We start from the raw sequence: 54,525 nt of genomic DNA, 5'->3' as shown, positions 1-54,525 counted from the left end.
CCACCATGCCGGTCAGGATCGGCATGAACGAGGCGAGGATGGCCGAGGCCTGAGCCACGATCATGCGCGCCCCGGCGAACTTGGCTTTCTCTTTGTAATCCTTGGTCATTTCCGCGGCGAGCGTTTCCCACGGGATCAGGAACATCGTATAGACGAATTCGAAGAAGATGAAGGCGAACAGGTAATACCAGAAGGTCTGACCCGTCACGAAGAGCAGGGCGAATGACGGCAGCAACGGCACGGTGATCATCAGGAATATCTTGCGCCGCCCGATCGTGCGCCCGATCTTGGTGTGACGCAGATTGTCCGAGATATAACCGATCAGCGGACAGGTGATCGCTTCCAGCAGACGCGGCAGGCCGAGGATCATCCCCGCTTCACCGGCGCTCAGGTCGCAGTAGGTGGTGAAGAAATAGAACAACCAGCCGGTGATGACGGCTTGCGCGCCGGCCCCCAAAAGGTCGCCGGAGCCCCAGCCCCAGTAGTTGATCCAGCTTGGTTTACGTACCGTCGGCGCTTCGGCCATGTCGTTTCACTCCCCGTCAATAACCCCCTCTCCCCGCCTGCGGGGAGAGGGCTGGGGTGAGGGGCAGATGTCCGCCGTCTCATTGCCCCTCATCCGGCCTGTCGGCCACCTTCTCCCCGTAAACGGGGAGAAGGGAAATTAAATAAACCGATACAGGAACTCACCCATGGTCAGCAAGGCCATGGCCTGACCGAACGGCATGGAGGTCAGCGGAATGTCCTTGTATTCCTGAATCGAATTGAACACCGGCGTGCCGAACGACACCTGAGTCAGTTCGCCCGCGTCGTTGATGTGGGCACGGACGGCCTTGGCACCCTTGATGCCGATGGCTTCGTACTCTTTCGAGATATAGCCCTTACGCACGGCCTTGAGGATACCATAGGCGAAACCCGCGGAGGCGGCGGCTTCCTCATACGACGTCTCGTCGTCGAGGATGGTGCGCCACAGGCCCGACGGGGCCTGAACCTTGGCCAGCGCCTTGACCTGCGCTTCCAGCGTTTCGATCAGGAACATGCGGAAGGCGTCGTCCTTCGGCAGGTCGAGCAGTTCGATAAATTCCGGAATCACGATCGTGACCCACGAATTGCCGCGACCCCACAGGGCGTCGGCAAAGTTGTGACGTCCGTCGAAGGTCCAGCCGTGGAACCACAGGCCGGTCTTGCGGTCGGTCAGGTACTTGATGTGGATGAGGAACTGGCGCTTGGCCTCTTCGACATAGTGCGGGCGGTTGAGCAGCAGGCCGATCTTGGCCAGCGGCACGACCGACATCATCAGGGTGTCGTCCCACATCTGCTGATTGTTGACGCTGTTATAGACGATGTGCTGGAAACCGCCCTCTTCGGTGCGCGGCAGCTCGTTATAGACCCACTCGGCCCAGACATCGAGGTAAGGCAGGTAACGGCGGTCGCCCGTGCGCTCATAGAGGTAGGCCAGCGTCAGGAACGGCGCGACGGTGTTGATATTGCGCGACGGCGAGCCTTCCTTGAACCGGTCCTCGAACCAGTTAATCATGATGTCCCAGGCTTTTTTGTCGCCGGTCATCTCCCACACCTTGTACATGCCGTACAGGCCGATGCCCTGCGTCCATTCAAAGCCGTGCCACGCCTTGGTATCGATCACGCGACCGTCGGTCAGACGCAGCAGGAACTCGCCCGACGTGTCCTCGATATTGACGAGGTTGTCGATCAGGCCGTCGATGGCGGCGAGGTAATCGTTACGATCCGCCCCCAGCGCCGCCGACTGATGTTGCAGCAGCGGATGGATGTTGAACGGATCGGTCGGCGTGAGGATCTGGTTCTTGGTATTGACGGCCATGGAAGAAACTATCTTTGCAGTTTGTTGGGAGCGGCCACGATTTCGAGTGGCACGCCGCCGCGCACGGTGCGCAGGTTGATGAGTTTGACGGGTTCGAGGGCATTTTCAGGCTTGCCGTCGGTGGTGACCGCCAAAGTGATGGTGTTGTCGCCGTTGGGGTTCAGGATGCCCGGCGGAATGACGAAGGTGCGCTGCGGCCCGATATGGGCGATGAACTGCCCCATATTCCAGCCGTTGACGAAGATCAAGACGCGGTTTTCACGCTCGGAACGCGGCACGGTGGTGTCACCGAAGCTGAGGCCCAGTTGCACGTCGTGGCCCTTGGGCAGGTCGAGCTTGAACTGCGTGCGCAGCCAGTAGGTGCCGGGGGCCGGGGGGGCTGCCGTCGGGCTGGCGTTTTCCCATCCCTCTTGTTTTCCGGGGAGGTACCAGCCTTCGCGTTCGCCATAGAGGCCGCCATTGTTCATCGGCCCGCGAACCAGATCGGCGATTTCCTCGCCGCCCTTGTTGCCCTGGATGCGCCACTCGATCGGCACCGCAAAACGACGGCCCGCGCGCGTGGTCAGCGAGGCGGCGATCAGGCCGCGCGCTTCGCGGTGCGCGTCGTCGGCCATCAGGTCCCAGTTGTGCGAATTGTTGCGCACCATGACCGAGATGACGTGATCGCCGGGGGTCAGCTTGTCGAGCTTGAACTTGATGCTGTCGGTGGTTTCGGGGAACTGACGGCCCGTATCGAGCTCGTCGTGGCCGATATATTTGCCGTCGATCCAGACCTGAATCAGGCCCGCGCCGCCAGCGCCGTAGAACAGCTCAAGCTGATCCGCCGTTTGATCCGTGATCTTGACGTGGCCGCGATACCAGACGTCGCCGTGGTGGAAGCCGTAGTCGCTCATCGAGAGCGTCGGCTGGCCGCGCTCGGTCGTCGTCCAGGTCTGGGCAGCCGTCGGGCGGGTATCGGCCTTGACCCACTTCGAGTCGTCGAAACCCGGCTGCGCTTCGGGACTGTCCGTACGGCGCGTCCATTGCTGGGTTTCGAGGTCCGGCAGGGTCACCTTGTCCGGACGCGGCAGGGGCTGGGCGCTCATGACGCTGCCGTCGCTTTGCGGCACCAGCGCTACGGCCTCACCGTTGAAGGTCGCGGTCTGGATCGATTTCGGTCCCCAGATGGTCAGGGCGCTTTCGGTCGCGATATCGCCTGTCAGGTCGAGTTTCCCGCCCGACAGCTTCGCCCCGCGCACGAGGGCGGCGGTCAGTTGCAGGACCGGTCCTTCGGTGGTGGTTTGCTGCCAGAAATTATAGCTGGTCGGTTCGTCGGCGATCAGCAGCAACAGCGGCACGCGACCGCCATCGGTGATGCGCAGACGGATCAGGCCGTTGTGCGTATAGCTGATCTTGAGGTCGCCGGTTTTCGCATCGTATTTCGAGGTGGCGACGCCCGACAGGACCTCGACCTTTGGCGCAGACGTATAGCGCAGAACCGTCTCGCCGGTCTCGTTGGTTCGGCCTTGCAGAAGCGCGATGTCCTGATCGCCGTTCTTGAAGTGCGTCTGGATTTCCGAGTTGGAATAGACGAGGCGCTGACGCTCCATGTCGTATCCGGCCAGCAGCATCTTGGCATCCTGACCGTTGACGCGGACCGGAATCTTATAGGTGCCGTCGGTCGTGGTGACGTCGAAGGTGGCGCTGTCGTCGGTCAGTTGGTCCGACGGGCTGTGGACGGCAAACAGGATGTGCGTCTTCAGCGTCGGATTGATGTTGTGATAGACCTTGATCTTGGCGTTCGAGGTCGTGATCTCCGGCCCCTTGTCCATTTCGGCCAGCACCTGTTCGGCGGCCTGAACGAACATGCCCTGCTGCTTGAGCGCCAGCCCCTTCGGGCGGATGCCGCGGTCTTCGCTGATCGGCGCGCCGTAGTCGTACGACGTGTAGACGACCGGACCGGCCAGCCAGCCCCACGACGTGCCGCCGAAGGTCATATAGATATTGTGGATGGTGATGCGGTTGATCAGGTTGGTGCCGTAAAACACCCGCTGATAGCCCTTGCCCTGACGTTCGGCGGTGCAGTTATAGGTGCCGTTCGAGCCCCAGTAGTCGAACCAGCCCGCCCCCAGCTCCGCCGCGAAACCGGGCGTTTTCGGCGAGGACAGCGAACCGACCTTCGGGATGTTCTTGCCGTAGATGCCCCAGTCGGGGGCCTTGTTCGGGCCCGACGGATCGGCGTGAACGTTGCAGGTGCCCCCCGGATAGCCGTCGAAGGCGTACATGTCGGTCGGGCCGGAATTGGCCCACGGCGCGGTCGAATTTTTCGGCGTCCAGTCGGGCAGGCGACCGGCGGCATTATGGAAGAAGGGCACGGTGATGCCGTCTTCGCGCGCCTTTTTCGCCAGATGCTCCATCTGACGGACGTGCTTGGGCTCGACCTTGCCGAGTTCGTTTTCGAGCTGATAGGCGATGACCGTGCCGCCGCCGTCGGTGATCTGATGGCGGGCGATGATGGCGTTGATTTGCGTCATCCACTCGTCGGTCGCGGCCAGATAGACCGGGTCGTCGGTACGGGCTTCGGCACGCGAGCGCAGCATCCAGCCGGGGAAGCCGCCGCCGGTCAGTTCCGCGTTCACATAAGGGCCGGTGCGGGCGATGACGTACATGCCCTCTTCCTCGGCGATTTCCAGCGCCCGCTCGACGTTGCGCACGCCGGAGAAGTCATAGACGCCCGGAGCCGGCGAATGGTAGCCCCAGTCGAAATAGAAGGCGACGCCGTTGAATCCGGCGGCCTTCATCTTTTGCAGCACGTCGCGCCACAGCGACGGATTGGGCAAACGGAACGGATGGACCTCGCCGGACCACACCATGACCCGCTTACCGTCGACCATCATCGAATGCTCGTCCCAGGTCACCTTTTTCGGCGCGCCCTTGGGCTTGGTCGCCTCGGCATAGAGTTTCGGGTCTTCGGTCATGACGGTGAAGTGGCGCACCACGCCCGACACGCCGCCGATTTCCTTTTTCGCCGTCCACGTTTTGAAGCCGTCGAGGCTGTCCGAATACCAGTAATGTTTCGTCAGGTAGTCGTCGAAATAGATGCGCCAGCCACCATTCGGGAGCTTGACCAGCGCCTGCCCTTCGCGCCAGTTGCCCCAGCCGGCCCAGTCGCCTTTTTTCTCGATTTTCCACGGACCGTAGAGCGACTTGGCGGTGGCCAGTTCGATATATTTGGTCGTCTCGTTCTTGACGAAGGCGGTGTAACCCTTGGCGGTCGAGACGACGAAGGTGTCGATGAAATTGCCCTCAAGGCCTTTGAGCGCCTTGGGCGCGGACCATTGGGTGAGATCGGCATTGGCTTCGATCACATAGGCGCCGAACGGGCCCTTGGTGCCGCCCTTCGACAGGGAAACGACGACCTTGAGCGAGCCATCCTTGTCGCGGAACCATTCCGGCGCCCAGGTATTGGTCACACCCGGCAGGTCGATCTTGACCTCGCGCACGAATTCCCAGTTTTTCAGGTCCTTCGAACGCGTGACGCCGAAATCGGCCCCGTCCCAGTTGGTCGTATAGACGACGTAATAATAGCCGTCGGTGTGGCGGATGATCGACGGATCGCGCAGCAGGCGCTTATCGGGCGTATAGGCCTCGGAGGCCAACGTGTGGAAATTGACGCCATCGCCTGAGGTGAACAGGCTCATCGTGTTTTGCGACGTCGCCATGAAGCTCGACATCAGAAAGACGGGCGCGTCTTTTTGCGCATCGGCTTTTTGTGCGGCTTGTTTGGCGGCGTCGGAGCCCTGTGGGATGCCCAGTTCCTGCGCAAACGATCCGAAGGCGAGGGCGCCCCCCAGCGCCGCGATCAGACCGATTTGCGAAACACGCGAAAAGGCTGCACGGCCGCGCAGCGTCTTGGAATAGGGCATTCGGGGTCCTCTTCTGGGCTTCCTCTGTCCGGTCTGCTGTCGGTGGACTTATCCACACAGGCCCTGTTTGCCCGTATGCACGCCGATGGCTGCCGTTTGTCGCGCGTTAAGATGACATTGACTATTGCTCATATCAATGAAAAAATATCATAAGCGAGCATATAAATGCCAGATTTGAGCAGGGAAACCGCCGATATGATCAAAAATAATCAAAAAAATGGGATTCTCGGTGATGCCGTGGCGTTATGGCTGGCGGTCGCCGCGACCATAGGTTTCGCCACGCCATCGATGGCTCAGGAGTCTTCCAAAACCGTGACGGCACCAACCCCCGCTTACCGCTTCATCCTCGATCCTGCCTATAAGGCTGCCCCCGATGCCATCGCCCTGACGCCGGCGCAGGCTTATGACGAGGCCAAAGGCTATGGCTTCACCAATACGAAGGACGGCAACGAAATCGCGCTGGCGATCAAGGTCGCACCGGGTGATTATCGCGTCCGCGTCACGCTGGGACAGGATAAAAAGACCAAGCTAAAAACCGGCAGCCGCACCTCGGTCTGGGCCGAGGACCGCCGCCTAATGCTGGCCCCGGTGGTGCTGAAAAAGGGCGAATCCAAAACCGTTGAATTCTTCGTCAATGTCCGCGATCCCAATCTGGTCGTCTCCGAACAGGATGTGATCAAGACCCCGAAGGTACTGCTGCGCGGCGACGAGCCGACCCAGAGCCGCGATTGGGACGACAAGCTGACCATCGCCTTTTCAGGTTCGGCCCCGGCGGTGCAAGCCATCGAGATCGAGAAAGCCACGCCCGCCCGCCGCGTCTTCATCGTCGGCGACTCGACGGTCGCCGATCAGGGTGGCGCCGACTACGCCTCGTGGGGGCAGATGCTGCCGCGCTTCCTGTCGACCGAACTTTCTGTCGCCAACCACGCGCGGTCGGGCGAGACGATGAAATCGTTCATGACGAGCCTGCGCTGGGACAAGGTGATGAGCGAGGTCCGCCCCGGCGATATCCTGCTCATTCAATTCGGTCACAACGACCAGAAAAAACAGTGGCCACGCACCTATGTGAGCGCCGGACGCGGCTATCCCGCCTATCTCAAGGCCTTGGTCGCCGATGCGCAAGACCACGGCGTTCAGGTCGTGCTGATTTCGCCGGTGTCGCGCCGGACCTTCAAGGACGGGGTGATCACCAACAGCCTCGCCGGTTACGACGACGCCGTGCGCAATACGGCGAAGGAACTGGGTATCCCGTTCATCGACCTCACCGCCAAAACGAAGACCCTGTACGAGGCGCTGGGGCCGGAGATCAGCCCGCTGGCCTTCGCCAATTCGGGTAAGGACGGTACGCACCATAACGCCTATGGGGCTTTCACCATCGCCAACTATGTGGCGCAGGCGATTACCGATCCGGCCAACAGCCTCGACCTTCGGGCATCTGGCGATTTTGTGGCCTTCGATCCCGCGAAGCCGGTCGATACCAAGGCGTTCGAAATTCAACCCGCCGACTGGCCGCTGATGCGCGAAGTCGTGGCAAAGGTATCGGGGAACTAAAAAACATCCCTCCCTGCTTTAGCGGGGAGGGGGGACCGTGAGCGCAGCGAACGGTGGTGGGCCTTAACCAGACCGCAAGGCCCCCCTCCGTCTTTTGTCGCTGCGCGACAAAATCCACCTCCCCCGCGCAGCGGGGGAGTATGAAAGGGAGCACCAAACCATGACTCAAATCCACGGCTTCAAGATGCAACTGAAACCCGGCTTCGAGGCCGAGTACCAGAAGCGCCACGACGAAATCTGGCCTGAACTGGCCGACCTCCTACACGAAGCGGGCGTGTCGGACTATTCGATCTTTCTCGATTCTGAGACCCTGACTCTGTTCGGCGTGCTGAAGCGTACGGACGACCACACGATGGCCGACCTGCCCGCGACGGCGCTGATGAAGAAGTGGTGGGCCTATATGGCCGATATCATGGACAGCAATCCGGACAATTCGCCGGTCGCCACGGACCTGAAACACGTCTTCTACATGGCCTAAGAGACTGTTTGGAAAGTCTTCGGGTCGCTCCCGTGGTTATTTATTTCCGCCCGCTACGTTGGAAACTCTCCCCGATGTTCACATCGAGGCTTTATTTCGGCCTTGCGGCCAATCTTAAGTTTTGGAAAAATCCCTCACGGGCGCTCAACCGCTTACTTCCCAAACAGTCTCTAAAAAGCCCCACTGTTGCCAGTGGGGCTTTTTTATTATGAGGTGCAGGAGGCGAGCCTCCTGCATTCTTACTTAAAACTATGCTTCCTTGCCGCGCGCCAGATTGCGCAGCACGTAGGGCATCACGCCGCCGTTCTTGAAATACTCCAGCTCCGTCGGCGTATCGATGCGGCAGCGGACCGGGAAGCGGGCGACCTTGCCGTCCGAAGCGCGGAATAGCTCGACGATCAGTTCCTGACGCGGCGAGACGTTTTCCAGACCGCGAATGGTGACGATTTCCTCACCGGTCAGGCCCAGCTTCTGCCAGCCGTCGATCTTGAACTGGAGCGGCAGGACGCCCATGCCGACCAGGTTCGACCGGTGGATGCGCTCGAACGATTCGGCGATGACGGCGCGCACGCCTTGCAGCTTGGTGCCCTTGGCCGCCCAGTCGCGCGACGAGCCCGTGCCGTACTCCTTGCCCGCGAAGATGACCATGTTGCGGCCTTCGGCCTTATAGCGCATGGCCGCGTCGTAGATCGGCATGACGTCGCCCGACGGGAAGTGCTTGGTGACGCCGCCTTCGATTTCGGGGGTCATCTTGTTGCGGATACGGATATTGGCGAAGGTGCCGCGCATCATGACTTCGTGGTGGCCGCGGCGCGCGCCGTAGGAGTTGAACTCCGACACCGGGACGTCGTGATCGGTCAGCCACTTGCCGGCGGGGGAGGTCTTCTTGATCGAACCGGCGGGCGAAATGTGGTCGGTGGTGATCGAGTCGCCGAAGATGCCCAGAACGCGGGCTTCGACGATGTCGGTCACCTTGTCCGGGGTCATCGACATGCCTTCGAAATAGGGCGGGTTGGCGACGTAGGTCGAGGTGGCGTCCCACTGATAGGTCTGACCGCCCGAGACGGCGATGGCCTGCCAGTGTTCGTCGCCCTTGAAGACGTCGGCGTAGCGGGTCTTGAACTTGTCGTTGGTGACGTTGGCGCGCTGGATCTCGGCGATTTCGGCGTTCGAGGGCCAGATATCCTTGAGATAGACCGGGTTGCCGTCCGAACCGACACCGAGGGCATCCGTGCTCAGATTGACATTGAGGGAGCCCGCGATGGCGTAGGCGACGACCAGCGGCGGCGAGGCGAGGTAGTTGGCGCGGACGTCCGGATTGACGCGGCCTTCGAAGTTGCGGTTGCCGGACAGGACCGAGGCGGCGACGAGGTCGGCTTCGTTGATGGCGGCGGAAATCGCGTCGGGCAGCGGGCCGGAGTTACCGATGCAGGTCGTGCAGCCGTAGCCGGTCAGGTTGAAGCCCAGCGCGTTGAGGTCTTCGCTGAGACCCGCCGCGTCGAGGTAATCGGTGACGACCTGAGAGCCGGGGGCGAGCGAGGTCTTGACCCACGGCTTCGAGGTCAGGCCCAAGGCGCGGGCCTTGCGCGCCACCAGACCGGCGGCGATCAGCACCGAGGGGTTGGAGGTATTGGTGCAGGAGGTGATGGCGGCGATGACCACGTCGCCGTGGCGGACGCTGAAATCGGTCCCGGCGACGGCGGCGGAGCGGGTTTCGTCGCCCGACTTGTTGAACTCACCGCTGAGGGCCCTGGCGAATTCGGTGGCGGCGTCGGAGAGCAGCACGCGATCCTGCGGGCGCTTCGGACCGGCCAGCGACGGCAGGACCGAACCGAGGTCCAGCTCCAGCGTGTCGGTGAAGACCGGATCGACCTCGGCATCGTGCCACAGGCCCTGTGCCTTGGCATAGGCTTCGACGAGGGCGACGCGTTCCGGCTCGCGGTTCGACGCCGTCAGGTAGTCGATGGTGGCTTGCGACACCGGGAAGAAGCCGCAGGTGGCGCCGTATTCCGGGGCCATGTTGGCGATGGTCGCCTGATCTTCGAGCGTCATGGTCAGCAGGCCGTCGCCGAAATATTCGACGAATTTACCGACCACGCCCTTCTTGCGCAGCATCTGGGTGATGGTCAGGACGAGGTCGGTGGCGGTCGCGCCCTCCGGCATCTTGCCGACCAGCTTGAAGCCGATGACTTCGGGGATCAGCATGGGGATCGGCTGCCCCAGCATGGCGGCTTCGGCTTCGATGCCGCCGACGCCCCAGCCGAGCACGCTCAGACCGTTGATCATGGTGGTGTGCGAGTCGGTGCCGACGACGGTGTCCGGATAGGCGACTTCGCCGCCCGACGAGACGTTGGTCCATACGGTCTGGGCCAGATATTCGAGATTGACCTGGTGGCAGATACCGGTGCCCGGCGGCACGACGCGGAAATTGTTGAAGGCGGACGAACCCCAGCGCAGGAAGTTGTAGCGTTCCATATTGCGCTCATATTCGCGGTCGACGTTCTTCTTCGCGGCGTCGGCGGTGCCGAAATAGTCGATCATGACCGAGTGGTCGATGACCAGATCGACGGGGTTGAGCGGGTTGATCTTGGCCGGATCGGCCCCCAGCTTGACCATGGCGTCGCGCATGGCGGCGAGGTCGACGACGGCGGGGACGCCGGTGAAGTCCTGCATCAGGACGCGCGCCGGGCGGAAGGAGATTTCGTGTTCGACCGAGCCCTTGTTGTCGATCCAGTTGGCCAGGGCCTGAATGTCGGCCTTGGTCACCGAGACGCCGTCTTCGTTGCGCAGCAGGTTTTCGAGAAGCACCTTCAGCGAGGCGGGCAGGCGGGAAATATTGGGCAGGCCATTGGCTTCGGCGGCCTTGAGGTTGTAATAGGTGTAGGTCTTATCGCCAACGCTGAGCTCGGCCTTCGATACGAAACTGTCAACGGACATATGCGGTTCCTTCGGTACGACCGTATGGCCCACGATGAGCCTGAAGGTGCCGGCGCGCGCCCGTGAACGGACACACAGGGTTCGCAAAAGGTCGCGCAGAGCCGGGCGATGGTGCGGTCGCACATCTTACTAAACTTGTTCAATGAACACGTCTATGTAAGGTAAGGGACTATTTGAAAGTTTATTTGATGCCGTTTGCCATAAGGGTCGAGGGTTTGAGCCTGAAAAAAGGCTATAAACTGTTGATTTCCGAATTGAATTTTGAGGTTGGGCCGGGGGAGTGCGTGGCCCTGACCGGGGCCAATGGCGTGGGCAAGACGACACTTTTGCGGGCTCTGGCGGGGTTTGCACCGCCGCATAGCGGAAGTATTCGCATCGGCGATGACAACAGTGACGATAGTATTGTTGCGAGTAATTCTCATTATCTTGGTCATGCGGAGTCCTTGAGCCCGTCGCGGCGCGTCGATCAGGAGTTGTCGTTTCAATGCGCGTACCTCGGCGGGACCGCGCAGACGCTGGCCGAGGCTGTTGGGAAGTTGCGTTTGAACGGGCTGCTCGATCTTGAGACGCGGATGCTGTCGGCGGGGCAGAAGCGGCGACTGTCGCTGGCGCGCTTGCTGATGGTCAGGCGGCCCGTGTGGTTGCTGGATGAACCGATGTCGCCGCTCGATGCCGAACACCGGGCGTCGCTGGCGGGGATGATGCAGACGCATCTGTCTGAGGGCGGGCTGATTGTCTGTGCCGTGCATGATCCGCTGCCGTTTGAGACGCGGGAACTACGGTTGGTACGCGCCGAGATAGGGGAGGCGGTGTATGGGTAGGCCTGCTCTAAAAGCCCCCTCTCCCCCGTGGGGAGAGGGCTGGGGTGAGGGGGCCTTCACCGTCAGGAGAATGATATACAAAATGTCATGCCGGGATAAGCTTGGGTTGCCCCCTCACCCGGCGCTACGCGCCACCCTCTCCCCATTGGGGCGAGGGGAAAGCGGCGTCAGATGATCCCTGCCGCCCTTGCTCTCCTCAAACGCGACCTGTCCCTGGCTTTTGCGCGTGGCGGCGGGCCGGTGCTGGCTGCCGGGTTCTACATTACCCTGATGGCCATGGTGCCCCTGAGCCTCGGACCCGACGCGCAGACCCTGTCGCGCATCGCGCCGGGGCTGACGTGGCTGTGTCTGGCGCTGGCCTCGTTGCTGTCGCTGGAGCGCCTGTTCGAGCGCGATTACGAAGACGGCGTGTTCGACCTTTTGCGCACCGGGCCGCTGGCGCTCGAAGCCGTGGCGCTGCTCAAATGTCTGGCCCAGTGGCTGGGCACCGGGCTGATCCTATCGCTGATGACGCCGGTGGTGATGATCATTCTCGGCGCGCCGGCCGATGCGGCGGGCCTGAGCCTGATCGCCGCTCTGATCGGGTCCCTGAGCTTTTCGCTGATCGGCGGGGTAGGGGCCAGCCTCACGCTCGGGTCGCGCAAGGGCGGGGTGCTAATCGCGCTGCTGGTCCTGCCGTTTTACGTGCCGCCGGTGATTTTCGGCGCGGGCCTGATGGACGCCTATGTCACCGGCGCGCCGATCGCTCAGGCACTGGGGCTGCTGGGGGCTTACGGTTTGTTCGCGCTGGCCCTGTCGCCGATTGCGATGGGCGCGGCGTTGAGGAGCGCGTTGAACTGAAACTATTTATACTCCCCCGGCGTGCCGGGGGAGGTGGCATTTGCGAAGCAAATGACGGAGGGGGGCGCGCGTAGATACCGCGTATAAATCGACTGGCCGATGAGTGCGATTCTCTGACTGCGAAGGCCCCCACCACCGCGTCGATAAATCGGCGCGGTCCCCTCCCCACGTGGTGGGGAGGTATAAGGTAAGCTCCCTGCGGCAGGATGGCCCTTGCCGCCTATCCCCGAAACGCCTATGAAAAACCCATGATCATTAGCTGGCTGGCCAATCCCGAGCGCTTCTCCAAGGTGTTCGCGCCCGTGCGTCCGTATCTGGCGGCGGCGACCGCGATCCTGTTCGTCTGGGGCCTGTACCTCTGCTTCGCCTCGCCTGAGGATTACCAGCAGGGCGACACGGTGCGCATCATGTATATCCACGTCCCGGCGGCGTGGATGGGCCTGTTCACCTACCTCGTCATGGGCGTGTCGAGCTTCTTCGGTTTGATCTTCCGCCACGCTTTGGCCGATGCCGCCGCCAAGGCCGCCGCACCCATCGGGGCCGTGTTCACCGCTTTGGCGCTTGTTACCGGCTCGCTGTGGGGCAAGCCGATGTGGGGCACCTGGTGGGAGTGGGACGGGCGGATGACCTCGGTGCTGGTCCTGTTCCTGTTCTATATCGGCTATATGGCCCTGCACGCCTCGATCGAGGACGAGATGCGGGCGGCAAAATCGACCGCCATTCTGGCGCTGATCGGGCTGGTCAATCTGCCGATCATCAAGTTTTCCGTCGACTGGTGGAACACCCTTCATCAGGGCGCGTCGGTGTTTCGCGCCGATGGGCCGACGGTGGCGCCGGCCATGCTATGGCCACTGCTGATCATGGCGCTGGCCTATCATCTGCTGTTCATCTGGCTGTGGCTGGTGCGCATCGACAGCGAAATCCTGAGCCGCAAATATAACGGTCTGCGCGCGCGGATCAGCTTCCGCGAAGGAGGGGCGTAATGGATCTGGATATGGGCAAATACGCCTTTTACGTCTGGGGCTGTTACGGTGTTTCGGCGGTGGCGCTGATCGGCCTGACCGTGCTCAGCGTCGTCGCTCACCGCGACCGGGCAGCGAAACTGAAAGCTTTGCAAGAGACTCTGGCCGCTGAAAAAGCGCAAAAGGTGGACGCGTGAAACGGCTGATTCTGGCCGTGCCGCTGGTCGTGCTGGTGGGCGTATTGAGTGTCCTCGGCTGGTACAATTTCCACAAAAAGGCCGAATACGCCCCGGCGGAACTGGTGGGCAAGCCCGTGCCCGAACGCGCCCTGACCGACCTGCACGACGGTTCGGCGGTGACGCTGAAAGCCTTGGTCGCGGGCTACAATAAGCCTGTTCTGGTCAATGTCTTCGCTTCGTGGTGCACGCCGTGTCAGGCCGAGCATCCCTATCTGATGGACCTCAAAGCCAAGGGCGTAGTGATCATCGGTATCGACCACAAGGACACGCCGATCAACGGCCTGAGCTTCGTCAATACGCACGGCGACCCTTATGCGAAAATCCTGTCCGACGAAGACGGCGCGATGGGGCTGGACCTCGGGATTTCAGGCGTGCCGGAAACCTTTATCGTCGGACCTGACGGCGTGGTGATCGACAAGATCACTGGCCCGATCCTGCCGGAAACGGTCGATAAGGTGTATGACGCCGTCAAGGCTGGGACGCGGCTGGAATAGCTTTCAGCACCGTCGCCATCGGCAGGAACAGCGAGTCGGGGCGGCTGATAAACCGGCGGAAACCGTAATGCTCATAAAAAGCCACGGCCTTGTCGTCCTTGGCATCGACAATCAGGGCGAAGATCGCCGGTTCGCTGCGCGCCGCCCGCAAAGCCGCGTCGATGATCAGCGCCCCGCCGAGCCCCTGCCCCTGAAAACGCCGGTTGATCGCCAACCGCCCGATCAGGGCGGCAGGCAACAAACCGTACCGCGGCAAACGCTTGATCTCTTCCGGCGGCAGCTCGGTCAGGGGCAGGCTGGTCGCCGCGAGCGTATAAAATCCGGCCATCGCGCCGTCGACATCGCGCGCCACGAAAACATTGCTGATCCGGCGTTTGACGTCCTGCGTGGCCTGCGTACGGATATAGCGGTCGAGCGGTTCCGAACCGCACACGAAGCCTTGCCGATCATGAGCAGCGCTCAGGGCTTCGATGCGAAAACTCACCGGATGATCAGCCGCGCATGGGCTTTGGCCGCGCGTTCTAGCGCCGGAGACGGCGCGGGCGGGTCGATGATCGCCTCGGCAAAGGCGCGCTGATCCTCGACGGACAGTCGAATGAATTGAGCCTCTTCGATGGCCCGGCTGGCGGCGGCCTGAGCGGCAGCGACCACGAAATCGCTGACGCTGCGGCCTTGCAGTTCCGCCGCACGCCGGACCAGCGCCAGAGCGTCGGGCGCTATGCGGGTTTCGAGACGGGAAGATCGGGCCTGTTCCATGCGCTTAATGTACGGTATTTTGCCGTACTTATCAAGAAGATTGCGTCGCGCGGAACGGGTCCATGGGATAGACGCCCAGAATCTCGACCTCTTCGGCGAAAAACGCCAGTTCCTCAAAGGCCAGTTTCAGCAGGTGGTCGGAGGGGCGGCCCTCGACCTCGGCATAGAAAAAGGTCGAGGCGAAGATACCGTCGCGGATATAGCTTTCCAGCCGGATCATATTGATGCCGTTGGTCGCAAAGCCGCCCAGCGCCTTGTACAGGGCCGCAGGGATATTGCGCACGCCGAAGACGAAACTGGTCAAAATCTTCTCAGCGGACGGCTCGACCACCTGATCCTGCGCGGTCAGGACAAGGAATCGCGTCGTATTGTTGTGCGCGTCTTCCAGATTGCGTTGCAGGATTTTCAACCCGTACAGTTCGGCGGCGATTTCCGGCGCGATGGCGGCGCGGTTCAGTTCACGTGTTTCGCTCAAGGCGCGCGCCGAACCGGCGGTGTCGTGGAACATTTCCGGCTTGATGTTGAGCGCCAGCAGCGAGTTGCGACACTGAAGCAGGGCCATGGTGTGCGAAAAGGCGACCGTGATGTTGGCAAGCTCGGTTTCCGGCACGCCCATCAGCATCATCTCGATCGGCAGAAAGCGCTCGCCGACGATCTTGAGGCCCGAATGCGGCAGGAGTTGATGCACGTCGGCGACGCGACCGGCCAGGGCGTTTTCCGCCGGAATCATACCCAGTTCGCACTCGCCCGCATTGACCGCCGCGAACGCCGCCTCGAACGTCGGAAACGGCGTCGGTACGTTGTCGGGGAACCAGCGCTTGCAGGCCTGATGGCTGAAAGCGCCGGGTTCGCCCTGATAGGCGATTTTCTTGGAAGCGGTCGAGGTCATGAAAGGAGGCCGTCGTAAAGAGATGTGCGCCGTCTGTGCCTCTATTTCCGGCAAGTTTCAAGCGCCTAGCTGAATGAGGGTGAAAACCGCTTCACAGCTTTCGCAAAGCGCGATAAAGCGGGATGTCCGTGCGGTCATGCCGCCGGGTGTGACGATTTGACACGGGTGCCGCTTTGACGCCTCATTTTGCGGTCGAGCGGGTACTGCCATCTTGCGTAATGGCGTTTCGCGTGTCAGAGAGCCAGAGGAAACAAAATAACGGTCCGCCAACCGGCATTGACGAGGCTTCGTCGATCCGGTCAAATCGGCGGCCACAACCGAGAATTAGAGTCAGGACGTCGAAGCGGCATGAGCGGTAATCTTCAGTTCAACAAGATTCTGGGCGCAGGTCTGGCGACCGCGCTGGTCATCATGGGTGTGCGCATCGGCGTCGACGCGCTGTACCACACCGAAGCCCCGGCCAAGCCCGGCTATGCCATCGAAGTCGCCGAAGCGCCCGAAGCCGGTGGCGCGGCGGCGGTCGAACTCGATCCCGACTGGGGTACGGTCCTGCCGACGGCGGATATCGCCGCGGGGGAAAAGATTTTCGCCAAATGTACCTCTTGCCACAACGACCACGAAGGCGGCCCGAACATGACCGGTCCCGGCCTGTGGGGTGTCGTCGGTCGCGGTACCGCCAGCCATGCGGGCTTCGGCTATTCGGACGGCATGAAGGCACACGCCGCCGAAGCCCCGACCTGGACCTACGATCAGCTTTATCACTTCCTCGGCAACCCGGCCAAATGGGTCAAGGGGACCAAGATGGGCTTCGCTGGCATCAAGAAGCCGGAAGAGCGCATCAACCTGATCGCCTATCTGCACACCAAGGGCTCCAGCCTCGGCATTCCAGCGCCGGACCCCTCGCGCCAGCCCGGCGCAGCCCCTGCGGGCGATGCGGCACCGGCCGGTGCCCCGGCGGCCAATGGCGAAGTGAAATCGCCGCCCGCCGATCCGGCGACCACGCCGGTCGCCTCGACCGAGCCGGTCAAGGCCACGCACTAAGACACGAAAAAGCCCCGGTGTTCGCACCGGGGCTTTTTTTCTTACATCCTTCCCCGTAAACGGAGACAGATGTAAATCAGGATTACAACCGGCGAAACGCGGTCGGCAGTCCCACACCCGCCGCGTCGATGCGGTCCACGGCTTCGCGTAACGGCTCGACGACCGTCTTCATATGGAAGCCGTTGGCGTGGATGATGTGGTCTTCGTCGCACATGATCGCCACGTGGCCCTTCCAGAAGACCAGATCGCCGCGATAGAGCCCTTTCAGGTCCGCGCCGATGTCGAGCGCATGTCCCAGGGCCGCCTGCATGTCGGAATCGCGCGGACAGGCCTGACCCACCGCGTAGAGCGATTGCTGCACCAGACCTGAACAGTCGAGGCCGTCGCTTTCGCGGCCGCCCCATTGATAGGGCGCATTGAGATAGGCTTCGGCGACGCTGACATAATCGCCGTGAAAACCGCCGAAATCGCCGAGGTGGGCCGTATAGATCCAGCCCAGATTGTTGATGCGCGTATATTTGCCGTCGGTTTCCCCGGCGCTGACCAGCGCGTTGAGGCTGAGGGCGCAGACGATGCGCGACTTGAGGTTCGGCTCTGAAAAGACGTAGCTGCGCAGCGTCGAGACGAAGTGCGTCGGCACGAACCATTCGCGCGACAGCTCGTCTTCGCGCACATAGCCGCAGTAACCGTCGCGCAGGGATTGCCCCCAAACGTAATCGCGCGAACGCTCGATGACGCGGAAACGCTCACCGAACAGGAGCTGGTCCCATTGTTCGGCGCTGTCGTTCGGCGCGGCGCGGATAGCGGTCGAGGGCTTAGTGCAGCCCATGGTTTCGCCGACGACGAAGTTCTGCGCCCGCATCAGTCCTTCGAGGAGCTGATCGGCCTTGCCGTCCTTGAACGGCGTCATGCGCGGATCGAAGTCGTCGTGAGCCATATGTCTCGCTTTCGGATACCATCACCGGTGTCTGCGCCGCTTTAATCTTCGTAAAAAAGCGTTAACGCAGAAGCACTTATGGGCTCAGGATAGACCAAAGATGCGAACGTCGGGTTAATGAAGGAAACATCCTTTGTGCAATGGAACACTGCCGTCTTGATAGGGCGCCGATAATGGCAGATGCTGTAACTACAGGGGGAGAACATGAAAAAAGTAGCGCTTATAGCATTACCGGCACTGGCCGTGGCATTCGCGATTTTCACGGTCTTCAATTATCAGGCATGGCAGGCGCAGCATTATGCGGGTGATACGCTATTTCTTGGTGCGGACAGTCTGACCGGTACCGCCATCCATATTCTGAGTCCGGAAGACACCGAACGCTTGACCGATATGACGCCGGTCGCGACGGCCTTTATGAAGCTGTCGCCGGGACTTGTCATTTACGGCATGGATAACAAGGCCGCACCGGCAAATATCCACATTGAAATGTCCGGCTTCTTTCTGGGGCGACGACTCTTGCCGGAGGGTGGGGTCAAGGCGTATTTTCAGGGGGGTTACCTTACCGTACGGGGCCGGTTCATGGATGAAACCCTGCCTTTGTGCCAGGTTGAAGACGTCGGTAACCCGAAATCCAGTGCAGACCTCGTGCCACCTTTTGTGCTGGTCCTGCCGCAGGACGCCTCATGTGGGGGAAAATCCGACGCTTGGGCCAGCGCGTTCCGGAACAAGCTGCGCAAGGAAGATCAGCTTATCCTGACCCTTTATTCGGGTGATCATATGCCAGTCGTTACCGCAACGGTCGGGAATATTCAGGCCAAAATCAAACGGCGCGCCGTAGAAAACCCGTACGCGCCGTTCAGGCTCTATCTGAAATTCAAAGGCCTTTGATCATGTGGAAGCACGCCCGCAGGGTCTGAGCCTCGGCCCCCACCGGGAAACCCGGGCGCCCGCGCGGGTTCCACGCATAGACGTCGAAATGCACCCACGCGCCGCTTTCCGGCGCGAATTTTTGCAGGAACAGGGCCGCCGTCACCGATCCGGCCTGAGCCCAGGCCTGCGGATCGTTGCGCAGATCGGCGATGTCGGATTCCAGCGCATCGCGATACCCGGCCCACAGCGGCATCCGCCACAGCGGGTCGTGTTCGGCGATCGAGGCGACCTCCAGACGGCGAGCGATCTCTTCGTCGTCGGTGTAGAACGGGATGACTTCCGGCCCCAGCGCCACGCGCGCCGCGCCCGTAAGCGTGGCGAAATCGAGCGTCAGGTCCGGCGACAGTTCACTGGCTCGCGTAAGGGCGTCGGCGAGGATCAGACGGCCCTCGGCATCGGTATTGCCGATGTCGATGCTCTTGCCCGCGCGCGAGGCGATGACGTCGCCGGGACGGAAGGCGTCGCCGGAAATGGCGTTTTCCACCGCGCTGATCAGGACGTGCAGGCGGACGCGCAGGTTCGATTCCATGATCCACTGCGCCAAAGCCAGCGCGTGGGCTGCGCCGCCCATGTCCTTTTTCATAAGGGCCATGCCGGCACCGCCCTTGATGTTCAGGCCGCCGGTGTCGAAGGCCACGCCCTTGCCGACCAATGCGATGACCGGCTTGGGTTCGGCGGAGATATCCTCGACATTATTTTGTCGCCCTTCTGAGTCCGAAAACCGCTGCGCACTTTTCGGGAAGGGCTCATGCGGCGTCCAGTCGATCTCGATAAAGCGCGGGGTGCGCGCGGCGACGGCACCGCGACCGACCGCATGGACCGCCGGGAAGTTCTCGCTCAGCAGGTCGTCGCCGGTAATGACGGTCAGCTTGGCTCCGAAACGATCCGCCACGTTACGCGCGGCGGCTTCGATCTCCGCCGGGCCCATGTCATTGGCCGGGGTATTGACCAGGTCGCGGACGAGGTCGTGCGCCGCCACTTCGCGGGCGATCTCGGCGCGGGTCTCTTCGCTGAGGTCGGCGCTTTCCAGCGTCACCTCGACGCGCAGGTTCTTGCCGGCCTTGTAGCGGTCGAAGACGTAGGAACCCAGTTGAAACGCGACGTGGATCGCCTTGCGGTCCAACGCGGCATCGGCCTTCAATTGCCACTCGCCATAAGGCAGTTGCGACGGCAGGGCGCGGAAAATCAACGGGTTATAGGTCTTGCGCGCCCCCAGCCCGAACCACACCCACAGGCCGCCGGTCTCGTTCGAGCCTAAACCGCTCGGCAGGACGATGATCGAGCCTGCCTTGCCCGCAAAGCCGCGCGCTTTCAGAAACCCCGCATGGGCCGGTTTCAGCGCGGCGATAACGCCGTCCGCTTCGTCCTCGAAGACGCCGAAGACGATGTTTTCGCTGCGTTTGGCGGTTGAAGGGGGCAGGGGCTTGGACATGGGATCACTCGAAATTCAGACAGTCGGGCCAAGATAGGACTCAAGGTTTAACCATATCTTTAGGCCTGTGAACCAAAGCTTAAAACCTGTCTTTTGGTTTTTCGAGGTCAGAACGCCTCCGGTTTGTTCACAAGGCTCCCGCCATGACCCGTTTTTTCCTGATCGCCGCCGCCCTTCTGACTGTCGCCGGTCCTGCCGCTGCGTGGGGCAAGAAGGCCCCCGAAACCGAAAAAACCGAGGTCAAGGCGACCGAAAAGCCCGTCGCCAAGGTGGTACAAAAGGCTACCGCTCAGGAGCGTGCCGCCGCCCTGCGTCTGGAACCGCTGGCCCGCGCCGCTTTTTTCAACCGAGAATTCGACCGTGATCCGACCGATGTCGAGGCCGGTCTGGCCCTGTCGGAATCGCTGCGCACGCTTGGGCAATACAAGGAAGCCGGCGAAGCCGCCCAGCGCGTGTTGATGTTCGCGCCCAATCATTACGAAGCCCTGCTGGCGGCCGGGAAATCCTTCATCGGTCAGAACAACGCCTTCTACGCCATCGAACCGCTGAAACACGCGACCGAGGTCAATGCCAGGGACTGGCGCGCCTTCTCGCTGCTCGGCGTCGCCTACGACCAGACCAAGCGCGGCGACGATGCACAACAGATGTGGGACAAGGCGCTCGCCCTTTCGCCGGAAAACCCCGCGGTCCTGACCAACAAGGCGATGTCGCTGGCGGCCAATGGCGACCTTGACGGAGCGGAAACCCTGCTGCGCCGGGCCTCGACGCGTCCGGGTGCCGATATCCGGGTGCGTCAGAATCTGGCGCTGGTTTTGGGGATGCAGGGCAAACTGCCGGAAGCCGAAAAGCTGCTGCGTCAGGACCTGCCGCCGGAGCTGGTCGATCAGAATCTGGCCTGGTTTCAGGCGCAGTTGAAGACGCCGGTGACGCAGACGGGCGACCGCTCGTGGAACTCGCTCAAGGGCGGGTAAAACAAAATCATACCTCCCCACCACGTGGGGAGCCGGGCGGCCGGTGCCGGGGACCGCACGACGCTCGCATAGCGAGCTAGATGCGGTGGTGGGGGCCTTCGCCGTCGCATCATTGCGCTCGTCGGGCCAGCCGATTTGTGTGCGACATTTACGCGAGCCCCCCTCCGTCTGGCCTTCGGCCATCCACCTCCCCCAGTAAACTGGGGGAGTATGAAAGTGTTTAGAGCTCGCAACCGGGGACCAATTACGAATCCGACTCAACACATTCCGCGCCGTGTGTTAACGATCGTTAATCGCTGATTCACGCCCTGCGCGTGAACGGCTGCGACAAAATACCCTCAAAATGTGATCGCTATATGTGGGGCATTAGGCTTCCCTAAACCACAAAATGTGGTGATATAGGCGTCGATCCCGTCCAGCGTAACCGATTCGGAAGTTCCCATGAGCCTGATCCTGCCCACTCAAAAAGCCGGTCTTCTGACCCCCAGCCACGCCTATAAGCCGTTCCGCTATCCGTGGGCCTTCGACTTCTGGCAGAAGCAGCAGCAGGTTCACTGGCTACCCGAAGAAGTGCCGCTGGGCGAGGACTGCAAGGACTGGGCGTCCAAGCTCAACGACAACGAACGCAACCTGCTGACCCAGATTTTCCGCTTCTTCACGCAGTCGGATATCGAGGTCCAGGACAACTACATGGAAAAATACGGTCGCGTGTTCAAGCCGACCGAGATCAAGATGATGCTGGCGGCCTTCGGCAATATGGAGACCGTCCATATCGCCGCCTATGCGCTCCTGCTCGAAACCATCGGCATGCCGGAGTCGGAATTCGGCGCGTTCATGGAATATCAGGCCATGCGCGACAAGCACGACTTCATGCAGAAGTTCGGCGTCGACACCGATGCCGATATCGCGCGTACGCTGGCCATGTTCGGCGGCTTCACCGAAGGCCTGCAACTGTTCGCCTCGTTCGCCATGCTGATGAACTTCCCGCGCTTCAACAAGATGAAGGGCATGGGCCAGATCGTCTCGTGGTCGGTGCGCGACGAGAGCCTGCACTGCGAAGGCATCATCAAGCTCTACCACGCCTTCAACAAGGAAACCGGCGCGGTGACCAAGGCTGTCGCCGACGACATCGTCGACTGCTGCAAGACGGTAGTGTCGCTGGAAGACAAGTTCATCGACCTGTCGTTCGAAATGGGCCCGGTCGAAGGCATGACGCCGGACGATATCAAGCAATATATCCGCTACATCGCCGACTGGCGCCTGCGTCAGCTGGGCCTGCCCGAAGTCTATGGCGTGCAGGAAAACCCGCTGCCCTGGTTGCAGGTCCTGCTGTCGGGCGTCGAACACGCCAACTTCTTCGAAGCCCGTGCCACGGAATATTCCAAGGCCGCGACCAAGGGCCAGTGGACCGGCGGCGACGGCGTCTGGGGCGCGTTCGATACCCTGCTCAAGAAGCGCGCCGAAGCCACCAAGGCCGGGGTTTAGGTAAGTTGAAGACTCTGGGGCCTTAGGCCCCAGACCCCATTACAAAGCGCTCCGTCGGTTAATGTCGGAGCGCTTTTTTTATTCCCCGCTCACGAACCGAATGCGCTATAGACGCCGATCCTATTCGTTTTGAAAGCCCGATATGAAAAACCCCGACTTCAACCGTTCGGCGCCCAAGCCCGTCGCGATCGCCCGCAAGAACCCGACTCAGGTGGCGAAGAACCGCGAACTGGCGCTGGAAGCCCTCAAGGGCAAGGTGGCGCTGAACCTGACCTACGAAGGTACGGCCATCGTCGCCGAGGTACATACCATCGGCCAGACCAAGACCTTCCGTCCGGCCATGCTGGCCTTTGTGAATGACGCTTTCCGCGTCCTCTATTTCGACGAAGCGTTCGATGTGGCCCTGAGCGACACGGTATCGTCGGCCCCGCGCGAGGGTTTCAAGGCGCACGCCCGCGATTTCCGCAAATTCGACGCGGTGGCTTAAGTCATGGGGTCTGGGGCCTGTGGCCCCAGAGTCTTTTTAGAACAGCTTATCGGGCCGTGACTGCGGTTGGCAGTAGCCCTGCTCGTATTCGCCAGGCCCTTCCTTGCGGATCGGCAGGCTGATCATATCCTTGCCGTCGGTCTTGCGCGCCAGAAACGCGCCGGTGTGGCGGTCGAGCGTCACGCGTAGCTGCGCGCCGCGTTTGGTGCGCGAATTATAGAGATCGTAGAAGTTCGGGCTGATTTTCACCGCGCAGGTGATGGTTTCGCACACTGTATCTTTTAGCAGGCTGTCGTGGCGCGGATCGGCCATCAGCACTTTGAAACGGGCGTTCTCGTCCGGCGACACCTCCGACAGACTGACCTCCAGATAGAAGATACCCTTGGAAATCAGGCCTTTCGGCCCGACGACCTGAGTCTCGCATTTGAGGTCGTGCGTTTTGGCGCTCAGCACTGAGATCGGCGGTTCGGGCGGCGGCGGCGGAGCCTGTTCGACGGCCGGTGCGGCGGGCTTATAGGCCGGGGGCAGGTTATTGACCACCACGGCGACCGGCGGATCGTCGTGGGTCACGACGTGCGGTTTTTCCGGTGTCTTGTCGGCGGTCTTGACGGGTGCCTTTTCCGGGGCCTTGAGCTGATGATACGGGATCGGGGCGTCAGGCAATTTGGCGGGCGGCTTGGCAGCAGGCTTGGGCGCGACGGCTTTCGGTTTGGGCTTGGGTTTCGGCTTGGCAGCCGGCTTGATCACCTCTTCGATGACCACGTCGCCGTCTTCCAGCTCCGCATGAGCCGAGGTGGCCGCGACGGCCAGTAAAAGCGCCAGAGTGAAACCGCGTATATTCATCTACGACTCTTCGCCAAAACGATCGGAAACCAGCGCCACCAAAGCCGCCACGGCCTCGGCGGCCTGATTGCCTTCGGATTCGATGTCGATGTGTGTGCCTTTGGAGGCCGCCAGCATCAGCAGGCCCATGATCGATTGGGCATCGACGCGCGATTCGTCCTTGACGACATAGGTCTGGGCGTCGAACAGGGCGGCGGTCTTGACGAATTTCGCCGAGGCCCGCGCGTGCAGGCCCTTGTCATTGACGATTTCGACGCGCGCCGCCGTCGAGGAAGAGGAAGTGGTGTCGGTCATGGGGTTTCTACACTGCTGACGAAGACTTTTAGCGTCTTCTGATTAGCAGCGTCTTAACGCTTGTTTACCATGCGCGACAATGAGGAATTTTTATCTCCCTCCTCCCTATCGAGCCTTTGGCGAAGATGGGGAGGTGGCAGGACGCAAAGCGGACTGACGGAGAGGTATCTTGCGGAGGTTCAACGGAAACCGGCGAGGGGAGGAAAGCAAGAACCCCCACCACCACATCTAGCTTGCTTCGCAAGCGTCGTGCGGTCCCATCGCTTGCGAAAGCTATACTTTCGCTGGCGCTATACCCCAACGAGTTGGGGAGGTATAAAAAGCGTTTAGCTGTCGCCCGACAGGACGTAGGAGGCCACGGTCACATATTTGCGCCCGGCTTCCTGAGCGTGCTGCACGCAATCGGCCAGCTTCTCGATCTTGCGCAGCGTCGCCAGCTTGATCAGCATGGGCAGGTTCAGCCCGGCAATGACCTCGGCCTTGGTCTGTTCCATCACGGAGATGGCCAGATTCGACGGCGTGCCGCCGAACATGTCGGTAAGCAGAATCACCCCGTCGCCGGTGTCGTTGGCAAAGGTCGCTTTCAGGATATCCTGACGGCGCTGGGCCACATCGTCGTCCGGCCCGATGCAGATCGCGGTCACGGAGTCCTGAGGACCCACCACGTGTTCCATGGCGGAAACGAACTCCTCCGCCAGTCCCCCGTGGGTCACGATTACCAGTCCGATCATATAAGCGTCATCCTTACACATGACTCCGGAACGGTGGACCGCCCGGGACACAAGACTACCATTATAGACTAACTGCGGTGCACCGCAAAAAGGGATTTACGGTTTAGGCCCAATTTTGCCCGATTCCAAGCCCGTGAACGGTCTTAAGCCAAAAGTCTTAAGCGAGTGAGCAGTTTGGCCACAGTCGAGGCTTCCCGTGGGTTAAGCCGCAGCGTCGGCAGATCGTACCCCAGAACGGGGGTCAGTTCGTCGGCAGGCATACGTTCCGGGGGTGAATTTTGGCATTGCACACAAAGACTTATGCGGGTGAGAGGTCGGCGCGGGCGGGTGGTGATGCCGATGCCGCGGACCTCGATCCTGCCCGCGATGGTGTCCGGCGCGCTGGCGAAAATGTGATCGCCAGACGCCCAGAGAACGGAGTAATCGTCGCTGATCAGGCTGAAACCGGCCTCCAGCGCACGCAGGGCCAGGTCGCTTTTACCGACGCCGGACGGGCCCATGATAAGCACGCCGTGCCATACGCCGTTCAGCGGTACGGACAGCGATGTAGCGTGGAGGATGATGCGGCTCAAGCGTGGCTCCCGATATCATTCCTCCCTGGCTATGCCGGGGAGGGGGACCGCGCCTGAAAGGCGGGGTGGTGGGGTATCTTGCGGAGGTTCAACGGCCTCTGACGCAAGTAGCAAGAACCCCCACCACCGCATCTAGCCGCGCAAGCGCGTCGTCGTGCGGTCCCCCTCCCCAACAAGTTGGGGAGGTATGTTTTGTCAGTGATACACGTTCGGCAGGGCGATCGTAAAGCGGGCGCCGACGATTTTGCCATCCTCGTCCAGACGGTTTTCAGCCCAGATACGGCCACCGTGGGCCTCGACGATCTGGCGCGAGATCGACAGCCCCAGCCCTGAATTGCGCCCGAAGTCCGTGCCCTTGGGCCGCGACGTATAGAACCGCTGGAAAATCGTCTCCAGATTTTCCGCCGGGATGCCCGGGCCGTCGTCCTCGACGGTCAGGCATAGGGGGCGCGCCGCGTCGTCATCGGAATGGCCCAACACCACGCGCACCTCGCCGTCGGGCTGAGAGAACGAGCGGGCATTGTCAATGACGTTGCGGAAGACCTGGCCCAGTGGGCCTTCGCGGCCCTGTACGCGCGATGAGGCAGGGGTGACGGTGCGCGTCAGGCTGACCGTCGCGCCGCTGCCTTCGGGCATGTGCTGATAAAGCGAGACGATGTCGTCGAGCAGGGCGCCGACATCGACGGGTTTGGGCACGTCGCGCGACAATTCGGCATCGAGGCGCGAGGCGTTGGAAATGTCGGTGATCAGGCGGTCGGCGCGACGGACGTCCTGATTGATCACGGCCATCAGACGCGCCTTGGCGCTCTCGTCCTTGACGAGGCTGAGCGTTTCCAGCGCGCTGCGGATCGAGGTCAGGGGATTCTTGATCTCGTGCGAGACGTCGGCGGCGAAGCGGTCGATCTCGTCCATTCGCCGCGACAGGGCGTCGGTCATCGACTCCAGCGAGCGGGCCAGAATACCGATCTCGTCCTTGCGCGCCTCGAGGTCGGGCAGGGACATGGCGCGCGATTTCTGCAAGCGCACGCTGTCGGCGGCAGCGGAAAGCCGGTGGATCGGGCGGCTGACCAGCCAGTAGAGCAGCAGCGACGAGAAGATGCTGGTCCCCAGCGCCACGAGGATGAAGGGCAGCATGGCCCAGCGCTGGGCGGCGACGATGGTGTCGACGTCGCCGGCCTCGATGGTCAGGACGCCGAGGATGGCCTTGACGCGGCGTAGCGGCACGGAGACCGAGACGACCTTCTGGCCCTTTTCGTTGTAACGGACGCTGGCGACATTTTCTCCGGCGAGCGCCTGCTGCACCTCGGCGGCCAGCGCGGTCTCGTAATCCTTTTCACGCGCGCCCTTGTTGCTGGCGGTTTCCGAGGCGTGTTCCTCGGCCAGCGGCGGCAGGGGCCGGACATCGACGGTTTCGGACACGGCGTAGGAATCGACGATGGGGTGACCGGCGGCGTCGAACAGACGGGCGCGTTGTTCGCCGGGGATAAAACGCCCCAGCACCAGCACAGCGTTTTGCGGTTCCAGATAGGGGGCAGGATCACCGGCGGTGGCCACCACGGCGATGATCTCGCCCATGGTTTCGGCCTGCGCCATGAGCGATTCCTTGCGGTTGTCGATCAGGCCTTGTCGGAACTCATTCAGCACCAGTGCGCCGATGACGAGTACCAGCAGCCCCGCCAGATTGAGCAACAGGATCAGCCGCCCGAGGCGCGATTGCCCCCAGCGGAAACGCGGCAGACGGTAGGGAGAAGGCTTGTCGGGACTCATAACATTATACCTCCCTGCGCTTGCGCGGGGAGGGGGACCATTGGCAGAGCCAATGGTGGTGGGGTGTCTTTCTGATTTCCAACGATAGCCATCGGTTGAAAGTGCGCAAGGCCACCCCACCCGTCATCGCTCCGCGATGCCACCCTCCCCGCCAGCGGGGAGGTATGATTTAGGGAGCAATGGGGCATCAACTATACTTCGCGGTAACGATAACCGACGCCATACAGCGTTTCGATCGAGTCGAACTCCGGATCGACGACGCGGAACTTCTTGCGCATGCGCTTGACGTGGCTGTCGATGGTGCGGTCGTCGACATATACCTGATCGTCGTAGGCGGCATCCATCAGGTTGTCGCGGCTCTTGACGAAGCCCGGACGTTGCGCCAGCGCGTGCAGCAGCAGGAACTCGGTCACTGTCAGGCGCACGGGCTTGCCTTCCCAAGTGCATTCGTGGCGGGCGGCGTCCATGACCAGCTTGCCGCGCTTGAGCGATTTGGCGTTCAGCGCCTCGGTCACTTCGGCGGGTTCGTTCTGCTCGACGATCCCGGCGCGGCGCAGGACGGCTTTTACGCGTTCCAGCAGCAGGCGCTGCGAGAACGGCTTGTGCATATAGTCGTCGGCGCCGAGATTGAAGCCCAGCACCTCGTCGATCTCGTCGTCCTTCGAGGTCAGGATGATGACCGGCAGGTTCGAGTTCATGCGCAGGCGGCGCAGGACTTCCATGCCGTCCATGCGCGGCATCTTCACGTCGAGGATGGCGAGGTCGGGCGGGTCTTTTTCGAGGGCGGCCAGACCGGCGACACCGTCGTGAAAGGCCTGAATCGTGTGCCCGCCGCTTTCCAGCGCCAGTGACACGCTGGTGACAATGTTTTCGTCGTCGTCGACTAAGGTAATGCGGGCCATATCCGGGGTCTTCCTGTATCAGAACAAGTCTTGTAAACCTAACCTACGCAAGACGCTCAATTATTGACCTAATAAGGGCGTCATATCGGTCTTAATCGGGCAAACCTAGGTCTTCAACCTTAATTTAACAGGATTCGTCTATATTTCGACGGGATTGATCCCGTTTGTAACAAGCGGGACATAAGCGTCGTTATCGCGTACCGAAAGTCCTGCCCGAAAGTCTACATGTCCGGTCAAATCCATTACGAAGTGTTTTCGCGCAAAACACCGCAATCCGGCTGGGCCCTGCAAATGGCCGTCGAGGACCGCGAAGCCGCGATTTCCGCCGCGCAGGACATGCTGAAAACCAGCCATGCCGCTGCGGTAAAGGTGACCAAGGAAGTCTTTGCCGACGGCGAATTCCGCAGCTACGTCCTGCTGACCGAAGGCGCACCGGAAACCAAATCCAAAGCGAAGATCGCGCCGCTGACCGACTCGGTGTGTACCGCGCCGCAGGATTTTTACACCAAACACGCCCGCGAAAAGATTTCACGCGTGCTGGAGGACTGGCTGAAGCGTCAGGGGGTGACGGCGTTCGAACTGCTGCACCGGCCCGATCTGGCCGAAAAGCTCGATGCCTCGTCGAACGAACTGACGCACGCCATCCAGAAGATCGCCGTCCCCGAAGCCCAGGAAACGGCGGCTTCGGTCCACGAACTGATGCGGCGGTGGTCGACGCTGGTCGACAAGGCCATCGCGCGGGTCGTCGCCGACGGACGTCGCAAGCTGTTCCCCGATTTTGACCTGTCGCGCGATATCCGGCCGCAGATCGCCAAAATCGCCGCGCAACCCGAACGCAGCTACGTGCTGGGCGGCGCGGTCGCGAAACTGATGGCTGCCGAACGCAGCCCGGCGCGCAAGCTGAGCCACCTGACGGCGCTGATAAAGGCGGTGACCGATTTGCCGCCGGGTGACGGACCCGATCTTGGCTGGGCGCGCGAAGTGATCGAGGTGCCGGTCGCAGAGTTGTTCGCCAAGCGCAACGGGCTGGGCGATCTGATGGGTCAGGAGGTGGATCCGGGGCAGGGCATGGCCGTTCTGGCACGCCTCGTGGTCGGCGACGCGGTCGAAAAGATCGGCACGATCGACAGTCATATTCTCAGTGTTCTGCCACCGACGCCGGCGCATCTGAACGCGTTCGGCGATCTGATCCGGCAGGGGCATTTCCGCGACCTGCGCAGCCAGTCGGTGCGCAACATGCTGAGCGAACTGCGCGGGGTGAAGCGGTTGAAACCCGGCGATCCGATGGCCGAAATCGACCTGCTGCGGGCCCTGGCCATGGCCCTGACCGCCGGGTGCGGCGAAGAGCATGAGCGCGACGAGATCGGCAATGCCTTCATCGAACGCTCGAAAATGCTAGTGTCGAGCGCCTTCATCGAGTCGTTGCAGGAGGGCGTCGACGATGTCATCGAGGGCATCGAACGCCTGCTGTGGCTGGGCGAAAACGTCGCCGGGCCGGTCAACAAGAAACAGGCGGCGCGCTGGCTGATGTCGTCGCTGACGGCGCAAAAATTCGAGCGCGACCTGCGCGATCCCAAACGTCCGGCGGGACAAAAGCTGGCGCAGCTGGCGGCCCTGCAAAAGCGCGTCGTCAAGGCGCAACTGGGCGAGAAGGATACCGAGGACGCGGTGGCCAGGCTGGGGCACGTCGGGCACCTGATCGCGCAGGATGTCCACCTGATCGCCCATATCGTCAAAGGTGCGAAATCGCCGATGCAGCGGGTCATGGCGCTGCTCAGCTTCGCTACCGCGCAGGCCGGTCCTGATGGGGCACTGGCCGAAGAGGCGAAGGCCGAGGTGATGAAGCAACTTCGGTCACCGGAGGTGCGCACGTCGCTGATGAGCGATCCGGGGGCGCTGGCCAATCTGCGCCCCTTGCTGGTTCGGGCGGGATTGGCGGCTTAAAACATACTTCCCTGTAAACGGGGAAGTATGAAAACAAAGGCCTCCGCCATCACCAGCGAAGGCCTCTGTTTCAACCCGCGCCCCAAACCTTACGCCGCGCGGACCTGCGCCAGGAAGCCATTGACCTGCGTGCGCAGATATTCCGCCTGCTGGGCCAGTTCCGACGACGCACTGAGCACCTGACCGGCGCCGATGCCGGTGTCTTCGGCCATGCGCGCTACGCCCGACACGTGCGCTGTGACGTCCGCCGTGCCTGCCGAGGCCTGAGTGACCGCCGTGACGATTTCCTGCGTCGCCATGCCCTGCTGCTGAACCGCCGAAGCGATCCCCGCCGCCGCGTCGTTGATGGCGCGGATCGTGCCGCCGATGCCTTCGATGGCCGCTACCGCCTGACGCGTGGTGTCCTGAATTCCGGCGATCTGCTGATTGATCTCGCTGGTGGCCTTCGCCGTCTGGGTGGCCAGCGACTTAACTTCGGTGGCCACCACCGCAAAGCCCTTGCCCGCCTCACCGGCGCGCGCCGCTTCGATGGTGGCGTTGAGCGCCAGCAGGTTGGTTTGCGACGCGATCCCGGCGATCAGCTCGACTATGCCGTCGATGCGTTCCGCCGCCCCCGACAGTTTATAGACGATGGCCGCCGTGGTTTCGGCCTCGCCGACCGCCGTGCGCGCCATGTCGAGCGACAGGTCGAGCTGACGGCTGATCTCGCCGATCGAGGCGCTGAGTTCCTCCGCCGACGCCGCGACCGAGGTGACATTGGCCCCGGCCTGTTCCGCCGCCGCCGATACCGACAGGGCCTGACCGGACGCCTGATGCGCGCCGTCGCTGAGTTGCTGGGCCGTGGCCTGCATCTGGGTTGCCGCCGCCGAGACGCCGCCGGCGACTTCGCCGATGCTGCGTTCCATATCGAGCGCGAGGTCCTGCAAGACCTGCTGACGCTGCTGCTCGGCCTTCAGCTTGAGCCCCTCGGCTTCGGCCTCCAGCACCTGCGTGCGCAGCAGGCTGGCGCGGAAGGTCTCCAGCGCCCCGGCCATGCGGCCGATCTCGCTGCGCTCGCCCACATGCGGGATAACGATGTCGGTCTGCCCCTTGGCGAGGCTCAGCATGGCGTCGGACATGTTGCGCACCGGGCGCGAAATGCCGCGCACCACCGCATAGCCGATGGCGGCATAGACGAGGCCCGCGACGATCAGGGCGGCGATGAGGGTTCCGCGCGTATCGTTGCCCAGCGCCACGGCTTCGGCGGCGACGCGGTTGCCTTCCTCGACCTGATAGGTGCGGTCGGCCTTGATGGCGGCGCGGGCGGCGTCGGTCGGCTCGCGCAGGCCCTTGATGTAGTAGTCGACCGTGGCGTCCCAATCGCCCGACGCCAGAAGGTCCTTATATTTCGGATGCGCCTCGCGATAGGCGGCGACGCTGGTTTTCACCGCATCGGCCAGTTCGCGCTCGTGCCCGTCCGAGATCAGCGGTTCGTAGGCGGCGAGGGCTTTGTCGATCTTGTCGAGCGACTCCTGCTGCTTGGCGAGATATTTGGTGCGGTCCTCGCCGTTCAGCAGCAGGGTCTGGCCCTGACGCGAGCGGAAGACTTCGAAGTCGTGGGTCAGGTCGCCCAGCACATTGGCGGTCGGCAGCCACTTGGTCGCGACGACCGAGGTGGCGCGGTTCATGCTGTCCAGCCGCTCGACGGCGAACAGGCCGAGCGCGACGGTGCTGAGGATAATGAGCGAAAACGCCCACAGGATACGCGCACGAATAGACAGGTTGCGGGTCATGACATTCGTTTCATATGTAAAAAGATGTCGTTGTCCTAACCCCGGCAAGCTAAACGCCGCGTTAATTCGCCTTTTGCGTAACTGTAATATATCTTGTTGAATTTAAAGAAATAATTTTGACAAATTCGTCAAATAATCAGGTTGTGCGGTTAAGCCGATGATGCACAAGACAAAAGCGCCGGACCGTGCTCTCGACATGGAGCGGTCCGGCGCTTTTGATGTGCGTAAAAATATTTAACCAGAATTGATGCTTTTCTTTATTCCTCCCTGGCTATGCCGGGGAGGGGGACCGCGCCTGAAAGGCGTGGTGGTGGGTGTCTTGCGGAGGTTCAACGACTTCTGGCGTAAGAAAGTAAGAACCCCCACCACCACATCTCACCTGCTTTCAGCAGGCTCGTGCGGTCCCCCTCCCCAGTAAACTGGGGAGGTATAAGAAAGCAAAGGCCTCCCCCGTCGCCGGAAGAGGCCTTTGCTTTTAACCCACCTGTAAACCTTACGCCGCGCGGACCTGCGCCAGGAAGCCGTTGACCTGCGCGCGAAGATATTCCGCTTGCTGGGCCAGTTCGGACGAGGCGTTGAGCACCTGAGTGGCGCCCATGCCGGTTTCTTCGGCCATGCGGGCGACGCCGGTGATGTTCATGGTCACCTCAGTCGTGCCCATCGAGGCCTGATTGACGGCCTGAACGATTTCACCGGTCGCCGCGCCCTGTTGTTCGACAGCGGCGGCGATGGTGGTCGAGGAGTCGTTGACCACGCGGATCAGCCCGGCGATGCTCTCGATGGCCTTGACGGCGCGGTCGGTCGTGCTCTGGATGGCGGCGATCTGCTGGTTGATTTCGGTGGTGGCGCGGCCCGTCTGGGTGGCCAGAGTCTTGACCTCGGCGGCGACCACCGCAAAGCCCTTACCGGCTTCACCCGCGCGCGCCGATTCGATGGTGGCGTTGAGCGCCAGCAGGTTGGTCTGAGAGGCGATGCCGGAAATCATGTCGACGATGCCGGTGATCTTGCCCGCGGCTTCCGACAGTTCGTGGACGATGACGGTGGTGGCGTCGGCTTCGCGGACGGCTTCGCGGGCCTTGACCAGCGAGTGATCGACCTGACGGCTAATCTCGGCGACCGAAGCGCCCAATTCTTCGGCCGAGCCGGCGACCGAGGTCACATTGGTCCCGGCCTCTTCGGCAGCGGCGGAGACCGAGGTTGCCTGAGCCGCCGATTCCTGCGCCGACATGGTCAATTGTTGCGCCGTGGCCTGCATTTCGGTGGCGGCGGAGGACACCATATCGACGATGCCGCCGATGGCGCCTTCGAACTGCGTCGCCAGTTCCGACATGGCCTGCTTGCGCTGATATTCGGAGTCCTGACGTGCCTTGATCGCCTCGGCTTCCAGAGCGGCGTTGCGGATCAGGCCGTCGCGGAAGACCTCGACGGTCGCGGCCATTTCGCCGATTTCGTTACGGTCGCCGAGGTTCGGCACCTTTACGTCGGTCTGACCGTCGGCCAGTTTGCGCATCACGCCGCCCATGACCGAGACCGGTACCGAGACGCTGCGGATCATCAGGAAGCCGACGACGATGGTGAACAGAGCGGTCAGGCCGAGCGCCACGAAGATCAGGGTCGTAGCCTGTTTGCCGAGTGCGATCCCGGCTTCGGCAGCGGCATTGCCTTCCTTGAGCTGATAGGCGCGGTCGGCGCGGATGGCTTCGCGCAGGGTGCGGGCCTGATCCTGCATGTCGGTCATGAAGAAGGTCGTCGCCCCGGCGATATCGCCGCTGTGGACCTGATCGAGATAGGTCTGGCTGTTGGTGCGGTAGCCGTTCATGTCGGCGTAGATCTTGTCGGCCAGGGCCTGTTCTTCCGGCGTCGAAATCATCGGCTTGTAGTCGGCCAGGGTCTTTTCCAGCGCGTCCGACGCCTTGGCGATATTGGTGACGATCTCGCTGCGGCCCGCTTCGTCGCTGCTCAGGAGTTGCAACTGACGCAGGCGCATCAGCTCGAAATTCTGCGACATGTCGCCCAGTACATTGGCGGTCGGCAGCCAGTTGGAACCGAGGTCGTCGACGGCCTTGTTCACCGCGCCGAGGCGGTTGGCGCTAAACAGGCCGAGGCCGACCGTGCTCAGGAGGATCAGCGCGAAGGCGGTGATGATGCGGGTGCGTAGGGTGACGTGACGGAACATGGTGAGGCTCTGGAACAACACGGGGAAGGGGAGGACGGTTCCGGGTTAAAGGAACCGTGTTGTATCATTGCTCTCACGATACGGTAAATCAGCCGTTAATCATCTTATGGTTTCTTTATAAAAAACAATAAGATGTGTTTCGTACTGGAAATATACGGTACTATATCGCCGTTACTGAACGGTCCGGACTCCTGTGTCTGTTAATTCCCGCGAAAATTGAGTTCGAGCAGGACGTTGTTCGGATCGGCGACGAAGACCTGACGCAGACCGATGCGCGCCACGACGTTGGTGGCGTAGTGGAGCCCCTTGGCCTCGATCTTGGCGATGGTCTCGTCGTGGCCGTCGCATTCGAAAGCGATATGGTGAATAGCCCCAGTCGGATTGCCCGGTACGACCTCGCGCGGGATAGTGTTGTCGGTGCCAAAACGGTTGAGGTGGATTACGGCCCGGTCGCCGGAATCGTAGAGCCACATGCGGTCTTCGGGATCGCGCTCCGGCGCGGTGCGGGCGTCGAGATTGAGCAACTCGGCATAGAAGGCGATCGTGCCCGCCATGTCGTGGGTCTGGATATTGAAGTGGTCGAGGCGTTTGACGACGGTCATTTTGATCTCAGTTTGTCGATAAGTTTGAGGACTTCGGTACGGTTCTTGGCCTGCTTGACCCACAGAGGCAAGCGCGAGGTGACGGAGGCATTGCGCAGGCCGCGTGTCGGTGCCATCTCACGCAGGTTCGAGGCGACATAGGCGGCGATATGATCGAGGTGCTCTTCATTGAAAGCGTATAATCGGCCATGCCGCGTTTCGGCTTCCAGCCAGAGCGAGAGTCCGTTGCAGATATTGTCGGTCGGCGGATAGGTTATGGAATAGCCGTTGCGGGGCTCTATGTCGCGGTTATGCCCGCACACCGTACAGACCAGCCGCCGGGCCGTTACGCCGTCGAGCTTCGTCAACTGCGCCTTGCCGCCACACGTCGGGCAAACGACCAGAATGAGGCGGAGAAATTCACTGTCGTGGCGGTGGATGTGCGCGGTTTCCATGGTCAGGCCCGCCGCTTGAGATCGGCCAGCATTTCCTTGCGCAGGATGGCGTTCAGGCGCGTCTGATACCCCTTGCCGGACGATTTGAGCCAGTCGAGCACATCGGCATCGAGGCGCACGGTCGCCTGTTGTTTGACGGGCTTATAAAACCGGCCCCGCACGGCGTTTTTGAAAAAGTCGTCGGTCAGGGGCGGGATATCGCTGTAGTCTATTGTGCTGTCCGGTCGTTCGGCCAAGGCCTTAAGTTCGGCTTTCTGCTCGTCGGTTAGGGGCGGTGGATTTTCAAGATCCAGCTCATATCTGACGATTTTGGACTCTTGCGATGTCGTATTCCCGCCGTTCATGCTTTTCGGCAGGTCGGGCAGATATGATGCGGATGACTTCGATAAATTCGCCATGATCGTCTTCTTCCCAAGTGGTATGCGCCACGAGCAACATAAGATGGTCGTCAACTCGGCCAAGAGTTTGCCATCGCTCTTCGTAATCCACGATGCGGTCGAGTTTCGTCAGAATGTCCGGATCGAGAAAAATCCGGGCCGCCGTAGCAAAACTAACCCCGTGTTTGCGCAGGTTGGACTGAGCCTTGGTGTCATTCCATTCAAAGCGTAGCTTGGTCATATTGTAACTACAATTTCGTAATTACGCAAGGTCAGTGCGCCTCGTCCCAGTTCAGCGCGGCCTTGGCTTCGACGTCGAGCGGCACCGAAATGTCGATGGCCGGCAGCGCTGCGTTTTTCATCACCCCGATGATCACCGCTTTCGCTTTTTCCACCTCGTCGTCGGGGGCCTCGAAGATCAGTTCGTCGTGGACCTGAAGCAGCATCTTCGTGCTCAGGTTCGCTGCTTCCAAGGCCCCCGGCATGCGGATCATGGCGCGGCGGATGATGTCGGCGGCGGTCCCTTGGATTGGCGCATTGATCGCGGCGCGTTCGGCGAAGGCGCGCTGGGCCGCCGACTTGGCGCTGATGTCGGGGATATTGATGCGGCGGCCGAAGATCGTCTCGACATAGCCCTTCGATTTCACCTGATCGCGGGCGGCGTCCATATAGGCCTTGATGCCGGGAAAGCGCTCGAAATAGGTCTTGATATAGCGCCCGGCCTCGCCGTTATCGATGCCCAACTGGTTGCCCAGACCGAAGGCCGAGATACCGTAGATGATGCCGAAATTGATGGCCTTGGCGCGGCGGCGGACCTCGGACGGCATGCCCTCGATTGGCACGTCGAACATTTCCGACGCTGTCATGGCGTGGATGTCGAGCCCGTCGGTAAAGGCCTTCTTGAGCTGCGCGATGTCGCCGATATGGGCCAGCAGACGCAGTTCGATCTGCGAATAGTCCGCCGAGATCAGCTTGTGGCCGTCCTTCGCGATGAAGGCGGTGCGGATCTTGCGGCCTTCCATCGTGCGGATGGGGATGTTTTGCAGGTTCGGCTCGTTCGACGACAGGCGGCCCGTCGTCGTCGCGGCCAGTTGGTAGCTCGTGTGGATACGTTGCGTTTTCGGATCGGCATATTCCACAAGCGCGTCCGTATAGGTGCCTTTCAGTTTGGCCATCTGACGGTAATCGAGCAGCAGTCGCGCCAGCGGCTGGCCCTTTTCCGCGAGGTCTTCCAGCACCTTGACGTCGGTCGCCCACTGGCCCGAAGCGGTCTTCTTGCCGCCGGGTAGGGCCATTTCGTCGAAGAAGATAGCCCCCAGTTGCTGCGGCGAATTGAGGTTGAACGGACGTCCGACCAGCTTATGCGCCTCGGCCTCGATATCCCCCATACGGACGCCGAAATCCTGCGACAGCCGGCGCAGGACCTGCGGGTCGACGCGGACGCCTTCCAGTTCCATGTCTGACAGGACGGTCGGCATGTCGCGCTCCAGCGTCTCATAGACGGTAAGCAGACGCTCGTGCACCAGACGCGGTTTGAGGATGCACCACAGGCGGAAGGTGATGTCGGCGTCTTCGGCGGCGTAGCGCGTGGCCTCTTTCAGGCCGACGTGCTTGAACGATTTCGCCGATTTGCCGGAACCGGCGACCTCCTTGAAGGTGATCGGCTTGTGCCCGATGTGCAGCTCCGACAATTCGTCCATGCCGTGTCCGTGCAGGCCGGCGTCGAGCACGTAGGAGATCAGCATGGTGTCGTCATAGGGCGCGACGCGGATGCCATAACGCGCGAACACCGACAGGTCGTATTTGAGGTTCTGCCCGATCTTCAGCACCGCCGGGTCTTCAAGCAGGGGCTTTAGTTCGGCCAGGGCGTCGATCAGCGGAATCTGCGTCAGTTCGTCGCCGGACAGGGCCAGACCGCCCTCGTCGGGCTCGTGCGCCACCGGCACATAGATGGCCGAACCGACGCCGTGGCTGAGGGAAAAGCCGACCAGGCCCGACGCGGTCGCCGACAGGGCGTCGGTTTCGGTATCGACCGCAAACCGCCCGCAGGCTTTGCATTGCGCGATATAGGCGCGCAGGGTCTCGATGTCCTGCACGCAGGGGTACGAGTCGACATCGATCGGGTCGCGATAGGCCTCGGACGTCGCGGCCTTGGGGATCGCGGTCTGGCCGGTCGTGCCGAAGAGGGGTTTCGACACCGGAGCCAGCGGGAATTCGGTGGCGCGGGTTTGCGCGGCCTCTAACGTGGTCAGACTGCCGCCGACGCGGCGGGCCAGCGAGGTGAACTCCATCTCGGCCAGAAACGCCCCAAGCTCGGCGGCATCGGGGTCTTTCAGGGCAAATTCGGAGATCGGGCACGGCGGCGGTACGTCGCAGCGCAGGCGGACCAGTTCGCGCGACAGCAGGATCTGCTCGCGGAACTCGGTCAGGGCCTCGCGGCGCTTGGGTTGCTTGATTTCATGCGCGCGATCGAGCAGGGCGTCGAGCGAGCCGTATTCGAGGATCAGTTGCGCGGCGGTCTTGACACCGATGCCGGGCGCGCCGGGGACGTTGTCGGTCGAATCGCCGATCAGGGCCTGGGCGTCGACGACCAGCTCCGGCGGGACGCCGAACTTCTCGATGACCTGATCGTGTTTGACGGGGGTGCCCTTGACCGGATCGAGCATCGAGACGTGGTCGTTGACCAGTTGCATCAGGTCTTTATCGGACGAGACGATGGTGACCTCGAAACCCTCTTCGACGGCCATTTTCGCGTAGGTGCAGATCAGGTCGTCGGCCTCGAAGCCGCTCAGTTCGACATTGTGGATGCCGAACGCCTTGGTCGCCTGACGGATCAGGGGAAACTGCGGGATCAGGTCCTCGGGCGGCGGCGGACGGTGGGCCTTGTACTTGTCGTACAGGTCGTTGCGGAAGGTGTGCGATCCGGCGTCGAAAATGACCGCCAGATGCGACGGCGCGTCGTCGCCGCGGTTCTCTTTTATGAGCTTATACAGCATGTTGCAAAAGCCCGACACCGCACCGACCGGCAGGCCGTCGGACTTGCGCGTCAGCGGCGGCAGGCCGTGATAGGCGCGGAAGATATAGCCGGAACCGTCGATCAGGACGAGGCGCTTTGCGGACATGTGGGCTCGCTTATAAAAGGTCTGATCGCTTCATAAAGCCATCCGCCCGCGATGCCAATTCAAACTGCGTGTTAAATCCCCTCTCCCTGAGGGAGAGGGTTAGGGTGAGGGGGGAAATGGCGGTAGCAAGTTGTGCGGCTAACAAGGTGGACCGCGCCGCGATCAAGGCCATCATCGAAGGCCGTCGCGCGATCACCGCCGAAATGGCTTTGCGCTTCGGCCTGTTCTTCGGCACCAGCCCGGAGTTCTGGCTGAATCTGCAAAAGGACTACGACCTGCGCAAGGTCAAGCGCGAACGGCTCGAAGACCTGACGGCGCAGATCAAGCCGTTGAAAGTCGCTTAAAAAGGCCCCCACCACCGCATCTAGCAGCGCAGGCGCTGCGTCGTGCGGTCCCCCTCCCCACGTGGTGGGGAGGTATAAGAAATAGGAGTTTGCTCCAACCTCATACCTCCCTGCCCTTGGGCGGGGAGGGGGACCATGAGCGGAGCGAATGGTGGTGGGGGAGGGGCTGTTGCCACGCGGTAAAGGTTTCAGACCAAAAACAAAAAGCCCGGAGTCGCCTCCGGGCCTTCGTCATTCAAACGCGAACCAACCTAGGCCAGCGTCGCCTCAAGCGTGATCGGCACCGAGGCCAGCGCCTTGGAAATCGGGCAGTTGGTCTTGGCACCGGCGGCCAGTTCCTGAAACTGCTCGTCCGACACACCGGGGATGTTGGCTTTAAGCTTCAGCGTGATGCCGACGATGGAAAACCCGGCTTCCGACGGTTTCACATCGACCAGCGCCTCGGTTTCCAACAGTTCCGCCGTGAACCCGGCCTTGGCCAGCGCGAACGACAGGGCCATCGTGAAGCAGCCCGAATGGGCGGCGGCGATCAGTTCTTCCGGATTGGTGCCGGACTTGCCTTCTTCGTCGCCGAAGCGAGTCTTGAAGCTATAGGGCTGGGCGGTGAAGGCGCCGCTCTGGGTCGTCAGCGTCCCCGTGCCGGTCATGCCGTCGCCGCGCCATTGTGCCGTTGCCGTGCGTAACATCGTCCGTCTCCGTTTTTTAAATGAAAGGATAGCCCTAACGCGGCTGCGAAGAGTGGTATCCCGGCATTTGTAAACAGGCAATGTCTCAGTTTCACCTCACTGAACCGTGACGATAGAAACCGTCGTTTGCCGAGGCGATGTCGTCAGCTAAACTGAGGGCGTTAGCTGAGAACGGTATCCGATTATGTGCGAACTTTTGGGCATGAGCGCCAATGTCCCCACCGACATCCGCTTTTCCTTTGCGGCTCTGGCGCGGCGCGGCGGCGATACCGGGCCGCACGCCGACGGCTGGGGGATCAGTTTCTACGAACACAAAGGCTGCCGCAGCTTCCACGACCCGAACCCGTCGGCGACGTCGGAGCTGGCGGCGCTGGTGCGCAGCTACCCTATCAAGTCGAAGACCGTCATCGCCCATGTGCGCAAGGCCAATCGCGGTCGCGTGACGCTGGAAAACACCCATCCGTTCACCCGCGAACTGTGGGGCCGGGCGTGGACCTTCGCCCATAATGGTCAGTTGAAGGGTGTCAAAACCCTGCCGCTGAGTTTCTTCCGCCCTATCGGCACGACCGATTCCGAACACGCTTTTTGCTGGATTCTCGATCAGCTGGTGCGCAAATATATGGACTATCCGCCCGCACGCGTCCTCGACAAAGAGGTCAAGCGGCTGTTCGCCGAACTGCGTAAGCTGGGGGTGTTCAACGCGCTTTTGACCGACGGACGGTCATTGTACGCCAGTTGCTCGAAGAAGCTGACCTATATCCAGCGCCGCGCGCCGTTCGGCAAGGCCAGCCTGATCGACGAAGACATGCAGGTCGATTTCGCCGAGGAAACCACGCCCGACGACAAGGTGATCATCATCGCCACCCAGCCGCTGACGCACGACGAGGTATGGACGCCGATCGCGCCGGGCTCGTCTTTGGTGTTCCGTTCCGGCGAGGTTATCTGACTCCCTCCTCCCTATCGAGCCTTTGGGCGAAGATGGGGAGGTGGCAGCCCATCGGGCTGACGGAGGGGGCGACGAAGTCGCTAAAGGTCAAGCGCCAATGTTTGAAATTCTGACCGAGTCATCCCCCTCCGTCAGTTCGCTTCGCTCACTGACACCTCCCCATCGCTGCGCGACAGGGAGGAGAAAGAAAGGTTGATCATGACCCAGGCCATTCGCGTTCACCGCCACGGCGGCCCAGAGGTTCTCACGTGGGAGACGGTCGAGGTCGGCGCGCCCGGTCCCGGCGAGGTTCGTCTGCGCCATACGGCCATCGGCGTCAATTTCATCGATACCTATTTCCGGTCGGGGCTGTACAAGGCCGACCTGCCGTTCACGCCGGGCAACGAAGGCGCGGGCATCATCGAAGCCGTTGGCGAGGGCGTCATGGATATGCGCCCCGGCGACCGCGTGGTCTATGTCGGCAGCCCCGGTTCCTATGCGAGAGCCCGGATCATGTCCGCGGACAAGCTGGTCCCGATCCCCGACGGCATCACCGACGAAGTCGCCGCCGCGGCGTTTTTGAAAGGTCTGACGGCGCAATATCTGCTGCGCCGGACGTTCCGCGTCGGGCCGGACCACACGGTATTATATCACGCTGCGGCGGGCGGCGTAGGCCTGCTGTTCGGGCAGTGGGCGAAGCATCTGGGGGCCACGGTCATCGGCACGGCAGGTTCGTCGGAAAAGATCGAACTGGCCCGGCAAAACGGATATGAGCATCTGATCAACTACCGCAGCGAAGATTTCGTGGCGCGTGTTCACGAAATTTCCGGAAAAGTGGATGTAGTTTATGACTCTGTCGGCAAGGATACTTTCGAAGGTTCGCTCGATGTATTGAAACCGCTCGGTCTGTTCGTCTCGTTCGGGCAGTCGTCCGGGCCGGTCCCACCGTTCGATATCGGTGTGCTGAACACCAAGGGTTCGCTGTTCATGACGCGGCCCTCGGTGTTTGGCTATAACCGCGACCGGGCGACCTTGCTGGAATCGGCGGGCGAACTGTTCGATCTGATCGGCAAGGGCATCATCACCGTCTCGATACCGCAGACCTTTGCGCTGAAAGACGCGCGCGCGGCTCACCAAGCGTTGGAGAGCCGCGCCACGACGGGCAGTACGCTGTTGATTCCATGAATCAAATCATACCTCCCTGCACTTGTGCGGGGAGGGGGACCGCGCCTGAAAGGCGTGGTGGTGGGGTGCTTTACTTGCTTACATCACAGGCCCTGAACCTCCGCAAGTCACCCCACCTTCCGGCCTTCGGCCTCCCTCCTCCCCGCGCAAGCGCAGGGAGGTATAAATAGAGCTACCCCAACGGATCGCGGGGGCCGGTCGATACGAGCACGGTTTCCGGTTCGATCTTACCGTCCTTGCGCTGATCGATGCGGTCTGAATTGACCGTTTCACGCCCCTCAAAATTGGGGATATCGAGGTCAGCGTGACCGGTGTCACCTGGCGTTGCCTGTTCGCCGGTCAGCAGGGCCTTGATATAGCTGACGCCGGTCGCGATGGCGCCGGGGCTGTCCCAGAACTCGGCATCGGCGGCTTCGAAGCGCAGCAGGATCAGGTTCGGATCGTCTTTGCCCTTCGGGAACCAGGCCTTGTCGACGTCGGACCACAGTTCGTCGATTTTCGCACGGTCGCGGCTGATCGTGATCGTGCCGTTGAGCGACACATAATTGTGTCCGTCGGTATCGGCATAGGTCAGAAGCGCCGCCGGATTGGCCTCGATCTCATCGACCTTGCCCGTGTCGGCACCGGTGAAAAACCACAGCACGCCCTCGAAGGCGCGGTTGGTTTCGATCTTTTGCTGCTGCATCGGGCGGGCGTGCAGAACGCCGGCGGCAGTGTAGGTCGCCAGCATGGAGACCTTGATGTCCTTGATCAGGGACCAGATGCGTTCGCGGGCCTCACGGCCATGAAGGGTTGTCATGTGCGTCTCTTTCATACGAAATAATGACCCCGCCGCTTGGTCGTACTTGGCCGTTTCGCCCGTAAATTTGCCATACGAAACCCGGCGGTTTGCATTATGGTTCCCTTTTTGCAGAAATATTGGAGGCTTATATGGCGCAGGCACACGCCCGGATCGGCACCACCAACTACCTGACGACAATCGAGACGGCAGGCCGCACGATCATCGCCGACGAGCCCGAAGCGCTGGGTGGCGGCAATGCGGGGTTCGCGCCCTATGACCTGCTGTTGGCGGCTCTGGCAGCCTGTACGTCGATTACCTTGCGTATGTATGCCGACCGGAAGGGTTTTGCGTTGGAAGGGCTGGAGGTCGAACTGCACCACGCGAAAGAGGGCAAGCGGTCGAAGATCACGCGCGAAGTGCGGCTGATCGGCGATCTTAGCGACGAGGCGCGGGCGCGTCTGGCCGAGGTGGTCGAACGCACGCCGGTGACCCTGACGCTGAAAGAAGGCGCGGATATCTCGACGACGTTCAGATAGATTTGCGACCTCGTAGCGTGACGGAGACCCGCCGCGCGCGGGGCAGGAGCAGGCCGCCGACGCGGTCCTTGTGACGCGGCGCGATGCGGTGTTTCCAGTCGAAGCGCGCCTCGCCTTCCATGAAGACCAGACTGCGCGGTTGCAGGTAGTAGTCGCGCGTTTCATGACCGTCGCGGCTGAACTCCAGCGCGATGGCCGAGCCCAACGACAGGATGGCCACGGTTTCGATGATCTCCGGCAGGCGATCAGAATGCGCGCCGATGCCCTGACCGGGGTAATATTCGTTGACCCCGGCACGGTCGGGCACGTCGCGGAAATACCCTTCTTCGGTGAGCCGGGCTGCCCATGAACGGATAACCGGCGGCAGGTCGCGTGCTTCGCCCTTATCGCTGTCGTAGTAGGATTTGCCGTACCATTGCCGCCGTCGTTTGATGTCCATCAGCCATGGGCGGTCGTCGATTTCGGCCAGAAGCGCCTGTTCTTCGGCTGGTGTCATGACGTCGGGGCGGTAGCTGAGGCCCGGAACAGGTTCGGGCTCGAAAAGGGAAAGGGCAGGGAAGGCTGTCATTTTAGTAAGGGCACCCCACCACCATTGGCTCCGCCAATGGCCCCCCTCCCCGCGCAAGCGCAGGTGTAGCGCGCCAAAAGGTTTTAGAGTGCGGGACAAGAGGTTTTAGAGCACGCTGATTTATGAAGCGCCACCTATAACCGCCCATCCCGCACCTGTCTATCACCTCAGACGGCTGATGATGACCTCTTTAGCTGGGGTCGCGCCAGCATCGCTGATCGAGTAGTTCAGCTTGACGGCCTCGATCGAGAACTCACCGAACAACTCCCGCACTTCCGGCACGTCGTTTAGGGACACGATAAACGACCCTTTGCAGGCCGCTAACCGGCTTTTAAGTGCCGCGAAGTCGTCACGGCTGAAGATCGGCCCATAGTCTCCTTCACAGCCCCAATACGGCGGATCGCAGTAGAACAGCGTGTCGGCCCGGTCGTATTTCTCGATGAAACGGTCGAAGCCTAACCGTTCGATGATAACGGCAGCCAGACGCTCATGAGCCTCCTCCAGCATCGGCTGTAGCCGGGTGACATCGAAGCGACCACCTCGGCCGTAAGAGACGCCGAACGACTGCTTAGTGACCTTGCCGCCAAAGGTGGTCCGCTGGAGGTAGAGGAACCGGGCGGCGCGTTCGAGATCGGTAAGCGTGGTCGGATCGACCTTAAGCAACCGCTCGAACTCTGTCCTGGTCGTAAGCTGGTACTTGAGCATATCCAAGAAGGCGACGTAGTGGCGCTGGAGGATTCGGAACAGCGTGGCCACGTCCTGACTGAAGTCATTGATGATCTCGCAGGCCGGTTGCTTTTGCCGCCTGAAGAAGATGCCGCCCATCCCGATAAAGGGCTCGGCATAGGTCGTATGCGCGTGTCCGTCGATCATGGCCGTGAGGCGTTTGGAGAGAGCGCGCTTGCCCCCAATGTAAGGCGCGACCGGCTTGACCGGTCGCACTGAGGTTTTCCCCTGAGGGGAGATAGTGTGTGACTCCACGTTACTGGTACTTTCAACTTCCCCGGCGCCCGCGCGGCGTGGGGGACTTAAGGCGGCTCGCGACCGCCGTAGGTGCAGGTGACCGCCTGCGGGTTCGGGCGTTACCGCGCCCTGATCCCCCTCCTTAACTTGCGAGGGGGACGTAACTGATAGGATACGGGTCCGAAGGCCCCTGCGGCAGACGCACCATGCCTTCGACCGTCATCTTCCGCACGGCGCCGGACTTGAGCCAGACGGATACGATCTGATTTCCCGGCATGGCCGTGCCATCCCTACCGAAGGCCGACTGCGCTCCATAATAAATGATGTCTTGCGTCTTCTTCATATCGCGCTCTCCTTATTTGATGCGGATTAAAACCCAGTGGGCCGTGTGGTCGGGGTTGGTTTCGTCGCCCCCTTCGCTCTCAGTCCGGCTGCCGCGATCGATGCTCGGCCCGGTACCATCGGAAATCTGATCGTTTGTCGTATCCGTGCCGGTGGTTTTGATCTTGTGGCTGTGAAGCTTGAACTGGTTGTCCTTATGGTGGCCTAACGCCGGACGATCGACGCCGTCACCTAGATCGGTTTCTGCCCAGATACGCTCGAAGTCGCCTTGCAGGTCCGGCATGATAAGTTCGGTCTCGGTCAGCAGCCACATACCTGCGTTGGCCAGCTTCACAGCGGGGTCACTGGTGACGAAAGGATCGTCTTCCATCGCCGCCACAAGGTCCGGATAGTCGGTGAGCAGTAGGGCCTGACCGCGCGGGAAGACGTAATATTCCGTCTCGGCGACCTTGCGGTGGAAATACCGTTTCTCGCCCAGTTGCGTGGTGTGGGGCGAGTCGGCGATCAGCCGCTCGATGGCTTGCCTGAGCTGATCGTCAGCCTCTTTGTCCAGCACCAGCCCTGAATCCTCGATGACGGTGCAAATTTCCTCCTGAACCGCGTTCGGCCAGTCGGCACCCATCAGGGTCGCCGGGCGCACGCCCACGATGCTGCGGACGAACTTGCCCAGAACAGAACCGAAAGTATCGATACGATGCATGATCAGCCCTCCAGAGCCGAATAGTTGAAGCCCACTTCAAGGTGGCTTTGGTTGGCGCGAGTGATAACGCATTCAAGATCGAGGCACTGACCGTCGATGTAGCGACCTTCCGGCGCGCTCACGATGCGCACTTCCCAGCTCGTGGCGTTGGCTTCGTCATAAAGAAAGTCGTCGGTGGTCGACTCGGTGGTGAACGGGTCGAACTCATCGACCTCGATCTCGTAACCGAGCGCCCGCGCCAGCGCCTTGTAGTAGGCGATGGTCTGACCGCCCGCCGCGATCAGCTTGGCCAGAACAGCCTGTTGGCGCTCTTCGATCGACGCGGCGACGGGCATACATTCGTCGGGCAGGCCTAGGACGCGCTCGTAGTCTTCCAGCGTCTCGACCGCGCGCGCCGGGTCGCTCTCGATCAGCAGATCATCCATCCGGCCATCGACGCGGCTCAGTTCCTCGGCCCATGCCGCCAGCACGAGCTTCAGCGTCTCAAGACCGTCCCACAGGTCACCCTTGGGCAGCAGCTTGATCACGCCTTGGGTGTGGGCTTCAGGCGTCATGGTGCAGGCACCCATGTGATGACGCCCAGCACATTGACCGAGCCCGCAGGTGCCACGATATCAGCGACCGGCGTCGTGATGCCGTGGTCTTCTTCGCCCGCCGCGATCGACGCGGCCTCATCCAGATGCGACAGGCGCGTCGTACCGCCCGGCTCAGCCGAGCGGATGAAGACGTCGGTAAGCTCGGCCTCGATCGCCGCCCTGACCGGCGCGGTGGCGGGCCGCGACCACATGGTCATGTTCACCACATTGGCTTCCGGCGCGAAGAGATCGATCTGCGCGGTGACCGGGCGGCGCGGCTCCAGATAGGCCCGCACGGCTTCGATGTCGTCTTCGGTCGGGATGATATCCGCGCGGTTCGGCAGGATGAAGGTGATGCCGACGCTGCGCGGCCCCATCAGCAGCGGATAGACGAAGACCTGTGCGGACGGGAATACCTCACGCACCCAGCGTTTATAGTCTGCCTCCGATCCTCCCTGTGGCGGATTGGCCTTTCGCTCCAGCAACCGGGTCTTGAGCGATTCCCAGCCTTCTTCGTCCAGCCCGCCCGTCAGACCGCCGACCGCCACGTTGCCCGATGACGCGATCCCGGCGACCGGTGACACGAAGGCCAAAGGCGCGCCTGCGGCCGTGTTGCCCGCCGTGCCTTCGACAGAGGCGATGACCGCGACGTCGGCGGTTTCGTCATCGAGCTCGATATCGGCGGTGGTGACGAACTCGGCGTCATCGGCGCGTTGCAGCACGGTATCGGCCTCGATGAAGCCAGTACCGGTCACCGATACGTAGCCGGTAGCTTTGACGGCCGCTGTCGGCGACAGGCCATATTGCGCGGCCTCGCGGCGGACATGCTCTTCCGACGCCGTGTCGGTGAAAAGGTTCTTGGCTTCGGTTTCTATACGCCCGTATAGCCCGTTGACGGCCTTGGCCAGCACGGTCGCCAGAACCTCGGACACCGACCGGCGCAGCCACGCGCCGGTCCTTTGCAGCTTGTCGCTTAGGTCCGTCTTGGCGCGCTGGATGACGACAGAAAGAGGATCACGCTGCCAGGTCATAGGCGCTCCAGATGTACGAATGTTTGAAGGCATCGCCCGACGGCCGGGTGATGACGACACCAATGGCGATGATGTGGCTATCCTGCTTTTCGGTGGTGACCACGACGCTACCCGCGACGCCGTCTTCGATCAGCCAGGACAAGGCTTCTTCGGCGTAATCCTTGGCCTTGCGCAGCACCTCGGCCGTGATCTTCGACCGCTTGAGCAGCCACAGGCGCGAACCGATCCGGTCGTTCTCGACGGTCGCAAACGCATCGCCCCACCAGCCGCGCGGGTCGTTGGTGCCGTCCGGAATCACATCGTCCGGATTGGCGCGCCGGTCGGTAAACAGGCTGATCAGGACGGCCGTGTAGAGGCCGTCGTCGGTGGCAAAATCGGGACCATTAAAGAAGGCATCGAAGGCCAGCCGCGAAGGCTCGTAACGAAGGGCGATATCGGTCATTTCGCGCGGCCCTTTGTGGTGCTGGCGACCACCTTGTTGGCGACGATCGGATCGCCATCGACCGCGACCTTCTTGCCGCCCGTACCGCCGAGGTCGTACTGACCTTCGACCAGCAGGTTGCCGCCGATCGTCAGGTTGCCGGTAATCTCGGTTTCATCGGCATCGATGTTGGCGCTGTTGGCGGTAACGTTGACCTCCGGCGCAGCCACATCGACCTTGAAAGGGCTATTCAGCATAAGACCGTCGCGCTTCAGATAGACGCTCTGACCCTGATCGTCATGCATCGCGACTTCACCTTCGGCGTTAAACTGAAAGCGGTAGCGCCGGTCGCCGACGCCCAGCAAAACGCCGTGCGACCGCGACGCACCGACAGCAAAGAAGATGCCCTCCGCCCCGCGCTTCGGCCAAGAGTCGAACCCATAATCCTGACGCAGTTCGACCCGATCGAGCGTCTCGCTTTCCTGCACCTGCACCTGAACGAGCGGCAGCGCGCCGCTCATGTCGACACGGCGGATCACAGCCCGGTTGATCATATTGACGATGGCGCGCCAGATATCTCTCATTCGATCGACATCAGAGGATCGACCTTCTGCCCCTTCTTCTTTTTCTTGGCCTTGGCCTCTTCAGCCGGTTCGGCGCTGAACGCCTCCGGACGCGCCAGAGTCAGCGACGTGCGGTATTCGTCTTCGCTGAGCGCCAGCGTCACCGAGGTGACCATCAGGTCTATATCGACATTGACATAGGCGGCATCGACGCGGACCAGCCCGCCGGGCCGAAAGAGCGTCCCTTTGGCCGAACGCCAGCCGGGCGTGGTCAGTTCGACGTTCTGCGCCGCCGCCAGATGCGCATTGGCTTCCCAGCGCGCCCGCGCCTGAAGCCCCGACTGGCTGGATTGCTCGCTGGTCACGATCTTGAGCGGCCGGTACCGCGTCATGCCGGGGTCAGCGGCGGTCGCCTTGACCGCCCGCGCGTTCTCGGCCGAAGCGCGCGCGCCGGAGCGTTGGCCGACAAGGATGTACTGGCTGAAGCGGTCGGCCGTCGAATTGGTGACGTTGATGGTGCTGATATTGTCGCCCAGGGCAAAACCGTAATCGGCGCGCACCGGCTTCGGTGAAAACAGGCGCGGATTACCCTCCGGCGTGACGCCCAGCACCAGACCCTTGAGGCGCGCCAGCTTGGTCAGGGCCTCCATGACGCTTTCGCCCGGATCGATCGTGTAATCGATCTTCTCGCCGGTTGAGGCCTCCACCTTGAGCGTCAGGCCATACGGCTTCAGCAGATCGGCGGCGATGGTCTCCAACTTGACGTTCTTCCACGTGCCGGTGCCATGCAAGGCGGCGCAGTCGAGCAGATCGCAGGTCTTGTCACGCCCGCGAACCGTAATCGTGTGGCCGCTCTTATCGAGGCTGTTGTCCGAGTCCTCGACCCAGCCGGTCACGATCAGGTCGTTGCCGATCCACAGTTCGCACGCCGCCCCGGCCGCCACGACGCGGCGGGCGGGCAGATCGAGCCACTTTTCGGTCAGGGTCAGCTCGAAGACCGTACAGATGGCATTGAGCGCCATCGTGATGGACACGGCCTTCCAGCCTTCATGCACCTGACCATCGATCTTCAGCAGGACGCGCTCAGCCATTGAGCACCTCCAGCGGGAGTCCTGCCGGAACAAAGCCCGGATGACGAATGCGGTTGCGGCTGACGATATCAAGTTCGCGCGCTTCGAGGTTCGCCGGGCCGTAAAGCCGATAGGCGATGACGACAGCCGGTTCGACGCCGACCGGTGTAAAGGTGGTCAGACGCGCGAGATCCGCGCCGCGCGCATTGATGTCGGCCGAGATCGCCAGACGCGCGTCCTCGATCGCCTGCGCCGCGTCGTCATGCCCGGCTTCAGCGGCAGCAAGGCCCAAGTCCTCCAGCGCGTCGGACAGCGCGTCGCGGGTCGCCACGGCCTCGTCATAGGAGGCGAAGCTCAGATCGGCGGCGGCGCGCACGGCCTCGGCGGCAGCGGTGGTTTCGATCAGGTCGATGATCGCCGCCTGATTGGCGGCCTGACGCTTGCGGCCCGAGGTGGTGGTGGCGGGCGCATCGAAGCCCAGCCCGAAGGTCATCAGACCCTTTAGCAACGAGAGCGCGTCGCCCGGCGTCCGCGCCAGCTGCCGGAAGCCCTGAATCAGACCGGTCACCTCGGTCCCCAGCGACGCGGGCGAACCGGCCAGCGTCAGCACCCCAGACCGCAAAGCCTTGCCGCGCGCGATGAAGTCGTTGAGCGGCTGGCCGTAACCGCTGAGGCGCGACGCCAGTGTGTCGAACCGATCCTGAGCCTGACCCACCAGCTTACCCGCCTCGGTCAGCACCCAGTCGGGCTGTCCGCCGATCGAGAAGCCCTTGGTGAAATCGGCGGCGGCAACTTCGCCGACTGCTTCAGCCGAGGTCTGTGCCACGGCAGCGGTATCGGTCGCCTCGGTGCGCGCCGGTCGCTCGCCGATCTCGGCGAAGGTCAGGCTGTAGCGGACCATCCCGGACTCGGACGAGGATTCCGAGATATCGCCGGACACCAGCACCACCCACAGCCGACCGCGCGAGGGGTGGATCAGCTCACCCGGTCCCGGCTGCTCAAGCGCGTCCTCGAAGCGGTTGCGGCGCTCGACATAGTCGTCACCGACGATCAGCGCCTCGAGGCCGAAGGTCCGGGCCTTCGCGCCTAAATCTTCTGACGACGCATAATCGCGCAACGGATATTCGTCGATCTGGACGCGGCGACCGATCGGACGGCTGTTGCTATCGACTTCGAAAGCCACGCCTCTGAACGACGGCGGGCGGCGGGTGTCCATCCAACTCATGATTAACCCGCCGTCTGAAGGAGAAGGCCGGAGCGCGTCTTGACGTCCACGCCCTTCGATGTCTCGACCTTGTTGACCTTGGCGGGGCCTTTGACTTCGACCTCAACACGCGTCAGGGTTTCGCTTTTGCGGGTGCCGTAGCTCTGATCGGACAGGTTCGACAGGCTCGGCCCCGAAGGCGTCGGCGTCGATACCGGCGCGCTCAGCGCACGCGCGGCCAGACTGGCGGTCACCGGTCCACCGGGCAGGAAGATGCTGGCAGCGCCGGTAATCATGCCGCGCGCCCACTCCGGCATCGACGCCCACCATTCACGCGGTTTCTCGATGAACCACTTCTTCAGCCACGCACCCAAAGCGGTGAAGCTGGTTTTCAGCTTGTCCCAGTGCGTGATGATGTACATCGGCAGGCTGATAAAGGGCTGCGCCCATTCCGGCAGCGACAGGAAGCCCTCTTTCAGCTTGGTCCATAGACCTCCGAAGAAGGCAGAGACCTTATCCCAGTGCCGGATTAATAGATAACCGCCGTAGGCTACAGCTGCGATACCGCCAACAATCCAAGTGATAGGACAGCCTAAGAAGGCGGCGTTCACGCCCCAGATTGAAGAGATTGTTGAGGCTAATCCCAGCGCAAGTTTACCGACCATAAGGCCTGCCAAAACATCGAACACGCCGCCAATGCCGCCGAGCGCATTCGTGACTTTACCGCCGATCTCAACGACCCCGCCTAGGAAAGTAAAGAAATCTCCCGTGCCCTTTAGAATGTCGGGCATGTGCGTGTTTATCCAATCCAGCCCCTTGTTCAGGCCGCTTAAGATGTCCTGCTTGTTTGCGGTCAGGATATTATTGACGGAGTCGAGCACGCTCGTGAGCGCCGGTGTCAAACCCGTCCAGATGCTGTTGGACACACCGAACGTATTATTCTTAAGCTTGTCCCAGCTATCATTCAGACGCTTGGCGGCTTGAATGGCTTTCAGATCGAGAACGAGTCCTAGCCTCTGCGCTTCGTCACCCATCTTCTTAAGACCGGCCGAGCCGCCGTTCAGCAGCGGGATAAGTTCGTCGCCGCTTTCACCGAAAAGGGCGTTGGCGATGAAGTTCTTCTTGCCGCCGTCTTTCATCTTGCTGAATTTGTCAGCGACCTCGCCCAGCAGGCCGTCGGCGCTCTTGAGCCGCTTATGGCCTTCCAGCACATTAATGCCGAGCAGCTTCCATGCGCGGGCCTGTTCCTTGCCGCCGCCCGCCGCCTTGGTCGAATTGACATTGATCGACTTGAGGACGTCGGACAGCTTGTCGCCGTCCAGACCTGTGCTGGTGAAAGCAAACCTCAGTTTCTGATAGGCCTGTACGCCGATCCCGGCTGCCTGTGCCGACTTGAGCGTCGCCTCGGCCTGTTTGGCTTGCGATCCGACCCAGACCGCCCCGGCGGTGGCCAGCGTAAAAATGCCGCCCGCCAGCGCCAGAACGCCCTTGGTCGCTCCCGCCACGTTCTGTGGGCTGAAGGTGTTGCCGATGCCACGGGCGAGGCTGCGGCCCCAGACGCGCCCGACGGCGGCGGCGCGCTTTTCCAGCCTCGCCAGATCGTGACCGTACTTGCTGGTCGCCTTCGACGCCTTGCCCATTGTGGCTTCGGTCTTTGCGGTGACCTTGTTGAGCTTGTCGAGTGCGGGCGTCGTCGCCTTGGCAACCTTGTTGAGCTTGCCGACGTCGCCACCGAGCGCCTTCCACAGGTTGGCGCCCTTGGTGAACAGACGAAGGGTAAAATCGGCGGTGAGTTTAGTGGCCACGTTTTACCCTCCGGATGTACTGTTTGTGCCAATGCAGAAGCTTTTTCAGCGTGAAGCGCATCAGCTCGGCTTCCGCGAAATGGAAGGTGGCCGCGATGTCCCCGAGCGCATCAGCCCAGTCTCGCGGCCACCTCGCTACTCCCCCTGAATTTTGAGCGCCAGAACGGCGTAATCCTTCGGAGACAGCTTGCGGATGAGCGCCACCGGATGGCCGCTCAGGTGTGCGATGACGGCGATGTTCTTCTTCGTCACGCCGTCCACGTCGTCGGCGACCTCGAGGTCACCGGCTTCGACATCGTCCTTGATCTTGATGTGCGTGATGGTCTTTTCGACCGTGCCATTGCCGTCCTTGACCGCGTATTTGATCGGGCGGCTGAGCTCGTAGCCCTCGGTGGCCGTTTCGTTGTCTTCGACGATGATGTCGCCCATTACAGAATCTCCTGGGCTTCCGGCCCTTCGATGGTGATAGAAATGCCTTCGCTGGTAAGCTGCTTTTCGCCCACCGTTCCGGCGTTGTTGACGACATAGGTCTGACCGCTGTCGCACTCGAAGATGACGGTCTCATCATCAAAATCGAAGTCGTCCATCGAGTCGCCGGGGCCGAACGCGCAGACACATTCGATCTTCGACGGCCGGAACGTGCGCGACCGGCCGTAATAGCCCTGATCGCCAGTCTGAGACGTTTTAGTCCAGCCGCCCTTGTCGAAGGTCGCGCCGTCTTTGGACTTCAGAGTGCGGCCAGACCTTTTGATTGTCGCCCGGCCATGCTGATATGCCATGTGAGTTCTCCCTTAGCCGCGAGGTTGGATTTTGGTGGCGAAGACTAGCGCCTGATCGATCAGATCGGGCGGCAGCACGAGGTTCAGTTGCTTGGTGTTGACCTTGTCGCGTTCGCAAACCACGGCGGCCTTAAAGGCCGGATAGTTCTCGATCAGGCCCGCGTCGAACCATTCCAGCCCGATCGCCACCGCCTCGGCCGTACCGATCTTCGGCGTAATGGTATTGGGCGCCGTCGATCCGTCGTCAGCCAGCTTGGAGCGCGGATAGCGACTGACGATCCGGTTGTTCCAGCTGAAGCGCAGATAGAACAGGATCAGCATGGCGTTGATCAGCTTCAGCTTATCCGTCGGCGCACCGTTTGAATCAGTTTTGCGCGTCGTGACCATCGTCTCGATGCGCAGGCTTTCGCCATAGACCGTGTAGGTCGAAACGCCACTTTCGAGCAGGTACTGACGTTCCTGCCGGTCGAACTTGTCGTTGCCGATCGGCGGCAGGATGCCTTTGACCTCCAGCGTCTGGAACGGACGGCCCGGATCGGCCTGCGCCGACAGGATGACGGGCGCCACGGTGGCCGCCGCGCGCTCCCAGTCGGGCGCCGGACAGCCCTTCAGCCCCATCGGCACGCTGAACTCGCTGTTGCGCGCATCGCCCAGCGTCTGAAGCGCCGACAGCGTGCCCGACCACGGCACGAAGGCCAGACCGTCGGATTGCTCCATCGCGTTCGACCGGCCGTCGAGCGTGGTTTCCAGCAGCGCCACGTTGGTGGCGTCGGCAAAGGGCGATACGAACGCGGAGAAGTATTCGTCGCCGACCGCCGCCAGCGCCGCCGTCAGATCGGCCGAGCCGGTACCGCCGCTCAGGGCGGTGATGGTCACCGTCATGCCGACCGGCGCGGCTTCATCGACGCGGTAGCTGTGGCGGATATCGATGCCGTTGCCCAGCGTCCCGATATGCCGGGCCGTCAGGGTGACGGTTGAAGCGGCCACCGACGCGGTGACCGGCAGATCGACGGCGGCATTGATGGCCGCGCCGATCGCCGTCGCCGTCGCCGTGGTCGCTTGAGCCGCATTGACCTGAATCGGCAGCTTCTGCCCGCCGACATAAAGGCACAGCGTCCCCGCCGCCGTGGTGCCGCCGATGACGATCGTGCCCGTGGCGGCATTACCAGCCGGTTCCGGTACCGCGACCGCGTACAGCGGGACAGTCTTGTCGTTGAGACGGTACTTTTCGACCATGCGCGCCAGCATCGAGCCGCGACCGAAATAGGCGATGGCCTCCGAGGCCGTGTTGACGCGGATCAGGGTGTTGGTGGCCTTGATACCTGCCGCAACCTTATGACCGAACAGGACGGTGCGCAGGCGCGGCGCGATCAGACCCGACTCCAGTTGCGAGAAGTCGAACTCGGCATAGGCGCCCGGCGTGAACATGCGGGTCGGGATTTGAGAGAAGCTGATCATGGCTTATTCGGCTTTCGGCTTCGGGGTGGCGGGGGTTTTGACGGGCGGTACCGGCGTT

At 61.9% G+C, this 54,525-nt stretch carries 57 protein-coding genes (2 of these 57 running past the window's edge); 17 read left to right on the top strand and 40 right to left on the bottom strand.

Going from position 1 to position 54,525, the window contains the following annotated elements:
* The 3 genes from AEYBE204_RS33590 to AEYBE204_RS33580 all read right to left on the bottom strand — a co-directional run.
* A protein-coding gene (locus AEYBE204_RS33590; RefSeq protein WP_023462991.1) for an MFS transporter crosses the window boundary here: on the bottom strand, nucleotides 1–526 show its 5' portion. The gene continues 1,091 nt to the left of window position 1, outside the view; the window shows 526 of its 1,617 coding nt (coding positions 1–526); the start codon lies at nucleotides 524–526; its stop codon lies beyond the left edge, outside the window.
* Nucleotides 527–664: 138 nt separating this feature from the next.
* Nucleotides 665–1,840 carry a glycoside hydrolase family 105 protein gene (locus AEYBE204_RS33585; RefSeq protein ID WP_023462990.1) on the bottom strand — a complete coding sequence of 392 codons (1,176 nt, stop codon included), beginning with the start codon at nucleotides 1,838–1,840 and terminating at the stop codon, nucleotides 665–667.
* Between the two features lie 8 nt (nucleotides 1,841–1,848).
* Nucleotides 1,849–5,745 carry a beta-galactosidase gene (locus AEYBE204_RS33580; protein WP_023462989.1) on the bottom strand — a complete coding sequence of 1,299 codons (3,897 nt, stop codon included), beginning with the start codon at nucleotides 5,743–5,745 and terminating at the stop codon, nucleotides 1,849–1,851.
* A 195-nt stretch (nucleotides 5,746–5,940) separates the two neighbouring features.
* Here AEYBE204_RS33580 and AEYBE204_RS33575 point away from each other — a divergent pair, with 195 nt between their 5' ends.
* Nucleotides 5,941–7,296, top strand: a complete 1,356-nt coding sequence (locus AEYBE204_RS33575) for a rhamnogalacturonan acetylesterase (RefSeq protein WP_023462988.1) — start codon at nucleotides 5,941–5,943, stop codon at nucleotides 7,294–7,296.
* Between the two features lie 160 nt (nucleotides 7,297–7,456).
* Complete coding sequence (gene rhaM, locus AEYBE204_RS33570; protein ID WP_023462987.1) at nucleotides 7,457–7,774, top strand: L-rhamnose mutarotase; 318 nt, start codon at nucleotides 7,457–7,459, stop codon at nucleotides 7,772–7,774.
* Nucleotides 7,775–8,023: 249 nt separating this feature from the next.
* Here rhaM and acnA read toward each other — a convergent pair whose 3' ends face one another.
* A complete protein-coding gene (acnA, locus tag AEYBE204_RS33565) occupies nucleotides 8,024–10,711 on the bottom strand; it encodes an aconitate hydratase AcnA (protein WP_023462986.1) in 2,688 nt (895 codons plus the stop codon).
* 173 nt (nucleotides 10,712–10,884) lie between these two features.
* Between acnA and ccmA the strand changes: the two genes are divergently transcribed.
* The 5 genes from ccmA to AEYBE204_RS33540 all read left to right on the top strand — a co-directional run bounded on the left by ccmA (nucleotide 10,885) and on the right by AEYBE204_RS33540 (nucleotide 14,067).
* Nucleotides 10,885–11,532 carry a heme ABC exporter ATP-binding protein CcmA gene (gene ccmA / locus AEYBE204_RS33560; RefSeq protein ID WP_369751902.1) on the top strand — a complete coding sequence of 216 codons (648 nt, stop codon included), beginning with the start codon at nucleotides 10,885–10,887 and terminating at the stop codon, nucleotides 11,530–11,532.
* A gap of 171 nt (nucleotides 11,533–11,703) precedes the next feature.
* Complete coding sequence (gene ccmB, locus AEYBE204_RS33555; protein ID WP_023462984.1) at nucleotides 11,704–12,372, top strand: heme exporter protein CcmB; 669 nt, start codon at nucleotides 11,704–11,706, stop codon at nucleotides 12,370–12,372.
* A 248-nt stretch (nucleotides 12,373–12,620) separates the two neighbouring features.
* On the top strand, nucleotides 12,621–13,355 hold the full coding sequence (locus AEYBE204_RS33550) for a heme ABC transporter permease (RefSeq protein ID WP_031231006.1): 735 nt from the start codon (nucleotides 12,621–12,623) through the stop codon (nucleotides 13,353–13,355).
* Nucleotides 13,355–13,531 carry a heme exporter protein CcmD gene (ccmD, locus tag AEYBE204_RS33545; protein ID WP_023462982.1) on the top strand — a complete coding sequence of 59 codons (177 nt, stop codon included), beginning with the start codon at nucleotides 13,355–13,357 and terminating at the stop codon, nucleotides 13,529–13,531. Before AEYBE204_RS33550 ends, ccmD begins: the two co-directional genes overlap by 1 nt.
* Nucleotides 13,528–14,067 (top strand): DsbE family thiol:disulfide interchange protein, encoded by a 540-nt coding sequence (locus tag AEYBE204_RS33540; RefSeq protein WP_023462981.1) that lies wholly within the window; start codon nucleotides 13,528–13,530, stop codon nucleotides 14,065–14,067. Before ccmD ends, AEYBE204_RS33540 begins: the two co-directional genes overlap by 4 nt.
* On the opposite strand, the gene AEYBE204_RS33535 is transcribed toward AEYBE204_RS33540, so the two are convergent.
* The 3 genes from AEYBE204_RS33535 to AEYBE204_RS33525 are packed head-to-tail and all read right to left on the bottom strand — an operon-like array spanning nucleotide 14,042 to nucleotide 15,712.
* Entirely contained in the window at nucleotides 14,042–14,551 is a 510-nt protein-coding gene (locus AEYBE204_RS33535; RefSeq protein ID WP_023462980.1) for a GNAT family N-acetyltransferase, read from the bottom strand. The two genes, AEYBE204_RS33540 and AEYBE204_RS33535, sit on opposite strands and share 26 nt — an antisense overlap.
* Complete coding sequence (locus AEYBE204_RS33530; RefSeq protein ID WP_023462979.1) at nucleotides 14,548–14,823, bottom strand: DUF1778 domain-containing protein; 276 nt, start codon at nucleotides 14,821–14,823, stop codon at nucleotides 14,548–14,550. Before AEYBE204_RS33530 ends, AEYBE204_RS33535 begins: the two co-directional genes overlap by 4 nt.
* 31 nt (nucleotides 14,824–14,854) lie before the next feature.
* Nucleotides 14,855–15,712 carry a prephenate dehydratase gene (locus AEYBE204_RS33525; protein WP_023462978.1) on the bottom strand — a complete coding sequence of 286 codons (858 nt, stop codon included), beginning with the start codon at nucleotides 15,710–15,712 and terminating at the stop codon, nucleotides 14,855–14,857.
* Nucleotides 15,713–16,060: 348 nt separating this feature from the next.
* On the opposite strand from AEYBE204_RS33525, the gene AEYBE204_RS33520 reads away from it, so the two are divergent.
* On the top strand, nucleotides 16,061–16,753 hold the full coding sequence (locus AEYBE204_RS33520) for a cytochrome c family protein (RefSeq protein WP_023462977.1): 693 nt from the start codon (nucleotides 16,061–16,063) through the stop codon (nucleotides 16,751–16,753).
* Nucleotides 16,754–16,835: 82 nt separating this feature from the next.
* Here AEYBE204_RS33520 and AEYBE204_RS33515 read toward each other — a convergent pair whose 3' ends face one another.
* Nucleotides 16,836–17,690 (bottom strand): NlpC/P60 family protein, encoded by an 855-nt coding sequence (locus tag AEYBE204_RS33515; protein WP_023462976.1) that lies wholly within the window; start codon nucleotides 17,688–17,690, stop codon nucleotides 16,836–16,838.
* Between the two features lie 204 nt (nucleotides 17,691–17,894).
* Between AEYBE204_RS33515 and AEYBE204_RS33510 the strand changes: the two genes are divergently transcribed.
* A complete protein-coding gene (locus AEYBE204_RS33510; protein WP_023462975.1) occupies nucleotides 17,895–18,578 on the top strand; it encodes a hypothetical protein in 684 nt (227 codons plus the stop codon).
* Here AEYBE204_RS33510 and AEYBE204_RS33505 read toward each other — a convergent pair.
* Nucleotides 18,565–20,052 carry a M17 family metallopeptidase gene (locus tag AEYBE204_RS33505; RefSeq protein ID WP_023462974.1) on the bottom strand — a complete coding sequence of 496 codons (1,488 nt, stop codon included), beginning with the start codon at nucleotides 20,050–20,052 and terminating at the stop codon, nucleotides 18,565–18,567. The genes AEYBE204_RS33510 and AEYBE204_RS33505 overlap by 14 nt on opposite strands.
* Before the next feature lie 143 nt (nucleotides 20,053–20,195).
* Between AEYBE204_RS33505 and AEYBE204_RS33500 the strand changes: the two genes are divergently transcribed.
* The 3 genes from AEYBE204_RS33500 (at nucleotide 20,196) to AEYBE204_RS33490 (ending at nucleotide 22,995) form a co-directional block, all read left to right on the top strand.
* Nucleotides 20,196–21,023: a tetratricopeptide repeat protein gene (locus AEYBE204_RS33500; RefSeq protein ID WP_023462973.1), complete on the top strand. Its 828-nt coding sequence runs from the start codon at nucleotides 20,196–20,198 to the stop codon at nucleotides 21,021–21,023.
* Between the two features lie 441 nt (nucleotides 21,024–21,464).
* Nucleotides 21,465–22,508 carry a ribonucleotide-diphosphate reductase subunit beta gene (locus AEYBE204_RS33495; protein ID WP_023462972.1) on the top strand — a complete coding sequence of 348 codons (1,044 nt, stop codon included), beginning with the start codon at nucleotides 21,465–21,467 and terminating at the stop codon, nucleotides 22,506–22,508.
* A 142-nt stretch (nucleotides 22,509–22,650) separates the two neighbouring features.
* Nucleotides 22,651–22,995 carry a hypothetical protein gene (locus tag AEYBE204_RS33490; RefSeq protein ID WP_023462971.1) on the top strand — a complete coding sequence of 115 codons (345 nt, stop codon included), beginning with the start codon at nucleotides 22,651–22,653 and terminating at the stop codon, nucleotides 22,993–22,995.
* Nucleotides 22,996–23,031: 36 nt separating this feature from the next.
* On the opposite strand, the gene AEYBE204_RS33485 is transcribed toward AEYBE204_RS33490, so the two are convergent.
* The 6 genes from AEYBE204_RS33485 to AEYBE204_RS33460 form a co-directional block, all read right to left on the bottom strand.
* On the bottom strand, nucleotides 23,032–23,838 hold the full coding sequence (locus tag AEYBE204_RS33485; protein WP_023462970.1) for a hypothetical protein: 807 nt from the start codon (nucleotides 23,836–23,838) through the stop codon (nucleotides 23,032–23,034).
* Nucleotides 23,839–24,132, bottom strand: coding sequence for an HPr family phosphocarrier protein (locus tag AEYBE204_RS33480; RefSeq protein WP_023462969.1), 294 nt, complete (start codon nucleotides 24,130–24,132; stop codon nucleotides 23,839–23,841).
* A gap of 326 nt (nucleotides 24,133–24,458) precedes the next feature.
* Nucleotides 24,459–24,863, bottom strand: coding sequence for a PTS sugar transporter subunit IIA (locus tag AEYBE204_RS33475; RefSeq protein ID WP_023462968.1), 405 nt, complete (start codon nucleotides 24,861–24,863; stop codon nucleotides 24,459–24,461).
* A gap of 143 nt (nucleotides 24,864–25,006) precedes the next feature.
* Complete coding sequence (locus tag AEYBE204_RS33470) at nucleotides 25,007–25,435, bottom strand: HPr kinase/phosphorylase (RefSeq protein ID WP_023462967.1); 429 nt, start codon at nucleotides 25,433–25,435, stop codon at nucleotides 25,007–25,009.
* Nucleotides 25,436–25,630: 195 nt separating this feature from the next.
* Nucleotides 25,631–27,202, bottom strand: a complete 1,572-nt coding sequence (locus tag AEYBE204_RS33465; RefSeq protein WP_023462966.1) for an ATP-binding protein — start codon at nucleotides 27,200–27,202, stop codon at nucleotides 25,631–25,633.
* 191 nt (nucleotides 27,203–27,393) lie between these two features.
* Entirely contained in the window at nucleotides 27,394–28,104 is a 711-nt protein-coding gene (locus AEYBE204_RS33460; RefSeq protein WP_023462965.1) for a response regulator transcription factor, read from the bottom strand.
* Between the two features lie 225 nt (nucleotides 28,105–28,329).
* Between AEYBE204_RS33460 and AEYBE204_RS33455 the strand changes: the two genes are divergently transcribed.
* Nucleotides 28,330–30,048, top strand: coding sequence for a hypothetical protein (locus AEYBE204_RS33455; protein ID WP_023462964.1), 1,719 nt, complete (start codon nucleotides 28,330–28,332; stop codon nucleotides 30,046–30,048).
* 89 nt (nucleotides 30,049–30,137) lie between these two features.
* Here the strand turns inward: AEYBE204_RS33455 and AEYBE204_RS33450 are convergent, their stop codons facing one another.
* From AEYBE204_RS33450 to polA, 7 genes are all read right to left on the bottom strand, one after another.
* Nucleotides 30,138–31,820: a methyl-accepting chemotaxis protein gene (locus AEYBE204_RS33450; RefSeq protein ID WP_023462963.1), complete on the bottom strand. Its 1,683-nt coding sequence runs from the start codon at nucleotides 31,818–31,820 to the stop codon at nucleotides 30,138–30,140.
* Nucleotides 31,821–32,313: 493 nt separating this feature from the next.
* Nucleotides 32,314–33,996 (bottom strand): methyl-accepting chemotaxis protein, encoded by a 1,683-nt coding sequence (locus AEYBE204_RS33445; RefSeq protein ID WP_023462962.1) that lies wholly within the window; start codon nucleotides 33,994–33,996, stop codon nucleotides 32,314–32,316.
* Between the two features lie 200 nt (nucleotides 33,997–34,196).
* Nucleotides 34,197–34,598, bottom strand: a complete 402-nt coding sequence (locus AEYBE204_RS33440; RefSeq protein WP_023462961.1) for a VOC family protein — start codon at nucleotides 34,596–34,598, stop codon at nucleotides 34,197–34,199.
* A complete protein-coding gene (locus AEYBE204_RS33435; RefSeq protein WP_023462960.1) occupies nucleotides 34,595–35,032 on the bottom strand; it encodes a zinc ribbon domain-containing protein in 438 nt (145 codons plus the stop codon). The genes AEYBE204_RS33440 and AEYBE204_RS33435 overlap by 4 nt, the downstream gene beginning before the upstream one ends.
* Nucleotides 35,033–35,034: 2 nt before the next feature.
* A complete protein-coding gene (locus AEYBE204_RS33430) occupies nucleotides 35,035–35,376 on the bottom strand; it encodes a BrnA antitoxin family protein (RefSeq protein WP_031231003.1) in 342 nt (113 codons plus the stop codon).
* On the bottom strand, nucleotides 35,327–35,650 hold the full coding sequence (locus tag AEYBE204_RS40075; protein ID WP_081724713.1) for a BrnT family toxin: 324 nt from the start codon (nucleotides 35,648–35,650) through the stop codon (nucleotides 35,327–35,329). Before AEYBE204_RS40075 ends, AEYBE204_RS33430 begins: the two co-directional genes overlap by 50 nt.
* A 31-nt stretch (nucleotides 35,651–35,681) precedes the next feature.
* A complete protein-coding gene (gene polA, locus AEYBE204_RS33425) occupies nucleotides 35,682–38,531 on the bottom strand; it encodes a DNA polymerase I (RefSeq protein WP_023462957.1) in 2,850 nt (949 codons plus the stop codon).
* A 116-nt stretch (nucleotides 38,532–38,647) separates the two neighbouring features.
* Here polA and AEYBE204_RS33420 point away from each other — a divergent pair, with 116 nt between their 5' ends.
* Nucleotides 38,648–38,875 (top strand): HigA family addiction module antitoxin, encoded by a 228-nt coding sequence (locus AEYBE204_RS33420; RefSeq protein ID WP_081724712.1) that lies wholly within the window; start codon nucleotides 38,648–38,650, stop codon nucleotides 38,873–38,875.
* Nucleotides 38,876–39,126: 251 nt separating this feature from the next.
* Here AEYBE204_RS33420 and AEYBE204_RS33415 read toward each other — a convergent pair whose 3' ends face one another.
* Nucleotides 39,127–39,561, bottom strand: coding sequence for an OsmC family peroxiredoxin (locus AEYBE204_RS33415; RefSeq protein WP_023462955.1), 435 nt, complete (start codon nucleotides 39,559–39,561; stop codon nucleotides 39,127–39,129).
* Nucleotides 39,562–39,745: 184 nt separating this feature from the next.
* Here AEYBE204_RS33415 and AEYBE204_RS33410 point away from each other — a divergent pair, with 184 nt between their 5' ends.
* Entirely contained in the window at nucleotides 39,746–40,507 is a 762-nt protein-coding gene (locus tag AEYBE204_RS33410; protein ID WP_023462954.1) for a class II glutamine amidotransferase, read from the top strand.
* A 198-nt stretch (nucleotides 40,508–40,705) separates the two neighbouring features.
* Nucleotides 40,706–41,671 (top strand): quinone oxidoreductase, encoded by a 966-nt coding sequence (locus AEYBE204_RS33405; RefSeq protein ID WP_023462953.1) that lies wholly within the window; start codon nucleotides 40,706–40,708, stop codon nucleotides 41,669–41,671.
* 172 nt (nucleotides 41,672–41,843) lie between these two features.
* Here AEYBE204_RS33405 and AEYBE204_RS0120540 read toward each other — a convergent pair whose 3' ends face one another.
* Nucleotides 41,844–42,470, bottom strand: a complete 627-nt coding sequence (locus AEYBE204_RS0120540; RefSeq protein WP_023462952.1) for a pyridoxamine 5'-phosphate oxidase family protein — start codon at nucleotides 42,468–42,470, stop codon at nucleotides 41,844–41,846.
* Nucleotides 42,471–42,601: 131 nt separating this feature from the next.
* On the opposite strand from AEYBE204_RS0120540, the gene AEYBE204_RS33400 reads away from it, so the two are divergent.
* Nucleotides 42,602–42,988, top strand: a complete 387-nt coding sequence (locus AEYBE204_RS33400; RefSeq protein ID WP_023462951.1) for an OsmC family protein — start codon at nucleotides 42,602–42,604, stop codon at nucleotides 42,986–42,988.
* Here AEYBE204_RS33400 and AEYBE204_RS33395 read toward each other — a convergent pair.
* The 16 genes from AEYBE204_RS33395 to AEYBE204_RS33335 all read right to left on the bottom strand — a co-directional run.
* Nucleotides 42,981–43,556 carry an alpha-ketoglutarate-dependent dioxygenase AlkB gene (locus AEYBE204_RS33395; protein WP_023462950.1) on the bottom strand — a complete coding sequence of 192 codons (576 nt, stop codon included), beginning with the start codon at nucleotides 43,554–43,556 and terminating at the stop codon, nucleotides 42,981–42,983. The two genes, AEYBE204_RS33400 and AEYBE204_RS33395, sit on opposite strands and share 8 nt — an antisense overlap.
* A 162-nt stretch (nucleotides 43,557–43,718) precedes the next feature.
* On the bottom strand, nucleotides 43,719–44,498 hold the full coding sequence (locus tag AEYBE204_RS33390; protein ID WP_023462949.1) for a DNA adenine methylase: 780 nt from the start codon (nucleotides 44,496–44,498) through the stop codon (nucleotides 43,719–43,721).
* Nucleotides 44,499–44,661: 163 nt separating this feature from the next.
* Complete coding sequence (locus AEYBE204_RS33385; protein ID WP_023462948.1) at nucleotides 44,662–44,862, bottom strand: hypothetical protein; 201 nt, start codon at nucleotides 44,860–44,862, stop codon at nucleotides 44,662–44,664.
* 12 nt (nucleotides 44,863–44,874) lie between these two features.
* The gene (locus AEYBE204_RS33380) at nucleotides 44,875–45,561 is read right to left on the bottom strand and encodes a hypothetical protein (protein WP_023462947.1); all 687 of its coding nucleotides are present in this window, start codon (nucleotides 45,559–45,561) and stop codon (nucleotides 44,875–44,877) included.
* Nucleotides 45,562–45,563: 2 nt separating this feature from the next.
* Nucleotides 45,564–46,115, bottom strand: a complete 552-nt coding sequence (locus AEYBE204_RS39620; RefSeq protein WP_023462946.1) for a putative phage tail protein — start codon at nucleotides 46,113–46,115, stop codon at nucleotides 45,564–45,566.
* Complete coding sequence (locus AEYBE204_RS33375) at nucleotides 46,112–47,167, bottom strand: baseplate J/gp47 family protein (protein ID WP_023462945.1); 1,056 nt, start codon at nucleotides 47,165–47,167, stop codon at nucleotides 46,112–46,114. The genes AEYBE204_RS39620 and AEYBE204_RS33375 overlap by 4 nt, the downstream gene beginning before the upstream one ends.
* On the bottom strand, nucleotides 47,151–47,609 hold the full coding sequence (locus AEYBE204_RS33370; protein ID WP_023462944.1) for a phage GP46 family protein: 459 nt from the start codon (nucleotides 47,607–47,609) through the stop codon (nucleotides 47,151–47,153). The genes AEYBE204_RS33375 and AEYBE204_RS33370 overlap by 17 nt, the downstream gene beginning before the upstream one ends.
* On the bottom strand, nucleotides 47,606–48,172 hold the full coding sequence (locus tag AEYBE204_RS39615) for a phage baseplate assembly protein V (protein WP_023462943.1): 567 nt from the start codon (nucleotides 48,170–48,172) through the stop codon (nucleotides 47,606–47,608). Before AEYBE204_RS39615 ends, AEYBE204_RS33370 begins: the two co-directional genes overlap by 4 nt.
* Nucleotides 48,169–49,242, bottom strand: a complete 1,074-nt coding sequence (locus AEYBE204_RS33365; RefSeq protein WP_023462942.1) for a phage baseplate assembly protein — start codon at nucleotides 49,240–49,242, stop codon at nucleotides 48,169–48,171. Before AEYBE204_RS33365 ends, AEYBE204_RS39615 begins: the two co-directional genes overlap by 4 nt.
* Nucleotides 49,235–50,446 (bottom strand): DNA circularization protein, encoded by a 1,212-nt coding sequence (locus tag AEYBE204_RS33360; RefSeq protein ID WP_081724710.1) that lies wholly within the window; start codon nucleotides 50,444–50,446, stop codon nucleotides 49,235–49,237. The genes AEYBE204_RS33365 and AEYBE204_RS33360 overlap by 8 nt, the downstream gene beginning before the upstream one ends.
* Before the next feature lie 2 nt (nucleotides 50,447–50,448).
* Nucleotides 50,449–52,230, bottom strand: a complete 1,782-nt coding sequence (locus tag AEYBE204_RS33355; RefSeq protein WP_023462940.1) for a hypothetical protein — start codon at nucleotides 52,228–52,230, stop codon at nucleotides 50,449–50,451.
* Nucleotides 52,220–52,327 carry a GpE family phage tail protein gene (locus tag AEYBE204_RS41125; protein ID WP_155908441.1) on the bottom strand — a complete coding sequence of 36 codons (108 nt, stop codon included), beginning with the start codon at nucleotides 52,325–52,327 and terminating at the stop codon, nucleotides 52,220–52,222. The genes AEYBE204_RS33355 and AEYBE204_RS41125 overlap by 11 nt, the downstream gene beginning before the upstream one ends.
* 38 nt (nucleotides 52,328–52,365) lie before the next feature.
* Entirely contained in the window at nucleotides 52,366–52,659 is a 294-nt protein-coding gene (locus tag AEYBE204_RS33350) for a phage tail assembly protein (RefSeq protein ID WP_023462939.1), read from the bottom strand.
* Nucleotides 52,659–53,009, bottom strand: coding sequence for a phage tail tube protein (locus tag AEYBE204_RS33345; protein ID WP_023462938.1), 351 nt, complete (start codon nucleotides 53,007–53,009; stop codon nucleotides 52,659–52,661). The genes AEYBE204_RS33350 and AEYBE204_RS33345 overlap by 1 nt, the downstream gene beginning before the upstream one ends.
* 12 nt (nucleotides 53,010–53,021) lie before the next feature.
* Nucleotides 53,022–54,467, bottom strand: a complete 1,446-nt coding sequence (locus tag AEYBE204_RS33340) for a phage tail sheath subtilisin-like domain-containing protein (protein WP_023462937.1) — start codon at nucleotides 54,465–54,467, stop codon at nucleotides 53,022–53,024.
* A gap of 3 nt (nucleotides 54,468–54,470) precedes the next feature.
* On the bottom strand, nucleotides 54,471–54,525 hold the 3' end of the coding sequence (locus AEYBE204_RS33335) for a DUF2635 domain-containing protein (RefSeq protein ID WP_023462936.1). 170 nt of this gene lie beyond the right edge of the window; the window shows 55 of its 225 coding nt (coding positions 171–225); its start codon lies off the right edge, out of view; its stop codon occupies nucleotides 54,471–54,473.

It is taken from the genome of Asticcacaulis sp. YBE204 (assembly GCF_000495855.1).
Taxonomy (GTDB): domain Bacteria; phylum Pseudomonadota; class Alphaproteobacteria; order Caulobacterales; family Caulobacteraceae; genus Asticcacaulis.
Note: the sequence above shows the minus strand (reverse complement) of the source record. Positions and strands in the feature narration are given on the sequence as shown.

What these genes read in the sequence shown, in the direction of transcription:
- AEYBE204_RS33415 (WP_023462955.1), bottom strand. Translation starts at nt 39,561, where the DNA reads ATGTTACGCACGGCAACGGCACAATGGCGCGGCGACGGCATGACCGGC.
- AEYBE204_RS33360 (WP_081724710.1), bottom strand. Translation starts at nt 50,446, where the DNA reads ATGAGTTGGATGGACACCCGCCGCCCGCCGTCGTTCAGAGGCGTGGCT.
- AEYBE204_RS33430 (WP_031231003.1), bottom strand. Translation starts at nt 35,376, where the DNA reads ATGAACGGCGGGAATACGACATCGCAAGAGTCCAAAATCGTCAGATAT.
- AEYBE204_RS33345 (WP_023462938.1), bottom strand. Translation starts at nt 53,009, where the DNA reads ATGGCATATCAGCATGGCCGGGCGACAATCAAAAGGTCTGGCCGCACT.
- AEYBE204_RS33375 (WP_023462945.1), bottom strand. Translation starts at nt 47,167, where the DNA reads ATGACCTGGCAGCGTGATCCTCTTTCTGTCGTCATCCAGCGCGCCAAG.
- AEYBE204_RS33510 (WP_023462975.1), top strand. Translation starts at nt 17,895, where the DNA reads ATGAAAAAAGTAGCGCTTATAGCATTACCGGCACTGGCCGTGGCATTC.
- AEYBE204_RS33410 (WP_023462954.1), top strand. Translation starts at nt 39,746, where the DNA reads ATGTGCGAACTTTTGGGCATGAGCGCCAATGTCCCCACCGACATCCGC.
- acnA (WP_023462986.1), bottom strand. Translation starts at nt 10,711, where the DNA reads ATGTCCGTTGACAGTTTCGTATCGAAGGCCGAGCTCAGCGTTGGCGAT.
- AEYBE204_RS33400 (WP_023462951.1), top strand. Translation starts at nt 42,602, where the DNA reads ATGGCGCAGGCACACGCCCGGATCGGCACCACCAACTACCTGACGACA.
- AEYBE204_RS33550 (WP_031231006.1), top strand. Translation starts at nt 12,621, where the DNA reads ATGATCATTAGCTGGCTGGCCAATCCCGAGCGCTTCTCCAAGGTGTTC.
- ccmB (WP_023462984.1), top strand. Translation starts at nt 11,704, where the DNA reads ATGATCCCTGCCGCCCTTGCTCTCCTCAAACGCGACCTGTCCCTGGCT.
- polA (WP_023462957.1), bottom strand. Translation starts at nt 38,531, where the DNA reads ATGTCCGCAAAGCGCCTCGTCCTGATCGACGGTTCCGGCTATATCTTC.
- AEYBE204_RS33530 (WP_023462979.1), bottom strand. Translation starts at nt 14,823, where the DNA reads ATGGAACAGGCCCGATCTTCCCGTCTCGAAACCCGCATAGCGCCCGAC.
- AEYBE204_RS33490 (WP_023462971.1), top strand. Translation starts at nt 22,651, where the DNA reads ATGAAAAACCCCGACTTCAACCGTTCGGCGCCCAAGCCCGTCGCGATC.
- AEYBE204_RS33460 (WP_023462965.1), bottom strand. Translation starts at nt 28,104, where the DNA reads ATGGCCCGCATTACCTTAGTCGACGACGACGAAAACATTGTCACCAGC.
- AEYBE204_RS33580 (WP_023462989.1), bottom strand. Translation starts at nt 5,745, where the DNA reads ATGCCCTATTCCAAGACGCTGCGCGGCCGTGCAGCCTTTTCGCGTGTT.
- AEYBE204_RS33450 (WP_023462963.1), bottom strand. Translation starts at nt 31,820, where the DNA reads ATGACCCGCAACCTGTCTATTCGTGCGCGTATCCTGTGGGCGTTTTCG.
- AEYBE204_RS33385 (WP_023462948.1), bottom strand. Translation starts at nt 44,862, where the DNA reads ATGAAGAAGACGCAAGACATCATTTATTATGGAGCGCAGTCGGCCTTC.
- AEYBE204_RS0120540 (WP_023462952.1), bottom strand. Translation starts at nt 42,470, where the DNA reads ATGACAACCCTTCATGGCCGTGAGGCCCGCGAACGCATCTGGTCCCTG.
- AEYBE204_RS33440 (WP_023462961.1), bottom strand. Translation starts at nt 34,598, where the DNA reads ATGACCGTCGTCAAACGCCTCGACCACTTCAATATCCAGACCCACGAC.
- AEYBE204_RS33350 (WP_023462939.1), bottom strand. Translation starts at nt 52,659, where the DNA reads ATGGGCGACATCATCGTCGAAGACAACGAAACGGCCACCGAGGGCTAC.
- AEYBE204_RS33395 (WP_023462950.1), bottom strand. Translation starts at nt 43,556, where the DNA reads ATGACAGCCTTCCCTGCCCTTTCCCTTTTCGAGCCCGAACCTGTTCCG.
- AEYBE204_RS33585 (WP_023462990.1), bottom strand. Translation starts at nt 1,840, where the DNA reads ATGGCCGTCAATACCAAGAACCAGATCCTCACGCCGACCGATCCGTTC.
- AEYBE204_RS39620 (WP_023462946.1), bottom strand. Translation starts at nt 46,115, where the DNA reads ATGACGCCTGAAGCCCACACCCAAGGCGTGATCAAGCTGCTGCCCAAG.
- rhaM (WP_023462987.1), top strand. Translation starts at nt 7,457, where the DNA reads ATGACTCAAATCCACGGCTTCAAGATGCAACTGAAACCCGGCTTCGAG.
- AEYBE204_RS33485 (WP_023462970.1), bottom strand. Translation starts at nt 23,838, where the DNA reads ATGAATATACGCGGTTTCACTCTGGCGCTTTTACTGGCCGTCGCGGCC.
- AEYBE204_RS33495 (WP_023462972.1), top strand. Translation starts at nt 21,465, where the DNA reads ATGAGCCTGATCCTGCCCACTCAAAAAGCCGGTCTTCTGACCCCCAGC.
- AEYBE204_RS33445 (WP_023462962.1), bottom strand. Translation starts at nt 33,996, where the DNA reads ATGTTCCGTCACGTCACCCTACGCACCCGCATCATCACCGCCTTCGCG.
- AEYBE204_RS33500 (WP_023462973.1), top strand. Translation starts at nt 20,196, where the DNA reads ATGACCCGTTTTTTCCTGATCGCCGCCGCCCTTCTGACTGTCGCCGGT.
- AEYBE204_RS33505 (WP_023462974.1), bottom strand. Translation starts at nt 20,052, where the DNA reads ATGTCCAAGCCCCTGCCCCCTTCAACCGCCAAACGCAGCGAAAACATC.
- AEYBE204_RS33475 (WP_023462968.1), bottom strand. Translation starts at nt 24,863, where the DNA reads ATGATCGGACTGGTAATCGTGACCCACGGGGGACTGGCGGAGGAGTTC.
- AEYBE204_RS33455 (WP_023462964.1), top strand. Translation starts at nt 28,330, where the DNA reads ATGTCCGGTCAAATCCATTACGAAGTGTTTTCGCGCAAAACACCGCAA.
- AEYBE204_RS33515 (WP_023462976.1), bottom strand. Translation starts at nt 17,690, where the DNA reads ATGGCTCACGACGACTTCGATCCGCGCATGACGCCGTTCAAGGACGGC.
- AEYBE204_RS33380 (WP_023462947.1), bottom strand. Translation starts at nt 45,561, where the DNA reads ATGCATCGTATCGATACTTTCGGTTCTGTTCTGGGCAAGTTCGTCCGC.
- AEYBE204_RS33420 (WP_081724712.1), top strand. Translation starts at nt 38,648, where the DNA reads ATGGCGGTAGCAAGTTGTGCGGCTAACAAGGTGGACCGCGCCGCGATC.
- AEYBE204_RS33465 (WP_023462966.1), bottom strand. Translation starts at nt 27,202, where the DNA reads ATGAGTCCCGACAAGCCTTCTCCCTACCGTCTGCCGCGTTTCCGCTGG.
- AEYBE204_RS33370 (WP_023462944.1), bottom strand. Translation starts at nt 47,609, where the DNA reads ATGACCGATATCGCCCTTCGTTACGAGCCTTCGCGGCTGGCCTTCGAT.
- AEYBE204_RS39615 (WP_023462943.1), bottom strand. Translation starts at nt 48,172, where the DNA reads ATGAGAGATATCTGGCGCGCCATCGTCAATATGATCAACCGGGCTGTG.
- AEYBE204_RS33365 (WP_023462942.1), bottom strand. Translation starts at nt 49,242, where the DNA reads ATGGCTGAGCGCGTCCTGCTGAAGATCGATGGTCAGGTGCATGAAGGC.
- AEYBE204_RS33340 (WP_023462937.1), bottom strand. Translation starts at nt 54,467, where the DNA reads ATGATCAGCTTCTCTCAAATCCCGACCCGCATGTTCACGCCGGGCGCC.
- AEYBE204_RS40075 (WP_081724713.1), bottom strand. Translation starts at nt 35,650, where the DNA reads ATGACCAAGCTACGCTTTGAATGGAATGACACCAAGGCTCAGTCCAAC.
- AEYBE204_RS33435 (WP_023462960.1), bottom strand. Translation starts at nt 35,032, where the DNA reads ATGGAAACCGCGCACATCCACCGCCACGACAGTGAATTTCTCCGCCTC.
- ccmD (WP_023462982.1), top strand. Translation starts at nt 13,355, where the DNA reads ATGGATCTGGATATGGGCAAATACGCCTTTTACGTCTGGGGCTGTTAC.
- AEYBE204_RS33575 (WP_023462988.1), top strand. Translation starts at nt 5,941, where the DNA reads ATGATCAAAAATAATCAAAAAAATGGGATTCTCGGTGATGCCGTGGCG.
- AEYBE204_RS33520 (WP_023462977.1), top strand. Translation starts at nt 16,061, where the DNA reads ATGAGCGGTAATCTTCAGTTCAACAAGATTCTGGGCGCAGGTCTGGCG.
- AEYBE204_RS33405 (WP_023462953.1), top strand. Translation starts at nt 40,706, where the DNA reads ATGACCCAGGCCATTCGCGTTCACCGCCACGGCGGCCCAGAGGTTCTC.
- AEYBE204_RS33480 (WP_023462969.1), bottom strand. Translation starts at nt 24,132, where the DNA reads ATGACCGACACCACTTCCTCTTCCTCGACGGCGGCGCGCGTCGAAATC.
- AEYBE204_RS33525 (WP_023462978.1), bottom strand. Translation starts at nt 15,712, where the DNA reads ATGACCTCGACCGCTTCCAAGAAAATCGCCTATCAGGGCGAACCCGGC.